The sequence below is a fragment of the Rossellomorea sp. LjRoot5 genome (assembly GCF_964253455.1).
Taxonomy (GTDB): domain Bacteria; phylum Bacillota; class Bacilli; order Bacillales; family Bacillaceae_B; genus Rossellomorea.
Genome location: NZ_CAXUQN020000001.1, coordinates 2,467,072 through 2,524,742 on the forward strand (window position 1 = coordinate 2,467,072; position 57,671 = coordinate 2,524,742).

General features: G+C 41.3%; 54 protein-coding genes, 1 tRNA gene, 1 riboswitch and 1 other annotated feature (1 of these 57 running past the window's edge). Of the genes, 9 read left to right on the top strand and 46 right to left on the bottom strand.

Annotated elements, in window-relative coordinates:
- Positions 1–140: 140 nt before the first annotated feature.
- Complete coding sequence (locus tag ACSQ2E_RS12755; protein ID WP_435991028.1) at positions 141–938, bottom strand: alpha/beta fold hydrolase; 798 nt, start codon at positions 936–938, stop codon at positions 141–143.
- 251 nt (positions 939–1,189) lie between these two features.
- Positions 1,190–2,194 carry a DUF3231 family protein gene (locus tag ACSQ2E_RS12760; protein ID WP_435991030.1) on the bottom strand — a complete coding sequence of 335 codons (1,005 nt, stop codon included), beginning with the start codon at positions 2,192–2,194 and terminating at the stop codon, positions 1,190–1,192.
- Between the two features lie 195 nt (positions 2,195–2,389).
- On the opposite strand from ACSQ2E_RS12760, the gene ACSQ2E_RS12765 reads away from it, so the two are divergent.
- A complete protein-coding gene (locus ACSQ2E_RS12765) occupies positions 2,390–3,283 on the top strand; it encodes a glycerophosphodiester phosphodiesterase (protein ID WP_435991032.1) in 894 nt (297 codons plus the stop codon).
- A gap of 45 nt (positions 3,284–3,328) precedes the next feature.
- Here ACSQ2E_RS12765 and ACSQ2E_RS12770 read toward each other — a convergent pair whose 3' ends face one another.
- A complete protein-coding gene (locus tag ACSQ2E_RS12770) occupies positions 3,329–3,649 on the bottom strand; it encodes a TIGR04104 family putative zinc finger protein (RefSeq protein ID WP_435991034.1) in 321 nt (106 codons plus the stop codon).
- A gap of 148 nt (positions 3,650–3,797) precedes the next feature.
- Between ACSQ2E_RS12770 and ACSQ2E_RS12775 the strand changes: the two genes are divergently transcribed.
- Entirely contained in the window at positions 3,798–4,574 is a 777-nt protein-coding gene (locus tag ACSQ2E_RS12775; protein WP_435991036.1) for an MBL fold metallo-hydrolase, read from the top strand.
- A gap of 298 nt (positions 4,575–4,872) precedes the next feature.
- On the opposite strand, the gene ACSQ2E_RS12780 is transcribed toward ACSQ2E_RS12775, so the two are convergent.
- Positions 4,873–5,478, bottom strand: a complete 606-nt coding sequence (locus tag ACSQ2E_RS12780) for a YitT family protein (RefSeq protein ID WP_435991038.1) — start codon at positions 5,476–5,478, stop codon at positions 4,873–4,875.
- A gap of 128 nt (positions 5,479–5,606) precedes the next feature.
- A complete protein-coding gene (locus tag ACSQ2E_RS12785) occupies positions 5,607–6,677 on the bottom strand; it encodes a bifunctional transcriptional activator/DNA repair enzyme AdaA (RefSeq protein ID WP_435991040.1) in 1,071 nt (356 codons plus the stop codon).
- A gap of 189 nt (positions 6,678–6,866) precedes the next feature.
- On the opposite strand from ACSQ2E_RS12785, the gene ACSQ2E_RS12790 reads away from it, so the two are divergent.
- A complete protein-coding gene (locus ACSQ2E_RS12790; RefSeq protein ID WP_435991042.1) occupies positions 6,867–7,787 on the top strand; it encodes a hypothetical protein in 921 nt (306 codons plus the stop codon).
- A 64-nt stretch (positions 7,788–7,851) separates the two neighbouring features.
- Here ACSQ2E_RS12790 and ACSQ2E_RS12795 read toward each other — a convergent pair whose 3' ends face one another.
- From ACSQ2E_RS12795 to ACSQ2E_RS12825, 7 genes are all read right to left on the bottom strand, one after another.
- Positions 7,852–8,457, bottom strand: a complete 606-nt coding sequence (locus tag ACSQ2E_RS12795; RefSeq protein WP_435991044.1) for an alpha/beta hydrolase — start codon at positions 8,455–8,457, stop codon at positions 7,852–7,854.
- A 13-nt stretch (positions 8,458–8,470) separates the two neighbouring features.
- Entirely contained in the window at positions 8,471–9,451 is a 981-nt protein-coding gene (locus tag ACSQ2E_RS12800; RefSeq protein WP_435991046.1) for a ring-cleaving dioxygenase, read from the bottom strand.
- A gap of 180 nt (positions 9,452–9,631) precedes the next feature.
- Positions 9,632–10,474 (bottom strand): STAS domain-containing protein, encoded by an 843-nt coding sequence (locus ACSQ2E_RS12805; protein ID WP_435991048.1) that lies wholly within the window; start codon positions 10,472–10,474, stop codon positions 9,632–9,634.
- Positions 10,475–11,317: 843 nt separating this feature from the next.
- A complete protein-coding gene (metH, locus tag ACSQ2E_RS12810; RefSeq protein WP_435991050.1) occupies positions 11,318–14,764 on the bottom strand; it encodes a methionine synthase in 3,447 nt (1,148 codons plus the stop codon).
- The gene (locus ACSQ2E_RS12815) at positions 14,745–16,595 is read right to left on the bottom strand and encodes a bifunctional homocysteine S-methyltransferase/methylenetetrahydrofolate reductase (RefSeq protein WP_435991052.1); all 1,851 of its coding nucleotides are present in this window, start codon (positions 16,593–16,595) and stop codon (positions 14,745–14,747) included. Before ACSQ2E_RS12815 ends, metH begins: the two co-directional genes overlap by 20 nt.
- 15 nt (positions 16,596–16,610) lie before the next feature.
- Positions 16,611–17,795: a cystathionine beta-lyase gene (gene metC, locus ACSQ2E_RS12820; RefSeq protein WP_435991054.1), complete on the bottom strand. Its 1,185-nt coding sequence runs from the start codon at positions 17,793–17,795 to the stop codon at positions 16,611–16,613.
- Positions 17,788–18,912: a methionine biosynthesis PLP-dependent protein gene (locus tag ACSQ2E_RS12825; RefSeq protein WP_435991056.1), complete on the bottom strand. Its 1,125-nt coding sequence runs from the start codon at positions 18,910–18,912 to the stop codon at positions 17,788–17,790. Before ACSQ2E_RS12825 ends, metC begins: the two co-directional genes overlap by 8 nt.
- 91 nt (positions 18,913–19,003) lie before the next feature.
- A riboswitch (SAM riboswitch) is annotated at positions 19,004–19,113 on the bottom strand.
- Between the two features lie 308 nt (positions 19,114–19,421).
- Here ACSQ2E_RS12825 and ACSQ2E_RS12830 point away from each other — a divergent pair.
- Positions 19,422–20,555, top strand: a complete 1,134-nt coding sequence (locus ACSQ2E_RS12830; RefSeq protein ID WP_435991058.1) for an alcohol dehydrogenase catalytic domain-containing protein — start codon at positions 19,422–19,424, stop codon at positions 20,553–20,555.
- A gap of 85 nt (positions 20,556–20,640) precedes the next feature.
- Here the strand turns inward: ACSQ2E_RS12830 and ACSQ2E_RS12835 are convergent, their stop codons facing one another.
- The 14 genes from ACSQ2E_RS12835 to ACSQ2E_RS12900 form a co-directional block, all read right to left on the bottom strand.
- On the bottom strand, positions 20,641–21,639 hold the full coding sequence (locus tag ACSQ2E_RS12835) for a tryptophan--tRNA ligase (RefSeq protein ID WP_435991060.1): 999 nt from the start codon (positions 21,637–21,639) through the stop codon (positions 20,641–20,643).
- A 58-nt stretch (positions 21,640–21,697) separates the two neighbouring features.
- Positions 21,698–21,940: a binding site (T-box leader), on the bottom strand.
- Between the two features lie 67 nt (positions 21,941–22,007).
- Entirely contained in the window at positions 22,008–22,634 is a 627-nt protein-coding gene (locus tag ACSQ2E_RS12840) for a metal-dependent hydrolase (protein ID WP_435991062.1), read from the bottom strand.
- A 95-nt stretch (positions 22,635–22,729) separates the two neighbouring features.
- On the bottom strand, positions 22,730–23,356 hold the full coding sequence (locus ACSQ2E_RS12845; protein ID WP_435991064.1) for an NUDIX hydrolase: 627 nt from the start codon (positions 23,354–23,356) through the stop codon (positions 22,730–22,732).
- A gap of 23 nt (positions 23,357–23,379) precedes the next feature.
- Positions 23,380–24,036, bottom strand: a complete 657-nt coding sequence (locus ACSQ2E_RS12850) for an HAD family hydrolase (protein ID WP_435991065.1) — start codon at positions 24,034–24,036, stop codon at positions 23,380–23,382.
- A gap of 215 nt (positions 24,037–24,251) precedes the next feature.
- On the bottom strand, positions 24,252–24,431 hold the full coding sequence (locus ACSQ2E_RS12855; protein WP_435991066.1) for a hypothetical protein: 180 nt from the start codon (positions 24,429–24,431) through the stop codon (positions 24,252–24,254).
- Positions 24,432–24,545: 114 nt separating this feature from the next.
- The gene (locus ACSQ2E_RS12860) at positions 24,546–25,754 is read right to left on the bottom strand and encodes a phospholipase D-like domain-containing protein (RefSeq protein ID WP_435991067.1); all 1,209 of its coding nucleotides are present in this window, start codon (positions 25,752–25,754) and stop codon (positions 24,546–24,548) included.
- Between the two features lie 590 nt (positions 25,755–26,344).
- Complete coding sequence (locus ACSQ2E_RS12865; protein WP_435991068.1) at positions 26,345–26,896, bottom strand: VanZ family protein; 552 nt, start codon at positions 26,894–26,896, stop codon at positions 26,345–26,347.
- 94 nt (positions 26,897–26,990) lie between these two features.
- Complete coding sequence (gene selB, locus ACSQ2E_RS12870; protein ID WP_435991069.1) at positions 26,991–28,880, bottom strand: selenocysteine-specific translation elongation factor; 1,890 nt, start codon at positions 28,878–28,880, stop codon at positions 26,991–26,993.
- 203 nt (positions 28,881–29,083) lie between these two features.
- Positions 29,084–29,620 carry a GNAT family N-acetyltransferase gene (locus ACSQ2E_RS12875; RefSeq protein ID WP_435991071.1) on the bottom strand — a complete coding sequence of 179 codons (537 nt, stop codon included), beginning with the start codon at positions 29,618–29,620 and terminating at the stop codon, positions 29,084–29,086.
- Between the two features lie 456 nt (positions 29,621–30,076).
- Positions 30,077–30,673, bottom strand: a complete 597-nt coding sequence (locus ACSQ2E_RS12880) for an SCO family protein (protein ID WP_435991073.1) — start codon at positions 30,671–30,673, stop codon at positions 30,077–30,079.
- 122 nt (positions 30,674–30,795) lie between these two features.
- The gene (locus tag ACSQ2E_RS12885) at positions 30,796–33,930 is read right to left on the bottom strand and encodes an AAA family ATPase (protein ID WP_435991075.1); all 3,135 of its coding nucleotides are present in this window, start codon (positions 33,928–33,930) and stop codon (positions 30,796–30,798) included.
- A complete protein-coding gene (locus ACSQ2E_RS12890) occupies positions 33,927–35,072 on the bottom strand; it encodes an exonuclease SbcCD subunit D (RefSeq protein WP_435991077.1) in 1,146 nt (381 codons plus the stop codon). Before ACSQ2E_RS12890 ends, ACSQ2E_RS12885 begins: the two co-directional genes overlap by 4 nt.
- Before the next feature lie 152 nt (positions 35,073–35,224).
- Complete coding sequence (locus ACSQ2E_RS12895; protein ID WP_435991079.1) at positions 35,225–35,362, bottom strand: YvrJ family protein; 138 nt, start codon at positions 35,360–35,362, stop codon at positions 35,225–35,227.
- Positions 35,363–35,499: 137 nt separating this feature from the next.
- The gene (locus tag ACSQ2E_RS12900) at positions 35,500–36,024 is read right to left on the bottom strand and encodes a hypothetical protein (RefSeq protein ID WP_435991081.1); all 525 of its coding nucleotides are present in this window, start codon (positions 36,022–36,024) and stop codon (positions 35,500–35,502) included.
- A 295-nt stretch (positions 36,025–36,319) separates the two neighbouring features.
- Between ACSQ2E_RS12900 and ACSQ2E_RS12905 the strand changes: the two genes are divergently transcribed.
- Positions 36,320–36,415: transfer RNA gene (locus tag ACSQ2E_RS12905), tRNA-Sec, on the top strand.
- 63 nt (positions 36,416–36,478) lie between these two features.
- Here the strand turns inward: ACSQ2E_RS12905 and ACSQ2E_RS12910 are convergent.
- A complete protein-coding gene (locus ACSQ2E_RS12910) occupies positions 36,479–37,804 on the bottom strand; it encodes an ATP-binding protein (RefSeq protein ID WP_435991084.1) in 1,326 nt (441 codons plus the stop codon).
- Positions 37,805–37,997: 193 nt separating this feature from the next.
- Between ACSQ2E_RS12910 and ACSQ2E_RS12915 the strand changes: the two genes are divergently transcribed.
- Positions 37,998–38,423 carry a DUF2621 domain-containing protein gene (locus ACSQ2E_RS12915; RefSeq protein WP_435991086.1) on the top strand — a complete coding sequence of 142 codons (426 nt, stop codon included), beginning with the start codon at positions 37,998–38,000 and terminating at the stop codon, positions 38,421–38,423.
- A gap of 150 nt (positions 38,424–38,573) precedes the next feature.
- Here the strand turns inward: ACSQ2E_RS12915 and ACSQ2E_RS12920 are convergent, their stop codons facing one another.
- The 4 genes from ACSQ2E_RS12920 to ACSQ2E_RS12935 form a co-directional block, all read right to left on the bottom strand.
- The gene (locus tag ACSQ2E_RS12920; RefSeq protein ID WP_435991088.1) at positions 38,574–39,053 is read right to left on the bottom strand and encodes a site-2 protease family protein; all 480 of its coding nucleotides are present in this window, start codon (positions 39,051–39,053) and stop codon (positions 38,574–38,576) included.
- Between the two features lie 165 nt (positions 39,054–39,218).
- Positions 39,219–39,698, bottom strand: a complete 480-nt coding sequence (locus ACSQ2E_RS12925) for a CcdC family protein (protein WP_034759886.1) — start codon at positions 39,696–39,698, stop codon at positions 39,219–39,221.
- Positions 39,699–39,818: 120 nt separating this feature from the next.
- The gene (locus ACSQ2E_RS12930; protein ID WP_435991090.1) at positions 39,819–40,178 is read right to left on the bottom strand and encodes a response regulator; all 360 of its coding nucleotides are present in this window, start codon (positions 40,176–40,178) and stop codon (positions 39,819–39,821) included.
- Between the two features lie 126 nt (positions 40,179–40,304).
- On the bottom strand, positions 40,305–41,012 hold the full coding sequence (locus tag ACSQ2E_RS12935; protein ID WP_435991092.1) for a cytochrome c biogenesis CcdA family protein: 708 nt from the start codon (positions 41,010–41,012) through the stop codon (positions 40,305–40,307).
- Between the two features lie 265 nt (positions 41,013–41,277).
- Here ACSQ2E_RS12935 and ACSQ2E_RS12940 point away from each other — a divergent pair, with 265 nt between their 5' ends.
- A complete protein-coding gene (locus ACSQ2E_RS12940; RefSeq protein ID WP_435991095.1) occupies positions 41,278–41,457 on the top strand; it encodes a Spo0E family sporulation regulatory protein-aspartic acid phosphatase in 180 nt (59 codons plus the stop codon).
- 233 nt (positions 41,458–41,690) lie between these two features.
- Here the strand turns inward: ACSQ2E_RS12940 and ACSQ2E_RS12945 are convergent, their stop codons facing one another.
- The 7 genes from ACSQ2E_RS12945 to yneA form a co-directional block, all read right to left on the bottom strand.
- Positions 41,691–42,812, bottom strand: a complete 1,122-nt coding sequence (locus ACSQ2E_RS12945; RefSeq protein WP_435991097.1) for a CamS family sex pheromone protein — start codon at positions 42,810–42,812, stop codon at positions 41,691–41,693.
- A gap of 188 nt (positions 42,813–43,000) precedes the next feature.
- Positions 43,001–43,222 carry a YneF family protein gene (locus tag ACSQ2E_RS12950; protein WP_034759902.1) on the bottom strand — a complete coding sequence of 74 codons (222 nt, stop codon included), beginning with the start codon at positions 43,220–43,222 and terminating at the stop codon, positions 43,001–43,003.
- 84 nt (positions 43,223–43,306) lie between these two features.
- Entirely contained in the window at positions 43,307–43,744 is a 438-nt protein-coding gene (gene sirA, locus ACSQ2E_RS12955) for a sporulation inhibitor of replication protein SirA (RefSeq protein ID WP_435991099.1), read from the bottom strand.
- 254 nt (positions 43,745–43,998) lie between these two features.
- Positions 43,999–46,002 carry a transketolase gene (gene tkt, locus ACSQ2E_RS12960; protein WP_435991101.1) on the bottom strand — a complete coding sequence of 668 codons (2,004 nt, stop codon included), beginning with the start codon at positions 46,000–46,002 and terminating at the stop codon, positions 43,999–44,001.
- A 187-nt stretch (positions 46,003–46,189) separates the two neighbouring features.
- Positions 46,190–46,423 carry a DUF896 domain-containing protein gene (locus ACSQ2E_RS12965; protein ID WP_435991103.1) on the bottom strand — a complete coding sequence of 78 codons (234 nt, stop codon included), beginning with the start codon at positions 46,421–46,423 and terminating at the stop codon, positions 46,190–46,192.
- A 104-nt stretch (positions 46,424–46,527) separates the two neighbouring features.
- Positions 46,528–47,178, bottom strand: coding sequence for a YneB family resolvase-like protein (locus tag ACSQ2E_RS12970; RefSeq protein ID WP_435991105.1), 651 nt, complete (start codon positions 47,176–47,178; stop codon positions 46,528–46,530).
- A gap of 11 nt (positions 47,179–47,189) precedes the next feature.
- Complete coding sequence (gene yneA, locus ACSQ2E_RS12975; protein ID WP_435991107.1) at positions 47,190–47,516, bottom strand: cell division suppressor protein YneA; 327 nt, start codon at positions 47,514–47,516, stop codon at positions 47,190–47,192.
- A gap of 153 nt (positions 47,517–47,669) precedes the next feature.
- Here yneA and lexA point away from each other — a divergent pair, with 153 nt between their 5' ends.
- Entirely contained in the window at positions 47,670–48,290 is a 621-nt protein-coding gene (lexA, locus tag ACSQ2E_RS12980; RefSeq protein WP_034759911.1) for a transcriptional repressor LexA, read from the top strand.
- A 215-nt stretch (positions 48,291–48,505) separates the two neighbouring features.
- Here lexA and glnA read toward each other — a convergent pair whose 3' ends face one another.
- The 4 genes from glnA to hflX all read right to left on the bottom strand — a co-directional run bounded on the left by glnA (position 48,506) and on the right by hflX (position 52,982).
- Positions 48,506–49,840, bottom strand: coding sequence for a type I glutamate--ammonia ligase (gene glnA, locus ACSQ2E_RS12985; protein WP_435991109.1), 1,335 nt, complete (start codon positions 49,838–49,840; stop codon positions 48,506–48,508).
- Positions 49,841–49,877: 37 nt separating this feature from the next.
- Positions 49,878–50,294 (bottom strand): MerR family transcriptional regulator, encoded by a 417-nt coding sequence (locus ACSQ2E_RS12990; RefSeq protein ID WP_060673272.1) that lies wholly within the window; start codon positions 50,292–50,294, stop codon positions 49,878–49,880.
- Between the two features lie 148 nt (positions 50,295–50,442).
- Positions 50,443–51,711, bottom strand: coding sequence for an aminotransferase class I/II-fold pyridoxal phosphate-dependent enzyme (locus tag ACSQ2E_RS12995; RefSeq protein ID WP_435991112.1), 1,269 nt, complete (start codon positions 51,709–51,711; stop codon positions 50,443–50,445).
- 17 nt (positions 51,712–51,728) lie between these two features.
- Positions 51,729–52,982 carry a GTPase HflX gene (hflX, locus tag ACSQ2E_RS13000; RefSeq protein ID WP_435991113.1) on the bottom strand — a complete coding sequence of 418 codons (1,254 nt, stop codon included), beginning with the start codon at positions 52,980–52,982 and terminating at the stop codon, positions 51,729–51,731.
- A 203-nt stretch (positions 52,983–53,185) separates the two neighbouring features.
- Between hflX and ACSQ2E_RS13005 the strand changes: the two genes are divergently transcribed.
- Entirely contained in the window at positions 53,186–53,794 is a 609-nt protein-coding gene (locus ACSQ2E_RS13005; protein WP_435991115.1) for a trimeric intracellular cation channel family protein, read from the top strand.
- 305 nt (positions 53,795–54,099) lie between these two features.
- Here the strand turns inward: ACSQ2E_RS13005 and spoVK are convergent, their stop codons facing one another.
- The 4 genes from spoVK to ACSQ2E_RS13025 form a co-directional block, all read right to left on the bottom strand.
- Positions 54,100–55,056, bottom strand: coding sequence for a stage V sporulation protein K (spoVK, locus tag ACSQ2E_RS13010; RefSeq protein ID WP_435991117.1), 957 nt, complete (start codon positions 55,054–55,056; stop codon positions 54,100–54,102).
- A gap of 385 nt (positions 55,057–55,441) precedes the next feature.
- Entirely contained in the window at positions 55,442–55,675 is a 234-nt protein-coding gene (gene hfq / locus ACSQ2E_RS13015) for an RNA chaperone Hfq (protein ID WP_034759923.1), read from the bottom strand.
- A gap of 27 nt (positions 55,676–55,702) precedes the next feature.
- Positions 55,703–56,662 (bottom strand): tRNA (adenosine(37)-N6)-dimethylallyltransferase MiaA, encoded by a 960-nt coding sequence (gene miaA, locus ACSQ2E_RS13020; protein WP_435991120.1) that lies wholly within the window; start codon positions 56,660–56,662, stop codon positions 55,703–55,705.
- A gap of 873 nt (positions 56,663–57,535) precedes the next feature.
- Positions 57,536–57,671, bottom strand: partial view of an IS1182 family transposase gene (locus tag ACSQ2E_RS13025; RefSeq protein WP_435989382.1) — the final stretch only. The gene runs 1,322 nt beyond the window's last position; the window shows 136 of its 1,458 coding nt (coding positions 1,323–1,458); the start codon falls outside the window, past its right edge; it ends in the stop codon at positions 57,536–57,538.

The following is a 57,671-nucleotide window of genomic DNA, read 5'->3' on the forward strand; positions in this document are numbered from 1 at the left end:
GAGCCTCTTATACGTCATTCTTTAGGGACGGACCTTTCATCTATTCCTCTACATTCGGGATGGATATTCCATTAACTCTTACTAATCCAAAATCAGGCACAAAAAATCTCCCATTTCGATTATGAAATGGGAGGTGCAAGTTATTGAACCTTCTGCAGTGGAAGAACCTGTTTATTATGAATGAAATCAAGTGCCAGCCGATTAAATTCAGTCGGCCTTTCTACATTGCAAACGTGTCCGCAACCGTCAAGGAATACCTTCATTGCCGAAGGATCTCCTTTTGTATCTTCATCAAGCGAACGGACAAACAGATGATCTTCTTTTCCGGTAATGTACAGTTTCGGGATGTGGGAGGCCCTTTCCTGTACAGAGGCATATGTCGATTTCACAAATGGAGTGAGCTGATACCACCCCAGAAAATCTTTCCGTTTCATTTTCTTTGCTTCCCTAATAAATAACTTCCTCGAAATTCTATGATTTCTTTTGGGCATCATGACGTATGCGAATAATTTATATAACCACATGAATGGAATCATGCCTTTGATAGCATGCCCCGCCTGCAGCAATGTGTTTGAAAGTAAAGTAAAACGAGTAATGCAACCACCAAGAACGGCCGTTTGCACCCGATCTGGAACTTGTTGCATCAGTTCATGAATAACCACTGAACCAAGAGATATCCCGATAAAGTGGGCTTGCTTAATCCCAATTTCATCCAGGACTTTTACGATCTCACGAACAATTAAATTGATTGTGAATGGCTCATTATATGTATCAACCCCTGGTGAATCACCATGACCAGGCAAGTGAACCGTCACTACGTTATAATGATTTTTAAAGGTTTCCATTTGTTTGCAGAAGATACTTGAGGTCCCTCCGATTCCATGAAGGAAAACCACATACTCTTTGCCGACTCCCTGATGTACGATGTATTCTAGCATCCATTTCTCCTTATAAACAGCACAACCTACCAAAAGTTTGGAGTGTATCAGGTGATCAATCAAGCACCGCTTTCCTTCTATTAGAATCTTCTTTATAGGGAACCCGTATTTTTGATTCAATCACATGATAGTCTCAACGCTTTTGAAGCCTTACCTTAATGTATCTTATATTCTATCCTATCCATACGTTCTTTGTCATTTAGAAACAAAAGAAATTCCGAACATTTTGTGATGATAGAAAGGATACTATTTTATTTACTTAAGTCTTTTCGGTCTTCCTCCTGTGGAGGCTGCTCCATCCACCCTCGCTCAACTAAAAGCTTAAGACCATCCGCCCCATATTTCATGATTTCTGACACAAACAGCATGTAATGAACGGCTAAGTCCTTTCTCGTCGTCATGGTGATGGCGTGACATAACGTAGAAAGGCCGACTGAATTAGAGGATGAAATAAAAAACAGCATCAGCTTTTCTGAAAATGGCGCTATAGTGGAAGCTGTCACTTCCATAGAGACAGGATAAGTGGGGAAAGCATCATCTTTTACCAGTACGTGATTGAATGTTGTAATTTGTTTTTCACTGAGTTTTTTCCCTTTTTTTAGATACTCTTTTACCTCCTTGTCTCTGGACGTTTGTATGAAACCCTTCAATAATATGATGCCTATACAATTCCGCTCAATCACAAAAAATAATTCGCTAAGTTCCAATGCATTAAGAGGTCTTGTTTCCCCAAGCCAGGTTTCCAGTAAAGAGGGCTGATGGGCGATATATTCAATGGACTTGGGATAATTTATTTTTGGCGGACGATCATAGATCCCCTTTTCCAACATCAGTTGAAGTGATCGTTTATAAAGGGATAGAGATTTCGTCAGACACTTCTCAAAAAAGTCATACACATCGGAACGGGCAACCGAACCTACTATTGTGGTAAAATGACTGTTTGTGACCTGTCCTCCCCGATAGACAAAGCTGAGAGCAAATATATCCGTGTACAGAGGAGGAGCAGAAGTATTCACGTCTTGATCAGTAAAGCCTGAGGGAATGGGAAATCCCTCTGAAACACATAATTTCTCGATTTCACTCATCGTCTCAACATTTGTGTTCAAGCTGTCTTCAATGAGGGATATAATACTCTCATCTTTTAGATACGTAAGAAAGTGAGTATAAAAACAATTCATTGCCGAGCATTTAATATATGTTGTCCACAAAGCGGAGACTTCCGAAGTAGTCAATCTGATGTCCTGATTCTCCATCATACGACTCCTTTTCTTTTTTTTATAGTGTTTTCCTAATGTTGTAAATTATTCTACGATCTTTGGACTTGCGTCTTTCTCCTCAGCTGTCATATTCCATTCATACAATCTTCATATACCCTTTTCATTCCTCTCCATTTCCATTTACATTCATTTTATATCCTTTAGATGAGCTTAAATTAGAAGGGAGAAAATAGAATGAATACACTAGTTAGAAATATTTGTTTATCAGCAGCAATTATAGGGATCGGAGCCGGTACGGTTCAGACTGCCTCTGCGCAATCAGGCCACCCACCAATGAATGACAACAAATTTCTGAACATCGCCCACAGAGGTGGATCAGGTTACGCCCCGGAACACACGCTGCCATCCTATCAATTAGGTGACGAAATGGGCGGGGATTACATAGAACTTGATCTGCAAATGACAAAAGACGGTAAATTGATTGCCATGCATGACGAAACACTCGATCGAACAACCAATGGGACCGGACTAGTTAAGGACTATACGTTGAATCAAATCAAAGAATTGGATGCAGGATCCTGGTTCAATGAAATGTACCCAGAGAAGGCTAAGTCAGAATATAAAGACCTTAAAGTACAGACTCTTGAAGAAGTCCTACAACATTTCGGGAAGGACAAACACTATTATATTGAAACAAAGTCCCCTGAAGTATATCCCGGCATGGAGGAGAAATTACTTAAAACATTGGAAGACTATAATCTGACTAGACAGAACGGCCCTTCCAGCAAAGTGATCATTCAGTCCTTTAGTGAAGCAAGCTTACAAAAAGTTCATGAAATGAATGCAAACATCCCCCTTGTCCAGTTAATTGACTATAAGAAGGATGCAACCATCACAGACGAAGAGCTTGACCATTATGAAGAATATGCCGTTGGTCTTGGAATGAGTTTTAAGAAAATCGATAAAGAATATGTAGATAAAGTGCGTGAGCATGATCTTCTTATCCATCCTTATATTGTCCTCGAAAAAGAAGATATGAAAAGGTTGATTGAGTGGGGAGTGACAGGGATGTTTACTAACTATCCTGATCGGTTAGAAGAAGTGTTAAAAGAAATGAAGAAGAAATAGTCAATAATACAGAAGAGAGCTGCCATGATAGGCAGCTCTCTATATTTATCTTTGCTTATATTCATATTTAACGAATAACGGGAGGAAAAGTGAAATAACAAACGCCATGAGAACTATGAGGCCGAATGTCACCGGTTTCGATAGCCCTTGGGCAGGTGCAATCATTAAACCGAACACTACAGCTGGTACGATAATCAGAAAGGAAACAATGAATTTTGAGACAAAATTGATTGCATGCCTTTTTCCACATTGATTGCACTCAATTGGTTTATATGAAGCCCAAATTGAAAATAATAACTCTTTCCATTGAAATTGATTTTTACATACATTACATTTCTGCAAAACATTGCCCCCTATGTCAAACAACTGCTTTTTCTCTAGTTTACCATTTCCGGCATACGAGTAATAGATGATATTTGAGGTCCGTCCCTAGAAAAGATGTAGATACAAGCAGGGATTTCCATATTTTATCCGAATATTGTACTATAACACTTATTCATGAGGAGTAACTGCGTTGATACAATCATTCAAATTAAGCGTTCAAACGTTTGGTCATAAAATGCCCGTTTATATTTTTCAAGTCGATGATGTTCTTGTAGATACAGGACCATATAGTATGAAAAACGAAGTGCGTACTATCTTCAAAGAGCTTCCCATCAAACGGGTCATACACACTCATCACCATGAAGATCATACCGGCAATAGTGCTTGGATAGAACGATTTTATTCGATCCCTCAATGGATTCATCCCCAGGGAGTCGATAAGTGCAATCAAAGTACCAAACTGCCTTTCTACCGGGCCATGTTTTGGCATAACCGGCCATCTTTTCATCCTTTGTCCCTTCAGCAACCTACACTTGAGACCGAACACCATTCGTTTCAAATCGTCCATACACCCGGCCATGCTGAAGATCACATTGTCCTTATCGATGAAGAAAAAGGCATTTGCTTCTCAGGAGATTTGTATTTATTTCATTCTCCCACCTCTAACTTCTCGTTCGAATCGGTGCCGGAACTGATTCGTTCCATAAACAAAGTCCTGATGTATTCCTTCGAAGAGGTGTATTGTTCTCATCAAGGGTACCTGAAGCACGGTAGAAGGCTGCTCGAGAAGAAACGGGATTACCTTCTCCGTCTCCAGGATTCCGTCACAAAAGCGCACCAGGAGGGGAAATCAGCCAAAGAAATACGTAAAGACCTCCTGCCGAAAAACAAGATGTTTCAATACATCTCTTTCTTTGAAAATTCCCCTACACATACCATCAAATCAATCATCAGAGAAATATCCTAAATGAAAGAGGTTGGGACAAAAGTATTTAGTTGAAAGAAAATCCGAACGATTATTCGAAATTCTTTTTTGAAAATCGAAATCGTTCGGATTTTTCATTGGATGTTTACGTAAACATCGTGGCTTGAAGGTGCAGTAAGTAGTGGTTGATTTCCGCTACAGGTGCTCGCTTTCCCCCTTCCGCCCGAGGAAAGCGAAGTCTTGCACGGAAATCAAAAGCGGTGTAGCAAGCAATCCTAACTAATTTATGATTGTTCTCCTTTAGAAGAAATGGATTTAGTTATGTCCCAGCCTCTTTCATTTAAACATTTTCGACATGTGGAAGGCTTCGCCTGATATCGATCTTGATGATGATATCCAAGATTCTTGTAGAGATGAATTGACACGTTATGGCGAATAGAATGATTTTCACATCCACTACGATCCCTGTTAACAGTAATACACTGCCGTTTATTGCGAATAACGTCTTTCCCGGTGAGTGTCCTTTCAGCTTTGAAATGATTAGGGCTAAAATGTCCATTCCCCCGGACGATGCACCCATCCTAAAAAGGACTCCGACCCCGATTCCAAAAAGGATACTTCCAATGAGAAGGTCCACAAATACAAATGAAACCGTACCCGTCAGAAATGGATCTACAGCATCCACCACCCCTGATGTGACTGTTACGCAATACATGGTCCAGAAGGCATTTCCCTTCCCCAGCCACTTCACAGCGGCACCCAATAAACACGCGTTCATCACCCACAAGGTAACCGCAAACGGGATATGCAGTAAATAGTTTAATAACACACTTACACTTGCTGCACCACCGGAAGGGATGAAGTGGGGAAACAAAAACACTGCCATAGCCAAACCTTGTAGGGTTGATGCGAACCCTAAAATAACTACTTTTCTCAACACACCCATATGTACATTGCTCCCGATTCTGTTAAGACTCTATGTCATAGTCTAGTAGCTCTTAGCAGAATCTGCAACACCTATTTATTTACGGATGCATTGAAACCCCTCACATATGAGGATCCATCTGCTGTACATCATAATACCTGACCCTTCTTATTTGCCACCTTCCGTTCATGCTCTATCAGCCATTTTTTCCGGTTAAGACCTCCCGCATATCCTGCTAGATCACCATTTGCCCTGATCACTCTGTGACAAGGTATGATGATGGCGAGCTGGTTACAACCATTTGCCTTTGCCACTGCACGTACGGCTGTGGGATGATCAATATTTTGGGCGATCTCGGTATATGACCTTGTTTCTCCAATTGGTATTCTCTTAAGCTCCTTCCATACATTCATTTGGAATGAAGATCCACTCATATGCAAAGGTGTATTAAACGCTGACAAGTTCCCATTAAAATAATCGTTCAGTTCCTTTTCTATGGAACGAAGTGGCTCTGATGTGCCCGGGATGATCGCTGACTTTGTTTTATGCCTCAACCTTTCCACTTCCCGTTCCAGCCCACGCCTGTCAACAAACTCTAATAAAAATAGTGCCTTTTCATCAGAAATCCCGATCATTGGCCCAAGTTTTGTATCGAGCCAAGCTGCTTTTAAAACAAGAGTGTGCTGATCTAAAGAAGCTGGTGCATACCCCATGATTCTTGAAAAAGCGTCTCTAAATCCACTTGCTGATTCATAACCGGTTACATGTTGGGCGTCAATGACTCTGGCACCAGATCTAATTTCCTTCATGGCCAGCCCCATCCTGCGTGCTCTCGCATATTCAACAAATGTCATACCAAATCTTTTCTTAAATTGGCGCCGGGCAGTGGAAGCATCAACCGATAATTGCTGAAAATCCTTGTCTTTCCAACGTTTCTCCGGATTTTCCTCTACAGCCTCCACTAACATTTTCACCACTTCCGATACACTATTCGGGTGTGATAATGGTCTACATCTCTTACAAGGACGATAAGATGAAAGCAACGCTTGCTCTGCTGTCTGAAAGAATTCACAGTTTTCAAATTTCGGTTTTCTGGCTGGACAAGAAGGGCGGCAAAACACTCCCGTTGTTTTCACGCCGACATAAAATACTCCCTCATAGTCCGTTCTCTTGTCTACCAATGCCATATAATACTCCGTTTGTAATTTAAGCGAAATCATCCTCGAGTCCCCCTATATCCTTCTCATAATCCTATTATACATACATTATAAAACGATGCCGCCGAAAATCAGGCATCAATTTTTTTGAGGGACGGACCTTAGAGTTTTTCACGAAATAAGCAGGGATTCCCCTTGCGAATAGATAATCTATTACTATAACCAATTATGCTTAAATAAGGAGTTTTTCATATGAACTTTTCCCCAGAGCAATGGAAAAAGGCAAAAGATTATATCCGCCAGAATGCAAGGCCGCTTGAACAGAAATTATTCAACTTTCACTTTGAAGAAGGAAGTAAAGAGGAAGCCATTCATGAGTTATCTTGCTATCAAAATGAAGACGGGGGATTCGGCCGGTCAATCGAACCTGACTTTCGCCTGGACAGCTCCTCCCCCCTTGCTACCACCATCGGGTTACAAAAGGCGAAGGAATTGAAACTCCCCGCCAGTCATCCTATCGTCCAAAAGGCTATGAATTATTTACAGAACGAATACGATGAAGAAAATGAAGGCTGGAATGCTGTACCCGAAGAGGTCAATTCAGTGCCTCACGCACCATGGTGGCATTTCGATCCTAAGAGAGGTCATTGCGGCGTCCAAACTACCTGGGCAAATCCGAATGCAGAGATCGTAGGATATTTCCACCGCTTTCAACCGGACCATCCCCGTCTTCAAGAATGGACGGAAAAAGCGGTAAGTGAACTTACTTTATTAATCGAGCCTATCGATATGCATGATTTCCTCTGTTACGAAAGGTTGTTAAATGAAGTGAGTGGGAATACAAAATCCACTTTATTCAAGATCCTATCGACCAATGTACGTAAAACGGTTTGCACGGATCCCGAGAAGTGGAATGAATATGTGGCAAAACCGCTTCAGGTGGCAAGTGAACCTTCATCACCATTTTATAAGATATTGGAGGATGTCATAAACATACAATTGAGTAAGGAGTTAGCATCTCAGCATCATGACGGGTTCTGGCAGCCCACCTGGTCCTGGTTTGGGCACTACGAAGAAACATGGCCTGTTGCGGAAATGGAATGGCGGGGAATTTTGACCATTGAAATGTTAAGAGTCTTCCAGGCATATCATATGATTTCCTTTGAAAGATAGGATTCTTCTATTGTACTCCACAAAAAACTCCGGAAGACAATTGTCTTCCGGAGTTTTTCTACAATCACATAAAATTGTTTTCAAACCATTTCTTCGCTTCATCCACCTCTTCACGACGAAGTTCATGCCCTCCATCTGTCCAAAACTCAGTAACATCTGAGTGTGCCTTTTTCAGGTTTTCCACAAGTTCCTTTGTTTCATTCATGGGTATAAGGGAATCGCGCTTACCGGCACCAATAAAGACTCGGGTACCAGATAAATCCGGCAATTCGATCCCGCGTCTTGGTACCATGGCATGAAACAGGATACCAGCTTTTAATGAGTCTTTTATATGGTACATCATGCTTGCCGCTATGTTTGCTCCATTTGAATAGCCCAGGGCAACGACACGATCACGGTCAAATTCATAGTCATTCGCGCTTTCATCAATGAATCGTTTCAATTCATTCGTACGGAAAATTAAATCCTCTTCATCAAAGACCCCTTCCTGTAAGCGGGCAAAAAACCGGGCCATTCCATTTTCATCCACGTTCCCTTTCACACTTAGGACGGATGCTTCAGGTGCAATCATCTCGGCAAGGGGAAGTAAATCGCGTTCATCTCCCCCTGTCCCATGCAGCAACAAAAGTGTAGGGAGTTCTTTGTTTCCTTGCTTAAAGATATGTTTCAAGAAATTGTCCTCCTTATTCTTTCGTATCCAATGGTTTTAATTTCGATTCAATGGATTCTCTTTGGGCTTCGAAATATGGTGGAAGTGATAAATTTTGTCCTAAAGTATCGAAGTCTTCATCAGTTTCAAAGCCCGGACCATCTGTTGCTAGTTCGAATAGAATCCCATTTGGTTCACGGAAATAAAGGGAACGGAAATAGTAACGTTCCACAAAACCTGAATTCGGCAGGCGGTTTTCTGTAATCCACTCTATCCATTTTTGCAACTCAGTTTCGTCTTCCACCCTGAATGCCACGTGGTGGACACTTCCCCTTCCCGGTCTTTCCTGGGGGATATCATTTCTTTCTTCAAGATACACTTCTCCACCGGTTCCGCCTTCACCTGTTTCAAATACCCTGATATCTGCCTGGCCCTCTATATCCGAAGGAAAGCTTCCGGTCTCTTTAAAGCCTAAAACATCTTTCAGTACAGCCGCCGTGCTCTCCCCACGTGCGACGGTTAATGTGATAGGACCTAAACCGACAACCCCATATTCAACTGGAACCGGACTCTTATCCCAGGGCTTCCCACCGGGTATTCCTTCATTCTTTTCATCAGATACCAGCATAAGCCGCTGACCTTCGCAATCACGGAAACTTAAAGTAGACCGGCCGGTGTGATGAGAAATATTGTCATGATCGACGCCCAGCTCTTCAAAACGCTGTTTCCAATAGGACAATGACTCATCTGTGTTCACTCTTAGAGCCGTCAATGAAATACTATTCGTGCCTTTATACGTATTTCCTGCATGTGGAATCTCAAAGAATGTAAGGTCCGTCCCTGGATTTCCTCTTTCATCCGCATAGAAGAGATGATATACAGAGGTGTCGTCTTGGTTTATGGACTTCTTCACTAGTCTTAATCCCAGGGTTTTCGTATAGAATTCATAATTTTTCTTTGCATTTGCTGTTATGGCAGAAACGTGATGCTGCCCTTTTAATGGTTTTAGGTTCATCTTTTTTTCACTCCTTAAGAGATAGTATTACCTTATAGATGTATCATACACGATATTTATCTTCAATTCAAGATATTTCATTTCAGAGCTTTTATTACTTCATATTATTTTGAAAGGGAACGAACTGGAAATAAAAAAAAGCATCCATACACGCTGTTAGGATGCTTTTAATCTGTTTGATTATGCTTCATTGTTTTTGATCGTTAAAGCTTGAGACAATGTTGATGTAATAGTGAGGTTTTCGAAGTTTAATCCAAGTTGAACCGCCGTTTGAGCAATTTCAGGTCGCAGTCCGGAAAGAATTGGTTTGACCCCAATCAATTGAAGTGCATCGATCAGCTGAAAAATTTGATGGGCTACCATCGTATCAATTAATACGACACCTGATAAATCGATGAACAATTGAGAAACTTCCATCTTCACGCATTGTTCCAAGGCATTTTCTAAGATCAGTTCCGCCCTTGAAGGGTCGATGTTACCTACAAGAGGCAACAGAGCCGTATGTGAATTCAAAGAGATGAGGGGGGAGCTTAGTTCATTTATGATTTCCTGCTGATTCTGGAGCTGCTGTTCCACAACTTCAGACTGTAACTCCACAAAACGCATCATGACCCGGTCAAATGCTTCTATTATGACTTTGCTCCATAAATTGAATTGGTCAAATATGCCCTCATCCAAATGAGAATCGGCATATTCTTTTATGAAGTCCAAGTATTGATTTCTCACCCTCATAAATTCCTTGAGGATATAATGGGTGGGCGTATCTAAATGTTCCTTATCATTCGCCAGGTTTAACACCCATTCGTCAATATTCTTACTAAACGTTTCTCTATCTTCCGCAAATACGTTACAGAGGATTCCGTGGAAATCAAAGTTTTGCTTTTTCAAAGCTTCAATTACTTTTGGATCGGTGGAAGAGTATACCCCCCTAGTTCTATTTTTATCTAATGTATCATACCATTCATCTGTCAATTGACGAGCCTTGCTCAATAAAAATGTATGTACTTCTTTGTTTCTATGCATGTATGATTCCTCCTATAATATCCATCAAAATGTTCCGTTTCCTCATCCCTATCTGACGTTATGAGTAGTCGGGAAATCATACTCCAAGTGAAATTTTTCAAAACTAACTTATATCTCCTTCTAATATATAACACATTCATGTAACAATGTCATTTTAGAGGATATCCCGGAAATAAATACATGGTTACAGGGCAAGAAAGCGACTCAATTTTCGGGAAAACATTAAAGTGTGAATAGTGTATATTTTCAAATAATATTACACTATTTTGTAAATACCCTCTACAGTTCACAATATAAAGTGTATAATGGGGGTATTAGCAGAGAAACAGACAGCAAGGGTATGTCTCGATATACTATTTTGATGTATAGGGATCTCCTATTAGAAACCAACCTCTAATCTTAAAATGATGTCGTATTCTTACTACTTAGTCATATGTCAAAATAGTTGGGAGCTGATGAGAGAATGAATAACAAGCTGACAAGAAAGTGTATCGAAACACTTGCTATCCAAAGTGCCTATTATTTTTGTGAGACAATAAGTCTTAAGCCCAGTTTACTTAATCTAACGATGATCACAGGATTTTCCGAAGAAAAGATACTCGAAATACTTGAAACAAAGTTTAGTAATCAAAGTGTTAAAGCAGAAGATCACTCTTTTTAACTCTGTGTTTCCCCTTTATTACTCTACAAGCCGATTTTCCTTCATCCCTTTTCGTTATGTTCAGCCATTTCCAATATATGCGTTAATAGTGCACCATTGCCCGAACTTACAGGCAGGTTAAGAAAGTAATAAATAGAAAAAGGCAACTCCGCATTATGGAAGTTGCCTTTATAATTGGAGAATTATAATACATTAAAATATCTTGCTTCCGGATGAGCGAAGACCATCGCTGTTACCGATGCTTCAGGTTCCATCATGCATCCGTCTGTTAGTTGGATCCCGATTTTTTCAGGTTCGATAAGCTTAAAAAGCTTCTTCTGATCCTCAAGTTCGGGACACGCGGGGTACCCAAATGAAAAACGTTGGCCTTGATAGTGGGTTCGGAACCTATCCTGCATCGTAAAGTCTACGGGATCTGGAAAGCCCCACCTGCTTCTCATCATTTCATGGACTCTTTCAGCCAGTCCTTCTGCTGTTTCCAAGGCAATAGCCTGCAATGCGTGACTTTCCAGGAAACTTCCTTCTTCTTTTAACTCCTTTGCCCACTGCCTGATTTTCACACCGGCCGTTACGGCGAAGAATCCGACGTAATCCATTTCCCCACTTTCAACCGATTTCAAGTAATCCGCTAAACAAAGATGCTGATTCCCTGATTGTCTCGGAAAGCGAAATCGTTCCACTTCTGTTGATGAATCTTCCGGGTGATAAATAACAACATCATCACCATCGGACTGGGCAGGAAAGAATTGATATCGTGCAGATGCATGGATCATTCCTTGCCTTTTTGCCTTTTGGTACAACTCATCCGTCACCGCTTTCAGGCGGATGGTTCGTTCGTCCCCTTCTTCCAGCAATCTTGAGACTTTCCCTTTAATCCCCAAGTGATGACCAAGAAGCATTTGCTGATTGATGTAGGGGTGGATTTGATCCAGTGAAAATTCATTTATGGTATGAGGTTTCAAGTCTGGTGGAACATAAACCTTAACTTCCTTTGAGACGGCGGAACGTGCTTTCACTGCAACGGCAGATGTCTTTCGACTAGACGATTCTTCATGTAATAGGTGTGTGCTTCGTTTCTCCCGGTATTCCTCTTCCAGTTGCAGTCTTGTTTCTTCATGCTGAAGTCCATTCATGATACTCAATCCATCCATTGCATCCTTCGCATAAAGGACCAGACCATCGTATTCCTTGCCGATTTTGTTTGTAGTGAACTTTCTGGTGAGTGCTGCTCCCCCAACTACAAGAGGAACCGAAATATCAGACTGCTTTAAATCTTGAGCCGTGATGACCATTTGTTGAGCAGACTTCACCAGGAGACCGGATAAACCTACGATGTCAGGCTTTTCTTCCCGTATGACCCCAATCAGTTCTTGTGGAGTTACTTTAATGCCTAAATCAATCACTTCATACCCATTATTAGTGAGGATGATATCAACAAGATTTTTACCGATATCATGAACATCCCCCTTAACCGTAGCTAAAATTACTTTGCCCTTGGAAGAGGAACTTTCCGTTTGTTCCATATATGGTTCCAGATGAGCGACGGACGCTTTCATGACCTCGGCACTCTGTAATACCTCGGCAACAATCAGCTGGTTATCATTAAATAATCTTCCAACTTCGCTCATTCCTGCCATAAGGGGACCATTGATGATATCAAGGGGAGCGTTATATTTTTCCAAGGCAAGAGTTAAATCGGCTATCAACCCTTCCTTCGTCCCTTCGACTACATAATGAGACAATCGTTCTTCTAAGGTCATTGTATTTACAGGAGCCTTTACTTCTTTCTTTTTCCCCCTATAAAATGCTGTGAATTCAGCAAGGGTTTCATCCGTCGTCTCAAATAAGAGTTTCTCAGCCATTCGGACTTCTTCTTGAGGAATAGAGGCAAAGCGCTCTAGCTTTTCCGTGTTGACTATGGCATAGTCGAGGCCAGCCTTTGTACAGTGGTAAAGATACACAGCATTGAGGACTTCCCTTCCGACAGGGGGCAGCCCGAATGAAACATTGCTGACCCCAAGTATATGAGGGCAATCAGGCAAGGCTTCTTTAATCTTCTTAATCCCTTCCACGGTGCTATTGGCTGATCCTATATATTGCTGATCCCCCGTACCGACAGGGAATACGAGAGGGTCAAAGATGATGTCTTCAGAAGCTATCCCATATTTCTCCGTTAACAGTCTATGGGAACGAAGGGCAATGTCAACCTTTCGTTCTACTGATACACCCATGCCCTTTTCATCAATCGTCCCGACCACCACTGCCGCTCCGAAGGCATTCATCAGTTTAGCGACCTTCGCAAATCTCTCTTCTCCGTCTTCGAGATTAATTGAGTTAATGATCACTTTTCCTTGAGAAAATTTCAAAGCGGCCTCAAGCACCTTCTCATCCGTTGAATCGATGACAAGTGGAACTTTTACTTTCTTCACAACTTCCTGAATAAAAACATTCATGTCCTCTACTTCTTCACGATCGGGGTCGGCAAGGCAGATATCGATTACCTGAGCCCCATTTTTCACCTGCGCCCTGGCAATCTCTGACGCTTCCTCTATCTTATTCTCTGCAATCAATCGTTTGAATTTTCTTGAACCGATGACATTCGTCCGTTCTCCGACCAGAATCGGTCTTCTGTCTTCATCCTCATAGACGAAAGCTTCAATTCCAGACACCGCATGGGGATGAGATTCTTTCGGTGTACGGGGCGGGAATTCCTTCACGACATCTGAAAGGGCGCGAATATGCTCCGGTGTTGTACCACAGCACCCTCCTACAAGATTCAGCCAACCTTTCTCCGCGAAACCTTTCATCTTTACACTGAGGGAATCTGCTGTTTCATTATAATTCCCTTCTTCATCTGGGAGTCCGGCATTCGGGTAACAGCTTACATAGGTAGTGGCTAAACCCGATAACGAACGGATGTGGTCACGCATAAATTCAGGCCCCGTTGCACAGTTCAGACCAACGACCAAAGGGTTTAAATGTTCAAGGGATAGATAAAATGATTCGATTGATTGCCCGGCCAGTGTCGTGCCCATAGGTTCAATGGTTCCGGATAATAAAATCGGGATTTCTTTTCCTCTGGATTCGAAAGCCGTTCGAATTCCGAGGTTCGCTGCTTTTACGTTTAAAGCATCCTGACTTGTTTCAAGTAAGAGCACATCAGCCCCTCCATCGAGAAGGCCTTCTGCTTGAACACGGTAGTTGTCTGCCAGTTCATCAAAGCTTACTCCTCCTGTTACGGATAACGTTTTAGTAGTTGGACCAAGCGATCCCGCAACGAACCTTGGCCACTCGTGAGTTGAGACATCATCTACTGCTTTTCTGGCGATTTCAGCTGCTACTTTGTTGATTTCGTATGCTTTATAGCCTAAATCATATTCGTCGAGTACGATGGGGGTTGCGCCAAAGGTATTCGTTTCAATCATATCAGCCCCTGCTTTCAAATATTCCATATGGATCTCATAGATTACCTCCGGCGCTGTCAAGACAAGATTTTCATTACATCCTTCAAGTTCTTTCCCTCCGAAATCCTCCGGGGATAAATTTGCTTGTTGAAGCATCGTCCCCATTGCTCCATCAAGTACGAGTATTTTTTTTCTAAGCTGTTCTTCAAACAATGTGATGGCCATAGGGAACCTCTCTTTCAGTGTTGGTTTTCTCTTGAATATGATGAATCAGTTCAATGCTCATATCATATCGTAAAAAAGGTGTGATGAGATAAATGCCATTAAATAGTTCTAATGCTGTATCCAGCAAATCTTTGGCTATCTCCATTCCGACTGTTCTAGCAATGACAGGATCACTTCCAGCTTCCTTCATTCTTTGCCTCGTTTCTTCCGGTACATTGATACCAGGCACTTCATGGTGGAGAAATTCTGCATTTCTTGAGCTGATCAACGGCATGATTCCGATGAAAACCGGAACATCCAGATGCTTTGTCGCTTCATGGATTTGTATCAGCTGTTCATTCCCAAAGATCGGTTGAGAAATGAAATAGTCGGCACCGGCTTTCTTTTTCTTTTCAAGCCTTTTTACAGAAGCGTCTAAATGACGGAAGTTCGGATTAAAGGCTGCCCCCACTGAAAATTGAGTGCGTTCCCGGAGTGATTTACCGGAAAACGATATTCCCTCATTATTCTGTTTAATGAGTTCAATAAGTTCCAGGGAAGAAAGATCATAAACGGATGCAGCACCTGGAAAATCCCCGATCTTTGCAGGGTCACCCGTTATCGCTAATAGATTGTGTATTCCTAATGTGTGCAAGCCCATTAAATGGGATTGAAGTCCAATCAGGTTTCGGTCACGGCAAGTGATATGAACGAGTGGTGTAAGATCGTATTTCGACTTGACCAGACTCCCGATCGCGTCATTGCTAATACGCGGCGTTGCCAGCGGGTTGTCAGCAAGGGTGAGTGCGTCAATGCCTGTTTCCTTAAGTGCCGACGCCCCTTGGAAGAACAATTTCGTGTCGAGATGCTTCGGTGGATCGAGTTCAACGATAATGGTTTTCTTTTCTCTTACTTGCTCATGCAGCAAGCTTCCCCTGATGGATGGTGAAGATAACTGAACTACTTTTTTCTTTTTTACTTCTTTTTCTTTCACCGGCTCCCGGCTTTTCAACCTTGAAGCTACAGAACGAATGTGATCGGGTGTGGTTCCACAACAACCCCCAATGATTCTCGCACCCTGGATCCGCAATTCATTGCTCATATCCCCAAAGTAATCAGGCTCAGCAGAGTAATAGAATCGACCTTCTTCATAGTTAGGGAGACTCGCATTTGGAAAGACGGATAGAAATGCCCTTTTCGGCAAGGGGACTTCCTCTAATGAATTCACCATGTGAAATGGCCCCATCCGGCAATTGATGCCGACAACATCGGCCCCCAATAACTCCAATTGTTGAAGAGCGTCTTTGATTTCCATTCCATTTTGAAGGACTCCCGTTTCATGCAGGGAAACTTGAGCAATGAGGGGAATATCCGCTTCTCGTTTAGCGATGCTAAGAACGGTGGTCAGTTCCTCGAAATCATAATAGGTTTCCAGAAGAATGCCATCAACCCCCTCTAATAATAAGCAGTAAAGCTGTTCCCGGAAGCTTCTTTTAATCTCTTCCAGAGACACATTTTGTTTTATACCCCTGATCCCCCCGATGGTTCCAAGGATATAGGTGTTTTCTCCAGCTGCTTTTCTTGCCAGACGAACAGCAGCTGTATTGATTTCCTTAACCGAATCCTCGAGTCCGTATCTTGAAAGCTTTTGATAATTGGCTCCATACGTATTGGTCTGAATGATATCTGCTCCTGCATCGATATACTCTTTATGGACTTTCAACACTTCATTTGGGTGAGAAAGATTCAGTTCTTCAAAGCATCTGTCCACTCCATAGGAATATAACAATGTTCCAATTGCTCCATCTGCAATCAAGATTCTCTCTTTTAATGCTTCCGGCAACGGCTTCATGACGCTCCCTCCTCTTTACAAATTTATCACGTTGTTTCGATTGATTTTTTGTATACTCTCTAAACCGTTTTGTAGATCCTTAATTAATTCATCCGCGTTTTCAAGACCAACGGATAAGCGCAATAATCCATCTGTAATCCCTCTTCTTTCCCTTTCGGCTTTAGGCATAGAAGCATGTGACATTCTCGATGGATAGGATAAAATCGATTCAACAGCTCCTAAACTGACGGCGAATACGGGGATGTTTACATGTTTGATGAGTTGCTTCACTTCCTCTTCCCCTTTTAACCGGAAGGAAAGAACCGCTCCGGGACCCTCTGCCTGCCGAACTTGAATTTCACGACCGTGATGATAACTCAAGCCCGGATAATATACTTCTTCTACTTCCTTTCTACCTTCTAAAAAGCTTGCAATCTTATAAGCCGACTCTGATGATTCCTTCAATCGAACATGCAATGTTTTCAGCCCTCTTAAGAGCAACCAGCAATCCTGTACCCCGAGCACCGCCCCAAACGAATTCTGCAGAAAAGCAAGTTTCCCGGCAATCTCTTCATTTCCTGTTACCGCAAGCCCCGCTAAGACGTCACTATGTCCGGCAAGAAACTTCGTCGCACTGTGAAGGACAACATCCACCCCGAAACTGATTGGTCTTTGCAACAGTGGCGTCATGAATGTATTATCAAGAAACGTTAAACAGTCATTTGCCTTGGCAAGCTTCACGACCCCTTCAATATCGGTAATATTCAATAACGGGTTCGAAGGAGTTTCCATATAAATCACCTTCGTATTGTGCTTAATTGCACAAGCCACTTCATGCAAATCCTTCATATTCACAAAAGAGTATTCTATATCAAACTTAGTAAGGACTTCTGTGATCATCCTGTAGGTCCCCCCATATACTTCTTCCGATACGAGAACATGATCCCCACTCGATAACAAAAGAAAGCTTGTTGAGATGGCCGCCATACCGGATGAAAAGGCAAAGCCCCTTACCCCGCCTTCTAATTCCGCTATCGTTTCTTCGACTGTTTCCCTTGTTGGATTCCCTGAACGGCTGTAATCATACGTTCCATATTGATCAAAATTCTGTTGATGAAAAGTTGTAGCATGATGAATCGGAGTAGAAACAGCTCCTGTCCCTTTATCAAATCCCCGGGAATGAATGAGTGACGTCTGAAGTGAAAATGGCTTTTTACTCATACGTTAACACCTCTTTTTCCAATTGATGAAAAACATTCTCCAAATCTTCAATCAGGTCATCGATAAATTCAATTCCTACAGAAAATCTGAGTAGTCTGTTGCAGATACCAAGTCTTTTTCGTTCTTCTTCAGGAATGTCGGCATGTGTCTGGGTGGCGGGATAGGTGATAAAGCTTTCAACTCCTCCTAAACTTTCTGCAAATGTAATAAGGTTCAGATTTTGTAGGAAGGGACCGACCCATTCTTCCTTACCAATGCGAAAGGAAAGCATGCCTCCTTTCCCCGGATATAAGACGTCCGTTACACAATCATGCCCTTCAAGATATTGGGCTAATCTCCCTGCATTTTTTTCATGCTGAGCCATTCTGAGGCTAAGGGTTTTCATCCCTCGTATTAAGAGCCAACAATCAAATGGTGAGAGCACTGCACCGATTGAATTTTGAATCGTGTAAATTCTTTCAGCTAAGTCCTCTGTGTTTACAACAACCACTCCAGCCAGAACGTCATTATGGCCGCCTAAGTATTTGGTGGCGCTATGGATAACCAGGTCCGCACCCTCTTTGAGCGGTTTTTGGAGGACAGGTGTATAGAAGGTGTTATCGACGACCAAGAGCAGTCCATTCGCCTTTGAAATCCCGGCAACCTCAGAAATACTTGCTTCATTCATTAATGGGTTGGTTGGTGTTTCAAGAAATATAGCCTTCGTCCGCTTCGTAATTTGTACGTTAATAGAGTCAGCATCACTTGTATCTACAAAATGAAATTTGATATTATATTGGGCTTCATACTGTACAAATAAACGGTAGCTTCCTCCGTAAAGATCCTTCGATACAATCAATTCATCCCCACTTGAGAATAAACCCAGGATAGCCTGAATCGCAGCCATTCCCGAACTGAATGCAAATCCTTTATGCCCCTCTTCCAATTGAGCCAATGTTTCTTCAAGGGTCGCCCTGGTTGGATTACCTGTTCTCGTATAATCATAACCGGTTGATTCACCGATCCCTTTATGTTCATATGCTGTCGATAGATGAATGGGAAGGCTTACGGCACCAGTAACAGGATCCTTCCGATTGCCTGCCTGAACAAGCAATGTATCAATATGTTTTTTCAACATTCTTCTCTCCTTTTCTTCCCTAGAAAATGAAAAGGGGAAAAACAAAAAAACCTTCTTATGAAAATAAGAAGGTTTTATACGTTCGTTCTCCCTCTTATCGTCCAAGTTGACATCAACTTGCTGGAATTAGCACCATACCTGTAACTGTGGCTGGTTGCTGAGGTGTCTTCGGGCCAGTCCCTCTACCTCTCTTGATAAGAAACAATATGAATTTTTAAAAAATACTTTCCCATAACTTATACCAAACATAGAAGACTGTCAATGAAAAGTAAGAATTTTAAATTTATTTTTTTATTTATTTAAAATCCCATCGGTACGGACGCTTGAATAAATAGTGGTAATTAAATCCAATTAATAATTGATGGAACACTGTTTAAACAAGATTTTCTAATAAGACTTCCTCATCGCTTTATTCAGTTTTTCAAAATTGGGACGACTTGATGTTTAGCTCACTCAAAAAGAGTTTAAACACATAGAAGAATCTTACAAAATTTACAGGAGTGATGAGAGTGAAGGGCGTTACGTTCCAAGGAAAAGAAAAGATGGTCGTGAAAGAAGTAGCGAATCCAGAAATTCAAGTAAATACTGACATCATCGTAAGGATTACTGCAAGCGGAATTTGCGGTTCAGATTTACATTTATACAAGGGAGGAATAAAACCGCAACAAGATTATGTTGTGGGACATGAACCGATGGGTATTGTCGAAGAGGTGGGATCGGAAGTGAAAACCCTTAAAAAAGGGGATCGTGTGGTTATTCCTTTTAATATTGGCTGTGGGAAATGTTTTTTCTGTGAGAACCAAATGGAAAGTCAATGTGATGAGTCCAATCCCCATGGAGAAGTGGGCGGTCTTTTCGGATTCACTGAGATGTTTGGTGGATACCCGGGTGGTCAGGCGGAGTATCTGCGGGTACCGTATGCAGACTTCACATCGTTTAAAGTCCCTGATTCAAGTCAGCTGGAGGATGAAAGTGTTCTCTTCCTTTCCGATGTAATACCCACTGCTTACTGGAGCGTAGAAAACAGTGGTGTAAAAAAAGGCGATACGGTCATTGTATTAGGTAGCGGTCCAATTGGATTGATGGCCCAGAAATTCGCTAAATTGAAAGGCGCCGAAAGAGTCATCGCAGTAGACCAGGTAGATCATAGACTTGCGCATGCTAAACGTACCAACCAAGCAGAAATATTCAACTTTCAAAATCATAGCGATATCGGGTCGCTCCTGCATGAAGAAACTAAAGGGGGAGCTGATGTTGTGATAGACTGTGTGGGAATGGATGGGACCGTTCAGCCAAATGAATCGTTCGGTTCTGACTTTGATAATCAATTTGGGACCATAAGTCCGATCAAGACAGCCTCAGAAGCGGTTCGGAAGTTCGGAACTGTCCAATTGACTGGCGTATATGCAACAGAAGCAAATCGATTTCCTCTAGGGGACTTTTTCAGCCGGAATGTTTCCATTAAAATGGGACAAGCACCTGTAATTCATCTGATGCCAAAATTATACCATATGATCGAAGAGAACCAATTTGACCCTACCGACATCATCACCCATACCTTTTCAATTGAAGAAGCGGCAAAAGGGTATGATATTTTTGATAAGAAGTCCGATGGAAATATTAAAGTAATACTCAAACCTTAAAAAGTGGGAAGAAAAGCCGCATTCTGACAAAATGCGGCTTTTCCAATGTTTTCATTTGTTACATTTATTTAATTAATTGTATCAATCAATGATACAAACCAATCTTTTGTTTGATTTCCCTCATAAAAGGAGTGATTTTTTTTCTTGCCTTTTCAGCACCATTTAGTAGAATTTGATCAATTGCCTCTGTGTCACTTACCAATTCGTTGTACATGTCACGGGGTTCTTTCATAAATGAGTTCATCACAGAAAACAATTCTGCTTTTGCTTCACCCCAGCCAATTCCGGAGTGAAACCTCTTTCTCATTATTTCGGTTTGATCTGACGACGCGAATTCTTTGTATAACGAAAAAATAACAGATGAGCCGGGATCCTTTGGTTCTTCGGGAAGAGAGGAATCCGTTTTTATTTTATTGATTAGTTTTCGAAGCTTTTTTGGTTCCTCGAATAATGGGATTGTATTGTTATAGCTTTTACTCATCTTTCGTCCATCAAGTCCCGGGAGGACAGACGTCTCTTCCTGTATGACATACTCGGGAAGAACAAATGTTTCACCATATTGTTTATTAAAACTTTCTGCTAAATCCCTGGCAATTTCAACATGCTGAATTTGATCCTTTCCAACCGGAACCAATTCAGTTTGAAATAAAAGGATATCCGCCGCCATCAATATCGGGTAGGTAAAAACTCCCATGTTGACTCCAGAATCCACTTCTCTGCCATCATTTTGATTATCTCCAACCATAGATTTATACGCATGAGCCCGGTTCATTAATCCTTTTGGTGCAAAGCAGGAAAGAATCCAGCTTAATTCAAAGATTTCAGGAACATCAGATTGACGGTAAAAAATCGCTCGATCTGGATTCAACCCTAAAGCTAACCACGCTGCCGCTACCCCATAAGAAAGTTCTTTCATTGCGAGTGGATCATGGATCTTTGTTAAACCATGATAATCTGCAACAAAATAAGCGGTGTTATAAGATTGGTTCCCTGCCAATCCCAATGCCGGTTTAATCGCACCAATATAATTCCCTAAATGTATACGACCAGTTGGTTTGATACCAGTCAGAACTTGTTTATTCATCCCCATTATACCCTCCATTAAAAATGATAAAAACACAAAAAGGGCTTCCCATCCTCTAAAAAAGGACGGGAAACCCGGGGTGCCACCTTCATTCGCTTACCCTTTAGTAAACGCACTCATCTGTACAGAAGTCGCCTTCGATACATTGTCTCTTATATCGGTGAGACCTTCCGCCAAAACCTACTTCATTTCAGCCTGGATGCTCAAAAGCCCATTCAACGATTTTACCATACTGATTCTCACCCGCCATCAGCTCTCTTAAATGTTTCGATCGTCTACTCTTCTTCTTCATCGCACATACCCATTTATAGTGTTTCCATTATTTTAATGTATAGGGAAATAATGGTCAAGTAGGTATAGAACACATTTTACATTTCTTTGGACGAAAGAGGAAGGAAGAGCTTTATGCCTCTTTTATTGAAAGGAAGAAACTTCATATCCGCGATTAAATGACTCGCATATCCGATGACACATGCTTCAAATACTCCATCCATCATGATAGAAGACTCGAGATAACGAGCGATGATGCCAAAATATATCAATCCTAGTACGGAGTGAGTATAACTGCGATGTGACACGAATGAAGCAATAAATATATATATGCCCAGCAACCATAACCATATTTCATTCAATTGCCAGCCACATGCCGTCACACCTATGCCAGTAATCATCAGCATCCTTCTCTGGGTAATGAAGCTTGTGAGAAACATCATTCCTGCCCCATACCCAATCCCAAGCCACCTTTCTTTCCCACTGCCTTCAATGTAGCTGTACACCATCATGAGAAAGCCGATGATTTGCGCCACCGACCTGATCATTTTGGGGGAGAAAGTAACTTTGTTACTAAGCTTTCCGTCAATATCCAAATCCGGCATGAGTCCGGATACCCCTCCAATTGCTACAAGTGACGCTGTCGTACCGGGGCTTGATCCAAATGAGTTCGCCACAATAAAACCTGTTGCTGCTCCAATTGCCATATGCGCTGTACCGTTCAATTTTAACTCCTACTCCCTATCTCAATATGTAAGTATCAGATATTCATGATAGCCTTTATTATTCATTCTGACTATGGGATAGAGGCATTACTTTCTTACATTTTCCGTTCTATTCGATCAATGATTTCTAAAAGATAGGACCTTTCATGCGGGACGAAATGTTGATAACCCACCTTGTGGCCTGTATATTTCTTAATCCCTTCTTTTTGGACAATAAATCCTTCCAATTCGATTTGGGCTTTATCATGTTGAATCAGCGATTTGAAATCGGCCAGGGTAGAACGGAAGATCCCTGTGACTTCCTCAGGCTGAAGCTGAAATTCCTCGTATGAGACCGGGTTCGTATAAAGGAACACATTGGTATGCTCCCTGTCTATCATACCTTCTTGAATGAGTTCCTCTTTTACAATCCCCAGATCTTCCAATTCCTCAAACAGCACCTTGATTCCCAGCTCTTCATGAACTTCCCTCACACCGTCTTCAATCTTTTCATCGAACAAAATATGTCCGGCGGCCGTAATGTCCAAAAGTCCAGGAAAATCCTTCTTGGTGTCACTTCTTAATTGAAAATAGATGAAGGTTTCCTTCAAGTCGGTATCATAACGAGCAAACCAGCAGTGAAAGGTCTCGTGCCAATACCCTTTCGCGTGGACCTCCGAACGGCTACCAACCCCTATTCTTTCTCCGGTTTCATTCAAAATGGCCAGTTTTTCCTGCTCCACCTGATCACTCCTGCTCTCTTATTTCATTTCACTTTCTCCAAATAGTCTCTGATTTCTATCAAATCATCGACCACTACATCGGCTTCACGCAATTCATTTTCCTGTGAAAAATCAAAAGCACATCCGATGGAAAGAAACTCATTCGCCTCGGCTCCTTTGAAGTCCGATCGTCTGTCTCCAATCACAATTCCGTGACTGAGATGATGATCTGCCTTCACTTTCCGTATTAGTTCACCCTTATCCACAGAATCAATATCCTCAATACTATAGGAGGATATAATCCATCGATCCAACGCGTAATATTCCACGATTGTTTCGAGATAACGGGGATAGCCGTTACTTGCCACAAAAATCGGGAATCCCCTTTCGGCCAAATAAGATAAGAGGTCCTCGGTATGGGGATAGAGGGCACCCATTCCACCCAAAATGTTTTGAATCAATTTATCCTGAAATACATCATTTACTCTCTCATGTACATGAGTGGGATGCAGGGGCAATAGAGTCTTCCACACATCCGTAAGGGGGACTCCCATAATATCTCTGTATGTTTCGAGAGGCGTATCCCCCTCCCACTTCTCTTCGTCTCTAAGTAATTGAAAGGTATCATGAAGTGAAGCCTCAAGTATACGGTCTGTTTGAAATAATGTACCATCCATATCAAAAATCATTGCTGCTTTCATCTGTATTCTCCTTTATTGCCATACGCACAGTCAGTCTCCATGATGATTTGATCTTTCCCCGAGCTTTAACAAAGCCATACTAATCATATCAAATTTATGCCCACTGAGAAGCAAACAATCTATAAGAATTACTTAGGTTCACCATACAGAGGCATAAAAAAAGACACGTGAGACCTTCCTCTTGTGTCTTTTGCTTTTACAGTATTCTCCGTTTTCTAAGAAGCGTTCGGAAGGTAAAGAAGGACCGCCAACATCATGCCGATCACAGAGAAGATGACAATTGTGACTGCTATCGACCTGTGATTCTTTGAAACATGTTTCTTCTTTGACACATTAAAAAACGCAAATGCCATTAACGAAAGAACAAACAAAGCTATAAACAAGAGCTCGCTCATGGACAATCCCTTTCTTAAATAAGGTGTTTACATCTAAACTATATGAGAACACTTTACCATATTTTCTTATTCAACAAAAATTTTTACATTCGTACACCTTCAATCAAGACGCGACTAAAAGTAATAATAAAGCCAGTGTGGTGTCTTCTGTAAGGGTTTTTCCCAGAATGGCAGTTCATCAAAATCTCTCCTGGTCACCTTTTCACTATCCTTCATATCCTCTTTGATAAGGGATTCCAAATGTCTCGCTACTTCCTCATCCCGAATGATGCAGTTGCTCTCATCATTTAAGTAAAAGCTGCGCGGATCCCAATTGGCTGTCCCCACGTCCGCCCAGGCATGATCAACAACCATCACCTTGCCGTGAAAAAACCCCTTCTGATATAGATATAGATGCACTCCTTCTTTTAAAAGGCTCTTTTCTATCCTGTAGCTTGAGGGTTTGGTGAACCAGGCATCCGTATCATCCGGTACAAGGATATTCACTTCGACCCCTCTCTTCAATGCTTCTTTCAATGCAGTGATGAGCTTATTATTTGGGATAAAGTATGGGGTTGTGATGGTCACACTCTTTTCTGCTTCATTTATCCAATCAATGGTTCTTTCAATGAGAGGGTCTCCAGTAGAGAAGATGAAATGGACACTACCTTCAGTGCTGGCTGACGTGTATGGGGTTAGATCACTCTTTATTTCCTCGCCACCGTCCTCAGTCCAATCTCTTTTGAACTGCTTATATACTTCTTTTCCCGCATCGCCTGCCAACCGGATATGATAATCCCTCCAGTAGCCAAGCTTTGGATCTTTCCCCAGATATTCTTCCCCCATGTTGAATCCTCCAATATAGGCAATGTTGTCATCTATGGAAATAAGCCTGCGATGGTTCCGGTGGTGAAGGGAATAGAAAATATTCTTAAGTGAAAGTGGTCTGCTTTTCGTAATCTTTACTCCGGCCTTTTCCATTCTCTTGATGTTCTTCGGAGGGATGTCCGACCCAAGAAAGTCTACAGATAAGCGGACATCCACACCCTTTTGAGCTTTTTTCATCAATAAATTAAAGAACTCATGAGAGACTTTGTCATCCCTAATGATAAAAAAATGGATCCATACATAATGTTCAGCCGAATCTATATCATTGAAAAGGTTTTCATAAAAACTTTTTCCAGTATTAAGAATTTCAATTGAAGCGTTGCTTGACAGGGTTTCAGTAATCGGGTGGGTTCTCGTATAATTTTTCACACCTTGTCTTACATCCCAATGCATGATGAAGAACAATATCACAGATAACACGATGATGACCATAATCACTTTTATAGCTTTTTTCATCACGAGCACCCACCCCCTTTCATCGTACTGTTAGCTTTTGTTTATGGGGGTGGACTATACATTCGCTGTCAAAGTTTATCGATGAACAGGCTAAATGAGAAGCAGTAAAAAGACTGGGGATAATGTGTTTAGTTAAAAAAATCCTAACGATATTCGAGATTCATTTTTTGAAAATCGAATTCGTTCGGATTTATCAGTTTACGAAAATATTGTTACTTTTAATGGAGTGAGTGGTGGTTGATTTCCGCTGCAGGTGCTCGCTTTCCGCGGGGCGTGAGTTGAGCCTCCTCGGGCTTTGAGTCTGTGTATGTTTAACAACAACTTTGGTGAAATGGTCCTTTTATTATTATTCCTAAAGCATATTCAGTGTATACAGCAGGATCTAGCTATTGATTGGAGTGCAAGACGAAGACTCCTACGGGAAAAGCGGAATAGGTAAGACCCCGCAGGAGCGTGAGCTGTGAGGAGGCTTGCCTTCCGCCCGAGGAAAGCGAAGTCTTGCACGGAAATCAATAGCGGTGTAATAAGTGATCCTCACAAATTGTTTGATTGTTCGTCTTTTGAAGTGGAATTAGTTATATTCCAGCCACTCACTTGATTTTCTTATTGATTTTCAACAATGTATAGAAATAACGGGCGGTGACGAATAAGATACCACCAATGAACGCTCCCATTGTGTTCATCATCCAATCATCAATATCCGTTGCTCTTCCTAAAGGCAAATAGTATTGAGCAAGCTCAATTCCAAAGGAAAAGATCCCCCCAAGAAAAGTGACCATCAATATCAATTGTTTCGATTGCCTCATCCACCAGGTAAGAAAGAAGGTAAAGGGAATAAACAGTATAATATTGGCAAGAAGATTACGGATCGGCACGTCCAAATGATTACGGTAAATTAAATTCAACTTTAAATTGGAGAAAGGATCGAAATTCACAGACCCCTCTGAAACATTTTCCAGGGGAGTCAAGGTGATTAGACAAATGCCCCCAATTGATATACACGTAAATAATACAGGGAGTAAGTTCAGCCACCTGCCCTTCCCCCTTCTTTTCTTCCAAAAGGAGATCGCAAAGATAAGGGTAACCGTCACAATGATCATAATCGGAAGCACCCAGCCAAATGCGCTCCATAATTCTTTCATAATTTCCTATCCTACTTTCTACTATGCCACAGAATGAATAGCAGCAATTTGTACTTTATTTAATTTGATCAACCTAAATATACTTCCTTCCCACTCATTCTTTATCAATATTGCCAATCCATTGTCGTTTCCCTTCTATACGAAGCGTCAACCCTTCACTATCCAGCTTTTCTAAAAAAGGAATCATATATTTTCTGGATAAGCCCAGTACTTCTTTCGCTTCACCTACCTGAAATGCATCATCTGTATGCTTCCTCAATAGAATGATTGCGTTGTTAAACACCCCAATGGAATAAGCTTTCTTTTCATCCAGGGGTACTATTTTCTTCTCCTGTATGAAAAAACGAGTGAAGTCCGATTGCCACTTCTCCGGTATTCCCACCTTCTCAAAATACTCTTCCATGTCTCTTACCTGTGTACCGTCCCTTTCCAGTAAATCGAGAAGCTGAATGCACCGCTTCTCCCATGCAGGTGGCAGATGGGGTGTAAAGCCAGCTAACTGAACCAGACCATTTCCCTGGACCCAATTCCCTTGCTCCAACACATAATCTACCAGATTTCCAGGATATTCACACAAGTGTTGCTTTAATTCTGCACGATTGACTCCCTTCAATAAGGGGAATTTCTCGTGAAACGTCAAGAGGAACTGTTTTATCGCGTTTTGGCATTCTTTCATGATTTTAGAATGGGATATGCTTGAATCAGAAAGTTGAATCCACTCCCGTTCTTTGAGTAATTCCCTCATCCTTTCTTCTGAAAGGGATCCTTCCTTTTTCAAACTTTCCCTCTCAAGGGATTTATATCGATCAAGTACCCTCAGTACCCGTTCACTTGGAGTTCCTTCAATCAGGGATTTAAGGTAGCCAATCGTTTCATCTCCAAACCGGTAATTTCCTCCGTTTGGCTGAATGATCCACCCTCCACCCATAGTTTCAACCGGTGATGGTCTCCTGACAATAAAACGGTCTCCCCGTTTAACCATGATGGAACCATCAAGGCGAATCTGGCATAGGATCGTGGTGGGGTTTGTGCCTGCTTCCTCTTTATTTCGGTCAAAGAGCATAAGCTTCCCCAGGACCTCAGACGTTCCTGTATGAACCATGACCCGCATTCTCTGCTTGATTCCATGTCGGACAGTAGGTAGCACTTGTAGGCAAACGTCAATTGTGTTTGTCATGAATAGATGAGGGGACGAGACAAGTACATTTCCCCGTTTAAGGGTTTTATAGTCCACTCCTGGAAGATTGACAGCAGCCCGTTGACCGGCGTATCCCTTTTCTGCCTTACGGTGGTGAACCTGAATTTGTTTCGCTTTCGTATGTATCCCATGTGGTAGAATGGTCAGATCCTGACCCGTTTCCAGACTTCCTTCATAAATCGTTCCTCTCACCACGGTTCCCTGTCCCTTAACTGTAAAGACTTGATCAACAGGTAACCGAAATTCCCCGGCAGTATTCCTTGAGGGAAGACCTTTCAAGGAGGAAATGATGATTTCTTTAAGTGCCGTCACTCCTTCACCTGTTAAACCATCTGCCGCTAGAACGGTAGAGCCATCAAATACGGTGTCCTTCAATTCTTCGATGACTTCTTCCCGGGCCATCTCTCTTAAATCTTCTTCGACTTTAGAAATTTTAGTCAAGACGACAATGCACAGTCGTATTCCAAGAAGGGACAAAATATCAAGATGCTCTTTCGTTTGAGGCATCACTCCTTCATCTGCAGCGACTGCGAGTACAACAAGGTCGATTCCCGCTACACCTGCGATCATTTGACGTATGAAGCGTTCATGGCCCGGCACATCCACTACAGAAATCTCTACGGTATCATCCTCATACAGAGGGGCAAAGCCAGGTTCAATTGAGATACTGCGCTCCTTTTCTTCTTTAAGGCGATCAGTGTCAACTGACGTCAGAGCCTTTGTGAGAGTGGTTTTTCCATGATCGATATGTCCGGCCATCCCAATCGTATAATGGTCCTTTCTCATCCTCTCACCACTTTCTATCTTTTCGTCTTGAATCTGAATACCAGTACTCCTGCCATGATGGCAAAACAGACGGCAAACAGAACACCCTTCCAAACTTCCCCATCTGAAAAGGATTTCACCACCCATATGAAAATGAATAATGAGATCAGTATATCTACTATCAGCATTCCCTTAGAATTTCGAATATGCGCTCACCTGCTGTCCTATAATTTAGCTGTAGATTCTTTAACATTATCATATTCCTTCTTCACAGCACCACCAGGACGAAATCTTGCCATGCAATGTTCCCCCGCAAAACGACCATTCTGGACAATGGTGCCATGTTTGAATCCTTCATTCTGAAATCCCAATTTCTCATATAAAGCTTTCGCTTTGGTGTTCACGTCTATGACAGTCAACTCAATCCGTTCGATCATCAACCAGTTATCCGCTAAATCGATTGCATTTTGAATGAGGCTGGTGCCGATTCCCCTGCCATGATATTGCTCATCTATAAATATGAATAAACTTCCCGTGTGGGCACGCCTGCCGAGGCCTTGACTTAATCCGCACATCCCCACTACGATTCCATCCACTTCTGCTATAAAATCATGCTGATTGGAAGAAGGGTTCTTCAATCTCGATTCAAACTTCTCTACCCTTAAGCTTGGTAAAGCGATGATATTGGGTAAAACCTTCTTTTGGCGCATGATTTCAACTAATCTTTCAGCATCTTTCACTTCAATCGGACGAATTCTCATCGTTTCAGCTCCCCAGTCCTTTTCACCATTATAATCGTTAGCATCCTAATATTGGAATGGGAAATCAAAAAGTGGTTTGGACAAAAGTATTTAGTTAAAATAAAATCCGAACGAGCATTCGAAATTCTTTTTTGAAGATCGAAATCGTTCGGATTTTTCATTTGGAAGTGTACATACATATTGTTACTTTTGGAGGTAGTAAGTAGTGGTTGATTTCCGCTCCAGGTGCTCGCTTTCCGCGGGGCTGGCGGTGAGCCTCCTCGGCTTCGCCTGCGGGGTCTCACCTGTCCAGCGTTTCCCGCAGGAGCGACAGCGACGAGGAGGCTTGCCATCCGCCCGAGGAAAGCGGAGTCTTGCACGGAAATCAAAAGAGGTGTAACAAGTGATCCTAACTATTTTTTGATTGTTCTTCTTTAAAGGAAATGGATTTAGTTATGTCCCAGCCTCCAGAAGGGTTTATTCAGATCCTTCCTTAATTAATGTTTCCATATCCTGAACGATTTCATCATAAGGAACATCACTATTGCCGCTGTATGTTTTAACGACGGTTCCTTCCTGGTTCACCAGGTAGAAGCTGGTCCCATGAATCATCTGATCGGAATTGGGGTCGTCCGCTACGATTGAACGGAAGGAATGTTCCGCAAGGTCCTTCACTTCATCGAATTCATAACCGGTCAAAAGCTCCCATTTACTTGTGTCTGCTTCGAAGTTTGATATGTACTCTTTTAATGCGTCTGGTGTATCTTTTTCCGGATCAACACTGAAGGAAACGATTTTATAATCTTTTACACCTTCTTCTTTTAACTTCTTTTGCAGCTTTGTCAAGTTAAATGTCATTGGAGGGCAAACTGTTTCGCAACTGGTAAAGATGAAATCGGCGATCCAAACTTGCCCCTTTAAATCTTTTAAGCTTACTTGTTTATTATTCTGATTCGTATAGGTAAATTCCTTCACTTCATAATCCGTTTCTGCTTGAAAGTCACTATTGCTGCAACCTGCAAGGAGTAGCCCGATGATGACCATCACCACAATGAATGTTTTGGTTTTTGACATCTTTATCTCCTCCGACTTTATCTGTCTCTCCCATTCTATGTTAGTAAAATGAGGATGGAAAAACAATTCCTCCAGAGAGGTTTCATTGTCTATTTTGTGAAACCTCTTTGAGTGGCATGGTCTTAAGTTAAAAACTGGAATTCCGTCCTGCTCCCATTTTGTGATGAAATGACTTCTAGTCGTGCATCAATTCTCTCTTTCAGCTCAGGAACATGGGAAATTAACCCTACTAAACGCCCGCTGCTTTGTATATCCATCAATGCTTCGATTGCCTGATCAAGTGATTCTGGATCGAGTGTCCCGAACCCTTCATCAATGAACATCGTCTCTAAGGATACCCCTCCTGCGTACTGCTGGACTACATCAGCAAGTCCAAGGGCTAAAGCCAGGGATGCCTTGAAGCTTTCCCCTCCGGATAATGTTTTGACATGTCTCTCCTGCCCTGTAAATTGATCAAAGACTAGGAGTTCTAAACCACTTTGTACATTTCCCTTGCTTCGGTCCGTTTTTCTAATCAACTGATACCGGCCTGAAGTCATTTTGATTAATCTCTCATTTGCGACTTGAAGAATGTCTTCAAGGAATGATGCCAGAACATATCTTTCAAATGTGATCCGGTTCGCGTTCTGACCCCTTGCAACTTCAGCTAAATGTCCGACCGTTTGATATCTTGTTTCTAAATCCCTGATCCCTTCATTTAAGGCTTTCACCCTGGTGAGGATGAGTTCATTTTCCTTTCTATTCGTCATGACCCTATTTAGTTGATCATTTACCTTTTTCAATTCATCTGTAACCTTGATGATGTCTTCTTCGATTTTTTGCAGGTCAGGCCGCTCTTTATCTTTTAAGATTTGATCAATATCTGATAGACGGTCAGTCACTGAGCGAAGATCCTCCCCGTACTTCTTCACTCTTCCTTCAAGAACCGTGACTTCCGCTTCAGACTTTTTCGCTTCCTGAAAGGCTTTATAGTGGCAGAAACCATGTTCTGTGAGAAGTGCAAGGAAAGCATTTCTTTCAGCTTTCATCTCCACATTTACATTCTCTATATGGCTCTCTTTATCTCTGACTTGAGATTCCTTTACACTATTTTGGTTCATCAGTTCATAGTACTGTTTTTGAGCCCGTTCAAAGGATGCCTTTAATTCTTTCAGTCTTTGTTTCTCTTTCTGTAAGACTTGTTCAAATTGAACTTTTGTCCTGAGTTCAAGGGGAATGGATTCCTTTACCTTTTCCAGGGTCGTATTCTTAGTGTGAAAGAGAGTAGTGAGTTCTTGGAGCATTTCTTGATTCTTCCCTCTTGCCCCTTCAAGTTCTTCAAGCTTTTCTCTACCTTTTCTAATTTCTTCCCCCATGACTCTTACCTGCTCCACTTCTTTTTTCTTCGAAGCGATGTCCGTCTTCAATGATTCGATTTCCTTCATCAGCAACGAACGTGTCTCCCGGATTTCATGCTGATTAAAGTCACGTTTCTTATCAATTATTTTCTTGCTGATATTCTCTATTTGCTCTTGAATGCTTTGTATTTTCGTTTCCTGCTGGGCAATAACCAGGCTTAATTTTTTCTCTTCCGTTTCCAATTCCTGTTGCTTAGATTTGGCAACCTTAAGGTCTTCACCGGAATGGATAGACTCTGCCTCTACGGCAGGGTTTGGATGATGTTCTGATCCGCAGACCGGACAGGGAGCATCATCAGATAATCCTTTCGCGAGTAATGACGCTTGAGCAGAATTCCACTTTCCCTCCAAAAATGCCAGCGTTCCAGACGCATCCTGAAGACGATCCTCAAGTTGACTATATCGATCCTTTAATTGATCACGCTGCGCTTTGACACGTTGAAGATTTTGTTCCAATTGATTCATATCATTTATGTGCTCCAGCAGGGAAAGTTTCTCTTGTACGTTTTTTTCAAGTTGAAATACATCTTCCTGGCCACCTTCTTCTGCTTTGACACGTACTTCCCTTTCCTTTATACCTTTTTGTAATAATGAAACCTGCTCATTCTGTTTTGTTATAATATCCTGCTGTTTTTCGTACCTTTCTTTCAATTCACCCGTTTCGTTCGTTAACATATCTAACGAATCTATATCTTTTTCCATATTTTCAAGTTGAGTCACTCTTTTTGAAGCTTGTTCCCTGAGTTCTTCATTATTTGTTTCTTCTTCAAAAATCTTTGTTGCTGTCATTAGCTTTTCAGAGATTGTTTGTTTTTCTTCGGATAGTTTTGCTAATTGACTCTTAAGTTCACTGAGATTCCGGTTAAGTTTGTGGCAATATTCATCTTGTTGAACCAAATGGGAAGCTCTCCTGGCCAGTACAATCTCGTGATCGATCGATTCGATTTCAGGCTTCAATGCTAAAAGGGATTCTTTCTGATTCTTAAGTTTCACCTGAAGATCGTATTGATCGATCAGACTTTTAGCCTCCGCAAGATCCTTCTGAAAGACATCCCTTTTCCCCTGAACATTCTCATATTGTTGCCTGAGATTCCTCTCCTTCTTTTCCATTTCTTCAATATGAGGGGACAGAAGGTGCAGAATGCGATGATCATTTAACGGATTTTCCAATAAAAGAGATTCAAGTTCTTCATTTTCTTCAAAATGGATTCTTACTAATTCCCTTGTTCGTTCTTCTATAGAGGATTCAACAGACCTTTTCAACTCGTCAGCCTCGGATTTCAATTTTTCCTGAATCGTCTTGTAAAGCTCCGTATGGAAGAGGCGTTGCAATATGAGTTCTTTATCTTTACTATCCGATGTAAGAAGTTTCCGAAACTCCCCCTGGGGAATCATAAGGATTTGTCTGAATTGATTGGCATCGAGTTGGATCAACTCTTTGATCTTCTCATCTACTTCCCTCACATTTGCCGCGAGAAGCTGTTCTTTCCCCTCTTCATCGTACACATATACTTCAGATCGGGCATTGATGGTGGTATATCCCTCCCCCCTTGCTTTCTTTTTTTCCTGCTGGGGTGAACGCCAAATACGATAGGTCCTGCCACGTAAACTGAAAAGAAGATCTACTTCTGTACTATCATCATTACTGGCAAATTGGCTTCTTAATTCTGTCGGATTTCGGTCTTCTCCGCTGGCCTTTCCATAGATCGCGTAGGAAATCCCATCGAAAATCGTTGTCTTTCCCGCCCCTGTTTTACCGGAAATCACGAACATGGTGCGGTTATCCAGCTCCCGGAAGTCAATGGTTTCCCTGCCGGCATAAGGCCCAAACGCCTGCATCACTAGTTTAAGTGGTTTCATGCATGATCAACCTCCTTTCTGGCGATATCAATCATATGACGTACCACATCTTCCTTTTCATCAGTGAATTCACTTGTCGTCATGTCCTTATAAAATTCTTTAAACAAGTCCAGTTCAGACCGTCTTTTATCCTCTAGTACTTGGAACGAATTTTTCTTTTTAGCATCGGTCAGATCCCTCTTTCGCTCAAGATGAAGCACGTTTGGGTAGACTTGTCTCAGCTGATTGATTGGATCGATTAATGTACCTTCATCATGAAGTGTGATCTTTAAATAGTCATTCACCTTCTGCGACTGATAAAAAGCCGGATCGAGCAACTCTTCCATATGCCCCTGCAGTTCCCTCATATCCTGTTTAGGCTGAAGTACCTTTTCCCGCAATTCAAAGGTCCCATTCTCCTCCATTTCAACAATGGTGACAGATTTCCTCTGAGAAGCTTCTGAAAAGGAGTATTTCAACAGAGAACCTGAATACCTGATTGTTTCATGCCTAATGGCATCGGGACTGTGAAGGTGACCGAGTGCAGTGTAATGGAATGGTCTGAATACCTCTGCCCCCACACACCCGGATCCCCCAACTGAAAGAGTCCGCTCCGAATCCGTCGTTTTTCCTCCCAATACAAATGCATGACCAACAAAAACATGTGGTTCATCAGGGTTCATCTGTTCTTCGATCCTCTTTACGATGGCTTCCATTGCTGCATGATGACTATTGATCGAGTCATCATCAAGTATTTGTCTGACTGTACCAGGCTCAGCATAAGGAACGCAGTGGAAGTTCACCCCTTTTATATGGATAGGTGTAAAATCTGCCGAAACTTTCCCCTTTAAATAAAATTGACTATGTTTGTACCATGAAGACCCAAATGACAGCCTCTCTGCACTATCATGGTTGCCTGAAACTGCTACAATCGGTGTGTCGAGCTCTACATTTATCCGGAATAACACTTCATCTAATAGCTGCACTGCATCTGTAGGAGGCACCGATCGATCATAGAGATCGCCCGCAACGACGACTGCATCAGGTTCCTCCTCTTTCACAAGTTCTATGAATTCCTCCAATATGTATCGTTGTTCTTCTGTCATATATATGCCATGCACCAATTTACCCAGGTGCCAATCTGCGGTATGAATGAATTTCACTACTGTTTTCCCCTCTCCGGACATTCTTGTTTCTAACTGAATTATATCAAACTCACAGGGTCTCCGTGTAAGAAAATCATTGATAGTGGATCGGGCACAACCCTTTTATAAATCGTCAAAAAATAGGACCACATAAAGCGGTCCCACTTCCATTATTCTTTGAGTTGCTGAGGTAGTGTTTGAATTGACGTGATGACAGCATCAAGCTTTGTCTCGATTCGATAAAGAAGATACATCGTGACCACAATCGGAAACCCTACTTCAGAAACTAGTGAAATAATCGGCTCCATTTTCTCCCTCCTCTCATCCTATATATAGGTAGTTGGGGAGAAAATGGGTACACGAACAGAAAAAAAGCGAATCCTGTACAAACCGGACTCGCTTTACCCAACTATAAGTGGTCGTAATAGACCTTTATACTTTAGTATTAACCGTTTAAATCACTGATCAAACTTGAACTTACCAGACCAGCTTCATCTAAAACTTTTTTGATTTGATTTTCTGCATCGTTCAATTTTTCATCAGCTGCTGTGAAATCTGCTTCGCCTTCTTTAGACAGTTCATCAGCTTTCATGTTATACGATTCAGCGAGTGTGGATTGGAATGATTCCACCGCTTCTTTTTGATCTCCAAGACCCTTGGGGATCTCCATGCCTTCAACTGCTTCTGCGGATGCTTTCGCTGATGCTTGAGCAGATTCCTTCAATGTTGCCAATTCGTCTCCAGCTGGAGGCTCTTCACCTGCCATCGCTTCTTCATAACCATTTAAATCAATATCAGCACCGTTAACGGTCGTTGTTAAATTCAAGTAGTAGTCCATTAATTCCCCAGTCGTATCCTTGTTCTCTTCAGTACTTGACGCCTCATCTTTCTTCTCCTTGTCAGAACCGGAGTCAGAACATCCTGCTAATACCAAAGATAAACCAAGACCTAATACCCATACTTTTTTCATGTTTGTTTCCCCTCTCTGTCTATATCTATATGTTTACGTACAGTAAGCTGCTCCACTAGGAAACGCTTACTTTGTCTATAATAAGCCGGCAAAAAGTATCTTATCATGGAGATATACCAATGGTAAAGAAATATTTGCAGATTTCTCCAAAGTTTAAATCTTGTAAATATTTCAAATAAACAGCATTTATTCCCTTCAAATCTCTTATTCAACTGGGTCATTAGTATGAATGCACTGTTAAAAACATTTGAACAAGTTTTCTTCCCATGGTATAACTTATATATACTTACCTTTCGGGGCTGATCGTTGAGCTGGTGCTTGCCTTAGTCTTCAAAACTTTCGGGAGGCGCGTGCCGTCTCCGCTGGGTTCGATTCCCAGGCAGTCCCGCCATTTAGAAGACCTCATCCATACATAGTAAAGAACCCTTATGTTATCCATAAGGATCCTTTTTCTCTATTTCTGCAGTGCTTCCCGTTTCTTCCTCTCTGACGCCTGAACGCCGTCAAACATTATATGAAAGGTTGTGCCCTCTCCCTGATCACTTTGCACCCGGATATCTGCTCCATGATCGCGAAGGATCCTAAGGCATATAGTAAGGCCGAGACCTGTTCCTTTCGTTTTTGTCGTGAAGAAAGGCTCTCCCAGTTTTTCCAGGGTTTCCTTCTTCATCCCTACACCCTCATCCTTAAACATCAATTGCACCTTATTATGGGAATTGAAATCAGCGTGAATGGTAATCGTTCCTCCATGAGGCATCGCTTCTATCGCATTTTTTAATAAATTGATGAAAACCTGCTTCAATTGATTTTCATCGCCGCGGATATACAGCTCTCTCTCATGAAACTCCGTTTGAATTTCGATATTATATAAGATGGCATTCGTATTCAGTAATTTCGAAACATGATCCAGTGTTTCGATGATATTAATTCGTTTATACGTAACAGATTGCGGTTTCGCAAGGATCAACAACTCGCTCAGTACAAGTTCGATCCGCTTGATTTCAGAAAAGACAATCCCTAAGTATTCCTTTGTTTTCTCATCGGCTTCATCTCTTAACAACTGCAGAAATCCATTAATTGATGTCAATGGATTTCGGACTTCATGAGCAATCCCTGCAGCTAATTGCCCGGCAACTGAAAGTTTTTGAGATTCAATAGCCAGGGTTTCATTCATTTCCATCAATTCTTCCTCATTATGTACCCTTTCGGTAATATCTGAAATGGTACCCACTGTACCCAGCAACTCACCATTCCCATTATAGTTCAGCTTAATATTGACCTCTCCCCAACGAAACTGACCATCCCTTTTTTGGTAGGGGATATCCATCCTTGTTTTCTCCCTATGTAAATCGATGCTTTGCCTTACCAGTCGGAGTATTTCATGACGTTCATGGAGGGAAATGAAATGGAGGGCTTTCTTATGCAGGCTTTCTTTGACCGTATATCCCGTAAATTCTTCCCAGGATTGATTGAGGAATTGAAATTCCCCCTTGGCATTTGTGTGAAAAACCACCTCATCAATACTTTGGAGGACGTGTTGCATCTCTTCATTAAGCAGCTTAACCCTTTCTTCACTTGTTCTGAGGGCTGCCAACGAACTATGGCTGATATCATAACTTTTCCCCATATAATAGCTGATGAAAAGTATCAATAGAGTGAAAACCATATCCACCCTTAAATCCACCGGATAATGGAGAACAAAGTAATAAATAAAATCCCATGTAATAACTAATAAAAGTCCAGTAAGTAATGATACGATCCTGCCTGTGAATTTCATCATGCGAGCCTCCTATTTGCACAAGCTTAAAAACAATCGAAATAGAAAGAATTTTCACGATATTTGTTATTTATTAGTATATCATTTCTAATTAATAACAGTATAGAGTCTTTTATAAAAACGATGATATTCTTGTCAGGGACAAAGTCCTTGTCTATAATTGAATAGGATATGCTTTTAAACTGAGGTGAAAAATATGCTAGAAGGTTGGTTCTTATATTTTATCCTTTTTTGGGTCGTTTTTTTAGTGGCTTCGTTTGCGATCGGTGGATTCTTCATGTTCCGGAAATTCTTAAAGAGGTTCCCAAAGGAAGATGGTAAATCTGACTTGGATTGGGAGGAACATTATGTGAACGAAACCATCCATCTTTGGGGTGAAGACGAAAAGAAAATGCTGAATGAGCTGGTTACCCCGGTTCCAGAATTATTCAGGGACGTTGCAAAACAGAAAATCGCCGGAAAAATTGGTGAATTGGCTTTAAAAGAAAGAGCTGGAGCCATAACGAAAGAATTAGTCATCAGAGGATATATTTTGGCGACTCCAAAGCGAGATCATAAATTTCTGAGAAAAAAACTTGATGAAATGCAGATAGAAGTTACACCCTATGAACATTTATTTTAATAAAACAGGCAGGGAATAGAATGGGCTGGATACTTGTCATTCCAATTGTATTATATGTAATCTTTATTGTCGGGGCTGCTATTTTATACGTAAAATGGAAGAATGCAAAAAAAGGTAAACGTTAACCGTTTACCTTTTTTATATAGGCACTTAATCAATGGGATCTTCTGCTTTGCCAAAGCGAATGACGTCGAGAATCGCTTGGCCGTCACTCGGTTTTCCGTCTCCGTTCCTATAAGGAAACAACGAGAAAAAGATGAAGTAAACCGAGAAATACACAAATTGATAGAAAAAGATGTGCACAGGTATCACACCTTCATAAATCAGAAAGTTAATGAATAGTATCGCCACCAGGTTGAATAAACTGCCTGATAAATAGATCAGGACATGCACCCATACCTTGTTGTACTTCAATTCCCGATATTGACACCATCCCTCCATAAAGTACATTCTCTTCACTTCCAAAGGACCAATATTTATCAGGTGTTTACCGGTTCCAATGGCAAACTTTATCTTCGCACCAAATATTCGTGCAATCAATATATGACCCAATTCGTGTAAAATGGTGACTAATGGCAATGTAAGAAAGAAGGCCAGGAAAAAAGTCCAGATATCTGCTAATGTAAACAATCGTAATCCCACCAGTATCATTTATTATTCATTCATCTTCTCCCTCTTTGCCCTAAAAGATTTACTCTTATGCATATTCGTATGCATTGTCATAAAACTGTCACCTTTCAGTAAGATTTACAAAATAAAAAAGCAGGGCGTGTCTCCCTGCTTTTTAACGGTGCATTAAATTGAATTCGTCGTTAAGTCCTGATTTTCCTGATGCAGCTTTCTATATTGAAAATACATGGTTATCCTCCATGGAACGATCATGCCAAAAGCTAGTATCCAGAACATCCCGCTCAGTTCTCCGTAATCAATTGAAGTACTTAGGATCGACTTTGCTACAATTCGAATTAACAGAAGGCCGATCAAAATGAAGGCAAACGCTTTAGAACGCTTTAAATAAATATCATTTTCACGAATTTCAAACTTGGATGTCTTGATTAACAACAGAGAGAATACCATCCCGACAGTAATCGCCTCTAAAAACTCACTCACATTGACCCGAAAGACAGGAAATAAGAACATCAACGCACCCGTACTCATAAAGAGAGGGGGTAAAATAATCTTCTTACCGCTTACCGGCCTTTTCTGAGCCTTCATCCTGATAAATATCACCATAAATCCCATGCAAATCGCTACAATGGATGAAGCAATCATCATAAAGCATCATCATCCTTTTATAATCTACTTTCATACCTTTCCTTATTATAGCCCAAATGCAGGAAAAACGAAAACAGAAAAAAGAGAGAATGAATGGAAGATTCAATCTCTCTCGGTTTATCAGCCTAACACCCTTTTGATGGCTTCGTCTACACGCACTTCGTCAAATGGTTTAACTATGAAGTCCTTCGCTCCGGCTTCAATTGCTTCCACTACCACCTTTTGTTGTCCCATCGCCGAACACATAATAATCTTGGCCTGAGGGAATTCGGTAAGAATCTTCTTAACTGCCTCAATTCCATTCATGTCCGGCATGGTGATATCCATCGTCACCAGGTCAGGGTGAAGCTCACGATACTTCTCCACGGCAATGAGTCCATTCTCAGCTTCCCCAACGACTTCATGCCCGCTGGATGAAAGCATGTTTCCAAGAGTCAATCTCATAAATTTCGCATCATCCACTACAAGAATCGTTGCCACAGATGTTTCCTCCTCGTATACACTATCGATGTCTATTGAGTCTATTTACCTATTTAATCCAATTAAACTATACCATAAATCGTAATATTTATTCAATTTATTCTTTTAATTACTGCCTAAAGTTGATTAAAATCCTTGAAAGCCTCCGAATAGCGTCGTAAAGTAAGCAAGAATGACCGTCATCCAATCAAAGAACAGCATGATTCCTACAGCAATCATGACATATCCCCCTACTTTCACAATTCTTCCACTGTTCTTTCTGATCCACTGCATTCTTCCAATGAAGAATGACAGAATGAAGAAAGGAATGCCAAAGCCTAATACGTATGCTGTCATGTACATGACACCTGAACCAGGATTCGTTGCGGCAAGCGCAAGAACTGAAGCAAGGATCGGACCTGTACAGGGAGTCCACCCTGCGGCGAATGCCATTCCGATCAAAATGGAACCGATAAAGCCCGCAGGTCTATTCTTGAATTCAATTCTGCGATCCTTCATCAAGGATTCCGGAGTGAACACACCAATGACAACCAGGCCAAATATAACAATAAAAATTGCCCCAAGCTGTCTAATAAGATCTTTATAATTTAAAAAGAAGTTTCCAATAAAGGAAGCCCCAAAACCAATCGCGATAAAAATGGCTGAGAAACCAACTAAGAAGAATAATGTATGCAGTAAACTTCTTCTCTGCAACATGGCATTATCCGTTTTCAATTCATTGACACTCATCCCGGTTATGTATGAAAGAAAGGCGGGATATAAAGGTAAGCAGCATGGGGATATGAAGCTTAGGAATCCTGCCCCGAAGGCTAAAAAAATATTAATATCAGACATTTCCACATCTCCTACAATTCAGTATATATATCTATTCTATCAAACAATGCTACAAACTATGAGGGATGTTTATGTGAAAGATTTGTGACTATCTTATTACAATCACCTTTTACTCTTTCATTTGTATTAAAGTCTCTTTTCTTTTTTAAAATCCGATAATTTTACTTTGAAAAAATAGGCTATTTTCGTTATACTAATAAAAAGTTACAGTTATTACTAGTTTTGTATTCCACTTGTCAGGACATACAAAAGAAAGGAAACAGCCGTGTCTAAAAAAGAGCTTCTCGAACGAATTGAAAAAAAGCGTACTCAATTAATTGATATTGTTGCTGAAAATGGACTGACGTCACCTCAAGCTATTCAATTTAGTCAGGAACTTGATCGTCTGTTAAATAGCTACAACTCACAATACATAAAAAAATGCTACACACCCCAAATGAGCTGAACTAAACCTTTCATCCAAATAAACAATACTAATATAATGCTAAATATGAACAGGGAGACCCAAATAAAGGGTCTCCCTGTTGCATGATTTATTACCAAAGAATAGGAATGGATCCTGAAGCACCAGCCCCATCTTCTGTCGAAGTTCTGCCATTGGATAGGTTTTGGCAAAAGAACTATATTAAAAGAACCTCTCTAATCATGATTAGAGAAGCTCTTTCATATAGAAGTATTTTAATGTATTTGTACAAATGGTTCCTGGTCCACTTCTTTGACAATGGTGGCTTTGAGACCTTTAGGGGTTTTCACATAAAGGTAAACCGGTGTATGAGGGAAGTAATCGACGATTTCAGGACCAATCGCCTGTGCAAACCCAATTAATTCGGTTTCTTTCACCATGCCTGTATGTACATCGATGACCAATTTATTTAGCGTATCCTTTTTATACAATCCTTTACCCACAAATTCAATATCCTGATGAGAGAAATACTTTGACACATAATCTTCAAGATCCCGGATCCGGTTATATAAATCCCGGTCCTTCTCTTCTCCTTCATCACTAGGGAAGTAATAATATTTGTCGGATACATCATCCCACTTTTTGATTTTCCTATCATTCTCATCTAAATAGGTTGTGGCGATATAGTTACCTGAAACAACGCTGTTTAAAGGTTGTAGTTTGTAAATCGAAATCATAATGGGTACATTTTTCAATTCTTTATTTGCCCTTACACGGCGGGCCACTGTTCCAGCTACTTTTTTCCCGTATTCTTCCATCATTTTTTCGTTAATGTTCGCTTCGTCAAAATGCATAAGCTTCTTATCATCTTCCACCCTGATATAATCGATGGAGTTCATCGCAAGACCAAGGGAAATTCCCTTGATATTCCCTTCTGCGTCTACATAATTCTGCTCATGAATATAAGCAAGGTACATTGGGTTTTTCTTTTCCAGCTCCATCTGTTGTTCCCATGACATATCATCGGTAATCTCCAATTCAGGGTTAAGACCTGCCTTATTGGATTTAGACTTTCTCCCTAACCATGAGCTTAGATTCTTTAAATACTGCCCTTCCTGGTAGACATACTTTTCAGGAGAAAAATGTTCAGTGGATAAGGACATAAGGCCCGTCTCAATTTCATCCATATCACTGCGGTTATTGATAGTCATTGTAATAAGACCGCGATTTACCGACTTTTTTTCTTTGTTTACTTTATAATTTAAATATTCACGTGCATCACTTGCTGCACTATTTTGAATTTCAAGCGTTTCTTCATCTATCACTTCTTGAGGCTTATTGCTGCATCCGGCAATAAGAATCAAAAGGGACAGAGATACAATCATCCATTTTTTCATATGACTCCCTCCGGACTATATTTTATCATACATTACATTTCAATCAGCCTGATAATCTTTAAGTTTTTATGAATTCACGAAAATAATCCCATTATCCTACCTAATCTTATAAAATCATCTGTACACACCCTCATATCAGGATGCCCCAACAATAGAAAAAGCACTCATCACCTGAGTGCTTCCATCTATTACTTCATGTTCTTATTCATTGCATTCATCATCTGATTGATTTTCTTCTGGGATGGTTTTTGCCCCATTTGCATCATCATCATGCGTAACATTTGCTCGTTAATTGGTGGATTTTTCTTAAGATAGCTCATCATATATTTACGAGCAATGAAAAATCCTAGTGCTACTCCGGCAAGTAATGCCAGAACGCCTACTAGAATAAGTAATCCAGTCGTTCCCATACTCTTACTTCCTCCTTCATGTTGTCCTTTTAAAAGTGTACTAAACCCTGAAACATTATACAATATTTTGGTCGAAATTTCATATTAATATATAAACTTTCTTTGTTTTATTGGTTTTAACCAGCCAAAACGTTCATTTTTGATATCCATTGCCAATAACTGACCCATATTCCTTCGTAAAATTTCAAAAAAGATATATTCAGATTCATCGTGTCCCCAGGCATTCAAAGACATTGACTTTTCATTCAGAACGAGTGTCGCGCCTGATTCTTCTTTTTCGATTGTCGCCACGGAGTTTATCCAGGCTGCCTCTTTAACCTTCGTGATTTCGTGCTGAAGGAGTCTTTGTGTAGGAAGGTATGGAATCGGTTTCGTAATGTAATCTACTTGTTTCGAGACGATTTCGTGAAGATCACCTGTACTCGCTTCCCAATCAGAAAACAATTGATAGAACATTCTTTCACGACCATAGTAGTGTTGAACAAACAACTCTTCAATCCAATAGATTTGATAATTTCGCACCTTTACTCCCTCCTACCTTTCTTTCATATAGTATAAATCAACTAGAAGGGAGTCATTGTCATAAATTGTTGAAAATCTGCACTAGTTTTGTCGAACCTATTCTATCTCTTCTGAATATTAAGGGACGGAACGAAGTATTTATACGTTACTTGTTCTATACCCAATCTCTTCCACCCTTACTCCTATTGTGTTCACCCAAAAGAAAAAGGCCAACTCCTTAGAGGGTGTAAGGAGCCGACCTTTTCCATTCACGATTATTGAAGTAAAGCTTTGATTCTAGATACCACATTTTCAGAAGTGAAACCATATTCTTCCATTACCTTCGCTCCTGGGGCAGATGCACCATAACCATTGATTGCCAGGATGTCACCTTCATCGCCAACGTAGCGATCCCAGCCCATCGGAGAGCCCATTTCGATAGCCAGGCGTTTTTTCACGCTCTTAGGCAGGATGGATTCTTTGTATTCTTTTGATTGCTTTTCGAAACGATCCCAAGATGGCATGCTCACAACTGAAACACTGATGCCGTCTTTTTCAAGTGCATTTTGCGCATCTACCGCAAGATGCACTTCAGAACCAGTCGCAATCAAAAGGGCATCAGGCTGTTCTTTACCCGAAGCTGAGACAACATATGCTCCTTTGTTAACCCCGTTATAGGCTTTATCAGCCGTACCTTTAAGCGTTGGTAGATCCTGACGGGATAGAACCAGCATCGTAGGCTGATCTTTAGATTCTAACGATAATCTCCAGGCGGCAGCCACTTCATTACCGTCACCAGGTCGAATGACTGACAGGTTAGGCATTGCACGCAGGGATGCAAGCTGTTCAACAGGTTCATGGGTAGGTCCGTCTTCTCCCACAGCGATACTATCATGTGTGAATACATACGTAACAGGTAAGCCCATTATTGCCGCCAAACGGATAGCAGGTCTTAAATAGTCACTGAATACAAAGAATGTCCCACCGAATACATGAAGCCCTCCGTGCAGTGCCATACCATTCATGGCACCACCCATACCGAATTCCCGGACTCCGAACCAGATATTGCGGCCTTCATAAGATTCAGGCATGAAATCTTTCTCATCTTTAATCATCGTTTTGTTTGATCCTGCCAAGTCAGCGGAACCACCGATGAATGAAGGGAGGTTTTGAGCAATGGCATTCAACACTTCCCCTGAAGAAGCTCGGCTTGCCAATGCTTTTCCTTCTTCATATACCGGGATGTCCTTATCCCATCCTTGAGGGAGTTCGCCTTTGATCGCCGCTTCTAATTGAGTGGCTAGTTCAGGGTGTTCCTCTTTGTATTTAATGAATTGGTTGGCCCAATCTTGTTCTTTCTCAGAGCCAGCTTGTTGGATCTTTTCCTCAAAGCGGCTATATACCTCATCAGGCACGTGGAAATCCTGATCGAATGTCCACTTGTACGCTTCTTTCGTAAGCTTCATTTCATCTTCACCCAGAGGTGCACCATGAACAGCAGATTTACCTGATTTATTCGGAGCTCCGTACCCAATGACTGTCTTAACTTCAATCATTGTCGGGCGGGATGTATCCCCTTGACCTTCTTCAATCGCTTTGGAAATTTCGTCAAGATCATTTCCATCCTCAACACGAATATACTGCCATCCGTATGATTCAAATCGTCCCTTAACACTCTCAGAGAATGACTTATCCAACTCTCCGTCAAGTGAAATATCATTGGAATCATAAAGAACAACAAGGCGTCCTAATTTGAGATGTGCTGCCAATGAAGCAGCTTCAGAGGAAACACCTTCCATTAAGTCCCCATCTCCACAAATGGAGTATGTAAAGTGATCGACCATATTATATTGGTCTTTGTTATATGTAGTGGCCAGATGTCTTTCAGCTAATGCCATACCAACTGCCATTGCAATCCCCTGTCCCAGCGGGCCAGTCGTTGCTTCTACACCAGAGGTATGCTTGTACTCCGGATGTCCTGGAGTCTTACTTCCCCATTGGCGGAAATTTTTAAGATCATCCATTGAAACATCATAACCAGAAAGATGGAGTAGGCTGTACAACAGCATCGAACCGTGTCCCGCAGATAAGACAAAACGGTCGCGGTTGAACCATTCTGGATTTTTAGGATTATGATTCATGAACCTTGTCCAAAGTGCATACGCCATTGGAGCTGCCCCCATAGGCATTCCCGGGTGCCCGGAACCTGCTTTTTCAATCGCATCGATTGATAATGTACGAATTGTATTAATTGCTAATTGATCTGTTTTATCAAACATATGTCAGACATCCTTCCTTTTAATGTACCTTATTAATATTAATCTTCTTTGATAGTTTATACAACTATCTTGAATGATAACATGACTTTATGATCGTTGAAAATAAAAACCCTTCAAATCTTATGAGGGAGGAAAATGAATCAAAAAACTTCCAGGACCTATCAAAATTGGCCTGGAAGTTTTTTGATTAATGCATTTTTTTCTTATTCTGTATATCTTGGATCTTTTTAGGTGTTACTTCATTTCCTTCCGGATCAAAGATTCTTGTATTTTCAATTGTGCCTTTCATCGATTGACGGAACGTTTCTAGATATTCTTTTCTAAGTTTGGTCTGTTCTTTCGCTTCCTGCTCAGTTAGTCCGCTACTTTTGGACTTTTTGGCAAGTTCGTTGATTCTATTCATTTTTGATTTTGAAAGCATCTATAAAAACTCCTTTATTGCATAGTTTGCAAACTCTAAAACATTCTAAAAGCAGTGTATTACATTACCGTCATGTTACTAGAATAAAGGGTATAAAACAAGGGTTATGCATGATCAAGGGACACCATATATTCCTTGAAGCGTCTATGTACCGTAGCTTTGGATACATCGTATCCAAATCCCCTAAGAGTAGCTGCAATCTCAGCGAAGGTTAATTCATTTTTCCTTAATCGCACGATTTCTTCGACCGGCACCTCAATGCGTTCCCTTCCTTCCACATTTCCTTTGTTTTTTAAATTTTTATGAGGCTGAAAGCCATTTTCCACAGCCCGCTTCATACCCCGCTTAATTTTAAGGTTATGAAGTTTACGTTGATATTCCTCCACCATACTGACAATGTTGATGACCATAGAATCGGATTCGGATAAGTGTAATTCTCCACTATGAGTCTGACTGATGATTTTCACTTCCTCTTTTAACAGACAGTGAATAAGGGCGATCTTGGCATTTCCCCTGCCGATTCTTGTCTCGTCCTGGATAAGCACAGCCTCAATTGATTTATCTCTGACCAGGTCCAAAAGTTCCAAAACACCTGGACGGTCCAATTCAAATCCGCTCGCCTGATCCCTGATGACCGCATTTACTTCATAATGATGTTCGTTCGCCAATTTAACCAGTTCTTCTTCCTGCCGTTCCAATGATGTTTCCTGTGTGTTTTTCTTAGTACTTACTCTGCAGTATATGACTGCTTTCATCTTCTATCCCTCTATTCTTTGTTCATGACCAGTTCGAAATCTGATTGAGATGATATTGTTGGATTTTCAATAGGTAACACAAGTGATTCACCAGGTTTGATGGTAAAAGAGGTCAATTCGTTCTCTTCGCCAACCCAGGCGATAAATTCTTCCACTGTCATAGAATATTCTTCATTATACTGTTTGGCAATAGTCCAAAGAGTATCACTCTCCTCTACTGTGATACTTTGGAAGGAAGGTTGATCAGTCATATTGATTAATAAATAGCAAGCTGCTGAAAGGACTAAAACAAATAATATAATAATGTAAGAGAATCGATTCCAAATATGTGTTAACATAAAATTACCCCCATACGAACGTTTGTTCTGTTTTGTGTTTTCATTGTAATACGAACACTCGTTTGGTGTCAACAAAATTCGAACTTATGTTTGTATCAATAGTGGTGACATGCTATAATGGGAACATAAGATCTATAATAGAGGTGCGTGAACATGACAAAATTGTCGAAGAGACAGCAGGACATACTACAATATATTAAAGTTGCAGTCAGAGAAAAAGGGTATCCCCCTTCCGTACGTGAAATCGGGGAAGCTGTCGGTCTTGCTTCCAGTTCCACTGTACACGGACATTTAGCCAGGCTTGAAAGTAAAGGTCTGATCCGTCGTGATCCGACTAAACCGAGAGCGATAGAAATTCTGGACCTTGAAGAAGATACGATACCGCGACAACGTGTAGTAAACGTCCCTTTAATCGGTAAAGTCACAGCAGGTCAACCGATAACGGCTGTTGAAAATGTGGAAGAATTTTTCCCTCTGCCCGAGCGGATGGCCCCTTCGGATGAGCAGGTCTTCATGCTTGAAATCATGGGTGACAGTATGATCGAAGCCGGCATATTGGATGGGGATTTTGTCATTGTTCGCCAGCAGCAGACAGCGAACAACGGAGATATCGTCGTTGCCATGACCGATGAAGATGAAGCAACGGTCAAACGTTTCTTTAAAGAAAAGGATTATGTGCGTCTGCAGCCAGAGAACTCAACAATGGAACCAATCATTTTACGGAACGTCTCCATTTTAGGTAAAGTGGTTGGAGTGTATCGTCAAGTTCATTGATAGTGGCATTCGGTATGCTTAGGGCATGCCAGAAACTATTATCAGCCGGTTATCATAATAATGAAAAAAAGCCTGAGGTTGGAAGTCGAAACATTCCATCCCCAGGCTTTTTTTGATATCGTTTCCTTCCCTGATTCCCTTCTTCCCCCCTATGAATACAGCCTGAACTTTGTGTAAAAAACCCTCAAAGATATATCGTTGAGGGTTCCTGGTAATTAATACATTTGAATGTACTGTTCACGTTCCCAAGGATGTACTTGTGTACGGAACATATCCCACTCGATTTCTTTCGCTTCCACGAAATGTTCGAATATGTGTTCCCCAAGGGACTTAACAATTACTTCACTTGTTTTTAATGTTTCAAGAGCTGCATATAATGTTGCAGGAAGATCTACGATACCTGCTTCTTCACGCTCTTTTTTGTCCATTACATAGATGTTGCGGTCAATTGGCTTAGGAGCCGGTAGGTTATTCTTAATTCCATCTAATCCTGCCGCAAGTAAAACAGCCATTGCAAGGTAAGGATTTGCCGCTGGGTCGACACTGCGGACTTCAACGCGTGTGCTCAGGCCACGGGAAGCAGGGATACGGATTAACGGGCTACGATTACGCGCAGACCAGGCAACATAGCAAGGTGCTTCGTATCCTGGAACTAAGCGCTTATATGAGTTTACAGTCGGGTTGGTAATCGCTGTAAATGCAGTGGCATGCTTAATGATACCAGCAAGGAATTGACGGGCAGTATCGCTTAGTTGCAAGTCACCTTTTTCATCAAAGAAAGAGTTCACTCCATTTTTGAACAAGGACATATTACAGTGCATTCCTGAGCCATTTACACCGAATAATGGTTTCGGCATGAATGTAGCGTGCAAACCGTGTTTACGGGCAATCGTTTTTACTACCAGTTTGAATGTCTGAATATCATCACAAGCTCTTAATGCATTGGCGTATTTGAAATCGATCTCATGTTGTCCGGGAGCTACTTCATGGTGAGATGCTTCGATTTCAAAGCCCATCTCTTCAAGTTCTAAAGCGATATCACGACGGCAGTTCTCCCCTAAATCGGTAGGGGCTAGGTCAAAATAGCCACCGTTATCATTTAATTCTAACGTAGGTTCGCCATTTACATCTAATTTAAAGAGGAAGAATTCCGGCTCTGGCCCAAGATTGAAGTCAGTGAACCCAAGTTCCTCCATTTCACCTAAAATGCGTTTTAGGTTATTACGGGGGTCTCCCTCGAACGGAGTGCCATCCGGATTGTAAATATCACAGATCAGACGGGCTACCTTACCTTTTTCAGCTGTCCACGGGAAAACTAACCATGTGTCTAAATCCGGGAAGAGGTACATATCTGATTCTTCGATACGGACGAATCCTTCAATGGAAGAACCATCGAACATCATTTTGTTATCTAATGCTTTTTCAAGCTGACTTAGAGGGATTTCTACGTTCTTGATCGTCCCTAAAATGTCGGTGAATTGTAGTCGAATGAACTTAACTCCTTCTTCATTCGCTAATCTTGCAACATCTTCCTTAGTATACTTTGCCATTTACGTAATTCCTCCTCAAGTTTATTAAAGGGTTTATTTAATGAAAGAAGCGGGACATATCTCCTTGACGCAGAGATGATCGATTGAATCGACCGGAATGGATCAATTCATTGCGAAGTAATTTACGCAGCTCGTCGTCAGATAGATCCTGTCTTGCTTTTTCTTCCTTTTCATTACTTACGTCAGATACGACTTTGCTTTCATTATGACCGGATACAGAAAAGATCTTCTTAATCCCTGCCATGTTGATACCTTGATCTAACAGATCCTTTACTTCTAATAACTTATCAATGTCATTCAAGGAAAAGAGCCGGCGATTCCCCTCGGTCCGTGCCGGGTTTATCAGTTGATGCTCTTCGTAGTATCGAATCTGACGAGCTGTTAAGTCCGTGAGCTGCATGACAATACTAATTGGAAATAATGCCATCGTTCGACGAATTTCACTTCCGCTCATCTTGATTCCTCCTTCTGTTTTCCATCTTGAATTCATTATATGTAATGTCAGGAGTTCTGTCAATCAAATGTGAGTTTTTCTTACATAAGTAATCAAAAGAAATGGATAGTCTATTTTAGACTATCCAATTACTACTTTTATATCCTTTTTATATGGTGATTAAACCTTTTTCAATTAAGTTGTCCACCGCAGAGCAAACGGCGATTTTCACATGGGAGTATGTCAACCCGCCTTGAACATAAGCTATATAAGGTGGTCTTATAGGTCCATCCGCCGATAATTCAATGCTCGCTCCCTGAATGAACGTTCCTGCGGCCATGATGACATCATCCTCATAGCCCGGCATATAGTTCGGATACGGCGTGAAGTGAGAATTGATCGGTGAGGCTGATTGGATTGCCTGACAGAAAGCGATCATCTTTTCCCTGTCATCAAATTGTACCGATTGAATTAAATCCGTGCGCCTGGCATGAGGTGAAGGATCCGTATTCATACCAATCTCGGTCAGCAGAGCCGAAGTAAAAACCGCTCCTTTTAATGATTGCGCCACCACGTGAGGAGCTAAAAAGAACCCTTGATACATTTCTTGAAGACTGTACAGAGACGCCCCTGCCTCCGCCCCGATCCCCGGCGAGGTCATACGGAAGGAACAGGCTTCTACATATTCTTTCTTTCCGACGATATATCCACCTGTTTTCGCAAGGCCACCCCCGGGATTTTTAATAAGGGAGCCGGCCATTAGATCCGCACCGACGTGACATGGTTCTTGCACTTCGACAAATTCCCCGTAGCAGTTGTCTACAAATACAACAATTCCAGGGTCAATCTCTTTAATGAAATCAATCATTTCCTTTATTTCTTCAATGGTAAAGGATGGCCGGTTGGCATACCCTTTTGATCGCTGGATACCCACCATTTTTGTCTTTGTTGAAATGGTCGTTGCCACCTTTACGAAATCTACTTTTCCTGACTCATCTAAATCAACGCTCTGATAGTGGATATGGAAGTCTTTGAGTGAACCTGTACCCTTTCCTCGGCTTCCTACAATTTCTTCTAATGTATCATAAGGTTTCCCCGTTATGTACACCAGTTCATCTCCCGGTCGGAGTATACCGAACAAAGCGATGGAGATGGCGTGGGTACCAGAAATGATCTGAGGCCGCACAAGCCCTGCTTCCCCGCCAAATACATCTGCGTATATGCTTTCCAGGGTGTCCCTTCCTGCGTCGTCATAGCCATAGCCTGTGGACGGGATGAAGTGAGAATCGCTTACCCGGTGCTTCTGAAACGCTCTTAAGACGTTGAACTGGTTGCTTTCAGATCGTTCATCGATTTTTTTGTGTATGTCTTTGATATCCGCTTCCACTTTTGTTACAAGTGATTGTAATACCGTTCCATTTACTAATTGTTCAAACATTTAGTGTTGTTTCCCTTCTACTTTTGAAATTTCTTGATGCTTCCTGCGATCGGATGATCTTCAAGGTAAAATCCGGTCATTTCATATACTTGACTTGCTTCTTGGAATTCCAATTTTCTCAAGATGGTTTCACTCTTTAATTGGGATAGAATTTTCCCTTCATTCACAGGGACAAACACATGATAAGGTATCATTTGATTCTTTACGATTTCTTCTATCTTAATAAGTAGCTTCCCTCTGTCCTCTTCGTTCAAGGCACTAATGAGGATGGTTTCTGATTCGCTGTCGGGAACAAAATCGGGATCCATTTCATCCCGCTTGTTGTATACCGTTAGCTGCTGCAGCCCATCCATTTCCAGATCTTTCAATAAGAATTGCACTGTCTTTTCGTGTTGACTGTAGTCAGGATTTGAACTATCCACAACATGAAGAAGGAGGTCAGCCTCTTTTACTTCTTCAAGGGTAGATCGAAATGCCGCAACCAGCGTGGTCGGTAAATCTTGAATGAACCCTACGGTATCTGTGAGTAACGTGGAATATCCACTGGGCAAAGGCATTTTCCTCGTCATCGGATCCAAAGTCGCAAATAATTGATTTTCTTCATATGAATCAGCCATTGAAATTCGATTGAACAACGTGGATTTTCCAGCGTTTGTGTATCCGACGAGTGCAATCTGGAAAGCTTTGTTCCGCTTTCTTCTCCCCCGGTACCTTTGTCTATGATCAACTATGGTTTGTAATTGCTTCTTTATATCGTCAATCCTTTTATGGATGTGTCGACGATCACTTTCGAGCTTCGTTTCACCGGGCCCCCTGGTGCCTATCCCTCCACCCAGTCTTGAGAGGGATGCCCCCTGACCGATGAGTCTTGGCAGCAAGTACTGAAGCTGGGCAAGTTCTACTTGTAATTTCCCTTCTCTTGAGCGGGCTCGCTGTGCAAAAATGTCCAATATCAGTTGTGTACGGTCAATCACCCTGCCGTTTAATTCTCTTGATAAGTTGCGAATCTGACTGGGGGATAGTTCATCATTAAAGATGATGATGTCCGCTTCAAACTGCTCTTCCAACAGGACCAGTTCCTCCACTTTACCCTTTCCGATATACGTGCTTGGATGGATCTTGTCGCGTTTTTGAATAAGAGTGGCAGCAACTTGACCTTGAGCTGTTGCTGTCAGCTCTGCAAGTTCCGTTAAACTATACTGAAAACTCAGGTCATCATCGTGCAGTTGACATCCCACCAGAATGACTTTTTCTAGATTTTCATTCTTCAAAAAACAACCTTCTTTCTTTCCGTTTCATTCTATTTCCCATCATATCAAATCCACATCGTAAACTCTATGTAAAAAGCAATGAAAAATGGTTGCAAATAAGCACATACGTGTTAAAATCAGTATGTTTGATTATGACATAACACTACTTCAAGATTCTACATAATGGCATGTAGCATATTGTAATAGGGTGAGGAGGAATGTGTATGACGTGGGAAGTACTGAGTATCATCGGTACCATTGCTTTTGCTATTTCAGGAGCTATCATTGCCATGGAAGAGGAATATGATATCCTCGGTGTTTATATATTAGGAATTGTCACTGCATTTGGAGGAGGCGCCATCCGGAATTTACTGATCGGTGTACCCGTTTCCGCTTTATGGGAGCAGGGAATGTTGTTTCAGATTGCCCTTCTCTCCATTACAGCAGTCTTTCTGTTCCCGAATAATCTTTTGAAACATTGGAGGAAGTGGGGGAATTTCTTTGACGCGATCGGTCTATCGGCTTTTGCGATTCAGGGGGCGTTATATGCTTCTGAAATGAACCACCCCATCAGTGCGATCATCGTGGCTGCCGTTTTAACCGGTAGTGGTGGCGGAATTATCCGTGACCTTCTGGCTGGCCGGAAACCTTTAGTCCTACGGTCGGAAATTTATGCGGTATGGGCAGTTTTATGTGGAGCGGCGATCGGACTTGGTATAGTGAATTCAGCGTTAGAGCTATACTCCCTTTTCATCATTACGACAGCTTTACGTGTGCTCTCCTACCTATATAAATGGAGGTTACCAAATAGAAGTTTACGGGCTCATGTTTAATGATAAAAGAGGCTGGGACATAACTAAATCCATTTCTTCTAAAGGCGAACAATCATAAATTCAGTTAGGATTGCTTGCTACACCGCTTTTGATTTCCGTGCAAGACTTCGCTTTCCTCGGGCGGAAAGCGAGCACCTGGAGCGGAAATCAACCACTACTTACTACATCTTAAAGCAACGATGTTTACGTAAACACCCAATGAAAAATCCGAACGATTTCGATTTTCAAAAAAGAATTTCGAATAATCGTTCGGATTTTCTTTCAACTAAATACTTTTGTCCCAACCTCTTTTATTATTCGATATACTAAGTATGGTTATCGGACGCCGTTTTGGTAAAGACCAGGTCATTGCTACGGATGGTTAAGAGATCATGTCGATCGTAACAATTCTCCAATAAAAGCCTCATCGCTTGAGATCGTATCGATTTTTCAAGTACATTCCGAACATACCGTCCATTGGAAAACGCCATTGGAGATAATGTGTTTTTTGCCGCACTCAAATGTTCACGGATCTTTCTTTCGGCATCATGACTCAATAAGTACTGCTTTTCATCCAGCATCCTTTTGCCGATTTCCATCAGCTGATCTACAGAATAATCAGGGAAATGAAACACAAGGGGAAATCGTGATTGCAATCCTGGATTCAAGGTAAGGAAGTGCTCCATTTCCCTTGAATATCCTGCCAGGATCAAGATAAAGTCATGCTGCCTATCTTCCATATGTTTCACAAGGGTATCAATGGCCTCTTTTCCAAAATCCTTTTCTCCGCCTCTGCCCAGTGAATACGCCTCATCAATGAATAGGATTCCTCCCAGTGCCTTTTTCACTAAATCCCTTGTTTTCTGAGCCGTATGACCAATATATTCACCGACCAGGTCAGCCCTCTCAGCCTCGATTAAGTGTCCTTTCGAAAGCACGTTCATCTTTAAAAACAGTTTTCCGATGATTCTCGCCACCGTCGTTTTACCAGTCCCCGGATTCCCTTTGAACATCATATGAAGTGCTTGTTTTCCTGCCTTCAGTCCCATGGCTTCTCGTTTTTTATTCACATATATCCATGCATAAATTTCTTTCACCATTTTTTTCATTTCTTCCATTCCGACAAGAGATCCAAGTTCTTCTTCAATTTCTTTCAACGCTACATGCTCTTGAGGAAGAGACTGAGGAGTCGAATCTACGGTTTCTCGTACTGAACTCCTTTTTTGTGAATTCAATACTATACTGATTTGTCCGTTATTTTTCATTCTCATTGGTTGATCCAAAGATTTCACCTCACCATTCTAAAGACAATATACGCTTCTAAGATTTAAGGGTGATAAACGTCTATTGTTTTACCTGATTTATTTCGACAAATAAAAAGAATCCTGTCTATTCCTGCGCTTTCCCGAGAAATAAATAGAATTACGCTGAATGCATTTTCATTTCGGACTCACTATTTTCGGTAATACAGTTTGATAATCTTCAATACCATATTGGTGATTACTATTTCAGGGTCCATTTTTTAGTTAATGAAGAGATAGAACGCTGAAAATTAAAGCCTCTCTTATTATCCTATTCACTTACGGTACATTTCATTAATTATTCTTGCATTCATCCCGTCCGGTCAAATATAAAAAGCTGCCACAAAGGGCAGCTTTCACATGAACATTAATTTTGCTCTTCAAAATTTATTTGAACATTTCGCTGCGGGGCGAATGTTGAGATGGCATGTTTATATACCAGTTGCTGTTTACCTTCTGTTTCAAACAGGACGGTAAAATTATCAAACCCCTTTACCTGGCCGCGAATCTGGAAGCCATTTAAAAGGAATACCGTTACGAGTGAACTGTCTTTTCGCAATTGATTTAGGAATTGATCTTGGATATTAATAGATTGTTTCATGGTTAGTCCTCCTCTTCTATCTCTACATTACTTATTCGACTTTAATTGAAGCTTTCCTGCAATAAATTCTGAAATGTCCTCAATATTTTTGCTGTGTAAACTTTCTTCTGTCATATCATACCAGGCAACATCCATTTTATTTCGGAACCAGGTAAGCTGACGCTTGGCGTATCTTCTGGAGTTTTGCTTAAGGTTCTCTATGGCCGTTTCCAGGCTGACGGTACCTTCGAAGTAATCATAAAGTTCTTTATATCCTATCGCCTGTACAGATTGAACGTCTCTAAGCCCTCCATCATATAACGCTTTCACTTCTTCTAAAAGTCCTTGCTGTATCATCAGGTCAACCCGAAGATTGATTCTCTCATACAGTTTTTCCCGATCCATGGTTAAACCAATTAACGCCATATCATACTGAAGCTCGTGAGTTTGGGAACTTTGATACTCACTCATCGTCTTACCGGTACAATGGAAAATCTCCAATGCACGGATCACACGCCTCGTATTGTTAGGATGAATGTTGCTGGCTGAAACCGGGTCCACCTTAACAAGCTTATGATGAAGCCAATCAGCATCATGCATTTCAAGCTCCGCTTCTAACTTTGTGCGAAAATGTTCATCGCCCGGCATTTCTGTGAATTGATAATCGTATAAGACAGCCTGAATGTAAAGACCTGTCCCACCTACTATCAAAGGGATCTTCCCCCGTGAATGAATGTCGGATATTTTCTTCCTTACAAGATTCTGAAACTCCGCCACTGAAAAAGAATCTTCAGGCTCTTTTATATCAATCAAGTGGTGAGGTACGCCTTCCATCTCTTCCGTGGTGATTTTTGCAGTTCCGATGTCCATCCGCTTATATATCTGCATGGAGTCCCCACTAATGATTTCTCCATCAAATCGTTTTGCAAGGCTTATACTTGTACTGGTTTTTCCTACTGCTGTCGGACCAATAAGGACAATCACTTTCTCTTTATTCAATCTTGTCATACATTCACTGCTTTCTATGTAACTGTTTCTTTACATATTATCGTACCATAATAATAGAAGGTTTGAAATCACATCTTGTCAGTATCTCCATTTACTCCGGTCTTATTCAAAAAACAAATTGCCATGAAATGAATGTACCCGTTTCTTACCATTATAAAACGTTCTGATGTAACGAGGAAAATATAACTGAGGTTGGAATAAAAGTGTTTGGTTAAAAGAAAATCCGAACGATTCGAAATCGTTCGGATTCATCATTTAGGTGTTTTCGTAAATACTGTTGCCTTTGGATGAAGTGAGTAGAGGTTGATTTCCGCTCCAGTTGCTCGCTTTCCGCGGGGCTGGCGGTGAGCCTCCTCGGCTGCGCCTGCGGGGTCTCACCTGTCCATCGTTTCCCGCAGGAGTCGAACAACTTCCGCTACAATCAACTTTCCAAGCGTAAGGGTACACTATAACATTGTAGCGTCCACCATTGAATACACCTATTAGTTACAGTGACAGATTCCTGTTAATAATAAAAATATTCTTTCTTACTTTATGTGAATGATCCATTCTTCTAAGACACACCTCTAAAAAGGACCGAACAAAGGAAAATAATAGTCTGTGTATGAATAACTGCCTTGGTGAAACGGGCCTTTTATTATTATTGCTAAAGCATATTCAGTGCATATAGCATGATCTAGCTATTGATTGGAGTGCAAGACGAAGACTCCTACGGGAAAAGCGGAATAGGTAAGACCCCGCAGGAGCGAAAGCGAGGCCACTGATAATATACCGATTATTTGATTTGTAAAACAAAAGTGGGTTTTAAAGAACACAAAAAGAGTGTATTTTTGGGTTTTCCTCCCATAATACACTCTCATTTTTATTTCTTTCTTACTTTTTTTCGTTCATTAGTTTTATTATTCGCTTGATATTCACCGCGAAGATGGAGGTGGCTCCTTGGATATGCATACCTAATAGACCCGCGGCGTTGGCTTTATCGTACCCGTGTCTGTTTTTGAGTTCACTA

Coding starts and splice junctions, on each gene's coding strand:
- ACSQ2E_RS12755 (WP_435991028.1), bottom strand. CDS start 938: ATGCTAGAATACATCGTACATCAGGGAGTCGGCAAAGAGTATGTGGTT.
- ACSQ2E_RS12760 (WP_435991030.1), bottom strand. CDS start 2,194: ATGATGGAGAATCAGGACATCAGATTGACTACTTCGGAAGTCTCCGCT.
- ACSQ2E_RS12765 (WP_435991032.1), top strand. CDS start 2,390: ATGAATACACTAGTTAGAAATATTTGTTTATCAGCAGCAATTATAGGG.
- ACSQ2E_RS12780 (WP_435991038.1), bottom strand. CDS start 5,478: ATGGGTGTGTTGAGAAAAGTAGTTATTTTAGGGTTCGCATCAACCCTA.
- ACSQ2E_RS12785 (WP_435991040.1), bottom strand. CDS start 6,677: ATGATTTCGCTTAAATTACAAACGGAGTATTATATGGCATTGGTAGAC.
- ACSQ2E_RS12790 (WP_435991042.1), top strand. CDS start 6,867: ATGAACTTTTCCCCAGAGCAATGGAAAAAGGCAAAAGATTATATCCGC.
- ACSQ2E_RS12800 (WP_435991046.1), bottom strand. CDS start 9,451: ATGAACCTAAAACCATTAAAAGGGCAGCATCACGTTTCTGCCATAACA.
- ACSQ2E_RS12805 (WP_435991048.1), bottom strand. CDS start 10,474: ATGCATAGAAACAAAGAAGTACATACATTTTTATTGAGCAAGGCTCGT.
- metH (WP_435991050.1), bottom strand. CDS start 14,764: ATGGCCATCACATTGTTTGAAGAACAGCTTAGAAAAAAAATACTCGTA.
- ACSQ2E_RS12815 (WP_435991052.1), bottom strand. CDS start 16,595: ATGAAGCCGTTGCCGGAAGCATTAAAAGAGAGAATCTTGATTGCAGAT.
- metC (WP_435991054.1), bottom strand. CDS start 17,795: ATGAGTAAAAAGCCATTTTCACTTCAGACGTCACTCATTCATTCCCGG.
- ACSQ2E_RS12825 (WP_435991056.1), bottom strand. CDS start 18,912: ATGTTGAAAAAACATATTGATACATTGCTTGTTCAGGCAGGCAATCGG.
- ACSQ2E_RS12835 (WP_435991060.1), bottom strand. CDS start 21,639: ATGAATAAACAAGTTCTGACTGGTATCAAACCAACTGGTCGTATACAT.
- ACSQ2E_RS12850 (WP_435991065.1), bottom strand. CDS start 24,036: ATGAAAGCAGCAATGATTTTTGATATGGATGGTACATTATTTCAAACA.
- ACSQ2E_RS12855 (WP_435991066.1), bottom strand. CDS start 24,431: ATGAGCGAGCTCTTGTTTATAGCTTTGTTTGTTCTTTCGTTAATGGCA.
- ACSQ2E_RS12860 (WP_435991067.1), bottom strand. CDS start 25,754: ATGAAAAAAGCTATAAAAGTGATTATGGTCATCATCGTGTTATCTGTG.
- ACSQ2E_RS12865 (WP_435991068.1), bottom strand. CDS start 26,896: ATGAAAGAATTATGGAGCGCATTTGGCTGGGTGCTTCCGATTATGATC.
- selB (WP_435991069.1), bottom strand. CDS start 28,880: ATGAGAAAGGACCATTATACGATTGGGATGGCCGGACATATCGATCAT.
- ACSQ2E_RS12875 (WP_435991071.1), bottom strand. CDS start 29,620: ATGAGAATTCGTCCGATTGAAGTGAAAGATGCTGAAAGATTAGTTGAA.
- ACSQ2E_RS12880 (WP_435991073.1), bottom strand. CDS start 30,673: ATGTCAAAAACCAAAACATTCATTGTGGTGATGGTCATCATCGGGCTA.
- ACSQ2E_RS12885 (WP_435991075.1), bottom strand. CDS start 33,930: ATGAAACCACTTAAACTAGTGATGCAGGCGTTTGGGCCTTATGCCGGC.
- ACSQ2E_RS12895 (WP_435991079.1), bottom strand. CDS start 35,362: ATGGAGCCGATTATTTCACTAGTTTCTGAAGTAGGGTTTCCGATTGTG.
- ACSQ2E_RS12900 (WP_435991081.1), bottom strand. CDS start 36,024: ATGAAAAAAGTATGGGTATTAGGTCTTGGTTTATCTTTGGTATTAGCA.
- ACSQ2E_RS12910 (WP_435991084.1), bottom strand. CDS start 37,804: ATGATGAAATTCACAGGCAGGATCGTATCATTACTTACTGGACTTTTA.
- ACSQ2E_RS12915 (WP_435991086.1), top strand. CDS start 37,998: ATGCTAGAAGGTTGGTTCTTATATTTTATCCTTTTTTGGGTCGTTTTT.
- ACSQ2E_RS12925 (WP_034759886.1), bottom strand. CDS start 39,698: ATGATGATTGCTTCATCCATTGTAGCGATTTGCATGGGATTTATGGTG.
- ACSQ2E_RS12935 (WP_435991092.1), bottom strand. CDS start 41,012: ATGTCTGATATTAATATTTTTTTAGCCTTCGGGGCAGGATTCCTAAGC.
- ACSQ2E_RS12945 (WP_435991097.1), bottom strand. CDS start 42,812: ATGAAAAAATGGATGATTGTATCTCTGTCCCTTTTGATTCTTATTGCC.
- ACSQ2E_RS12950 (WP_034759902.1), bottom strand. CDS start 43,222: ATGGGAACGACTGGATTACTTATTCTAGTAGGCGTTCTGGCATTACTT.
- tkt (WP_435991101.1), bottom strand. CDS start 46,002: ATGTTTGATAAAACAGATCAATTAGCAATTAATACAATTCGTACATTA.
- ACSQ2E_RS12965 (WP_435991103.1), bottom strand. CDS start 46,423: ATGCTTTCAAAATCAAAAATGAATAGAATCAACGAACTTGCCAAAAAG.
- ACSQ2E_RS12970 (WP_435991105.1), bottom strand. CDS start 47,178: ATGAAAGCAGTCATATACTGCAGAGTAAGTACTAAGAAAAACACACAG.
- yneA (WP_435991107.1), bottom strand. CDS start 47,516: ATGTTAACACATATTTGGAATCGATTCTCTTACATTATTATATTATTT.
- lexA (WP_034759911.1), top strand. CDS start 47,670: ATGACAAAATTGTCGAAGAGACAGCAGGACATACTACAATATATTAAA.
- glnA (WP_435991109.1), bottom strand. CDS start 49,840: ATGGCAAAGTATACTAAGGAAGATGTTGCAAGATTAGCGAATGAAGAA.
- ACSQ2E_RS12990 (WP_060673272.1), bottom strand. CDS start 50,294: ATGAGCGGAAGTGAAATTCGTCGAACGATGGCATTATTTCCAATTAGT.
- ACSQ2E_RS12995 (WP_435991112.1), bottom strand. CDS start 51,711: ATGTTTGAACAATTAGTAAATGGAACGGTATTACAATCACTTGTAACA.
- ACSQ2E_RS13005 (WP_435991115.1), top strand. CDS start 53,186: ATGACGTGGGAAGTACTGAGTATCATCGGTACCATTGCTTTTGCTATT.
- hfq (WP_034759923.1), bottom strand. CDS start 55,675: ATGAAACAATCTATTAATATCCAAGATCAATTCCTAAATCAATTGCGA.
- miaA (WP_435991120.1), bottom strand. CDS start 56,662: ATGACAAGATTGAATAAAGAGAAAGTGATTGTCCTTATTGGTCCGACA.